Here is a 57,671-nt window from a genome sequence, read left to right on the forward strand (position 1 = left end):
GCTGTGGTAAATTTCATCCTAGATAAATTTCTTGATTTGGACAAGCCTGGGATTTTATGGGATAAGGAGGCCGATACTATTGGGATTGATTTGAATCAGTTTCTAAAGGATGAAAAGATGAGTGATTTTTTCTTGAGACAACTCCTAATTGACGAAACCAAAATGATCCTAGATTTTGATTTGGCAGAGCCCAAAGAATGATTCAAATTATTCAAGCTATGCGATTGCTGGTAAGTTGATCCATTACCCAATTCGCTCGAGCACCTGATTCGCCGGTACTCGGACATTTTCCTTCCCCACGAAGCACTTCTACTATACTTTGGATCAAAGGCTGCTGAATATGCTTGGGGAGATCGAACCGAAATTCCTCCCACTTTCCATTCGTTTTTCTCAAGTCAAATTCTCCTTGTCCAAATGTTTCAAACCTGATTTCACCCGCTGACCCATAAATTTTTATTTCGTCTATGGATGAATTTTCCTCTGTCGTAAAGCACCAGTTTCCAGATCCGAGTATTCCGTTTTCGAAAGCGAAACTCCCCATCACAATATCCTCGGCGGGGTAAACCCCAGCTTGATTTGAGCAAAAGCCTGATGCAGCCGCAATTGGTCCAAAGAAAAAGTCCAATAAATCCAGTTGATGAGAGGCGAGATCGAAGAAATAGCCACCTCCTGCTATCTCTGGGAGGACTCGCCAGTTGGTCTCTGAGTTGGCTATCAGGTCATTCTTGAGGGATTGCTTTAGATTGATGTGTACAGTTCTAATTTCTCCTATCACACCATTGTCAAGTAGCTCCTTGATTTTCACAAAATGGGGAAGACGCCTTCTGTAATAGGCCACGAAAAGCGGGACGCCTGCTTTTTCACATGTAGCTATCATTTCCAGACATTCTGTATGATTTCTTGCCATTGGCTTCTCCACATATACTGGCTTACCCGCTTTGGCGGCGAGTTTTGTCATTTCTAAGTGCACATTAGGAGGTGTGGCTATGTAGATGGCATTCACTCCCGGATCATCAATAAGTTGCTGAGCATCTGAGTACCATTTCGAGACACCATGTCTGGCAGCGTAATCCTGGGCCTTTTTTTCATCTCTACGCATTACCGCTTCCATCCGACTATGCGGGATTAGATTCATCGCAGGAGCAGACTTCACTTCGCAGACATTGCCCACACCTATGATTCCCCATCTGATTTCAGTTAGCTTTTGGTAACCCATGGTATTAACTTTTGTCAAGATTTAATTTTTTGGAATCAACCAGGCGTTCTTTTCCAAATCTATTCCGCCACCCATGCGCTCCTGCACCATTCTATCCACAATAAAGACACCTATTTGAGCCATATTTTCAAAGGTGTCAATTCCCTCATTTGGAAATCCTCCCCGTGTTCGGTGAATATTAAAGCGATTTGAAAGGTCGCTTCCAAATGCTTCTTCCACTCCTTCTTTCCCAATCAAAAAACCAATCAGTCCACCCCAAGTGGCGGTAGGATTATCTGAATCCCAACCAGCCAAAGCACCGATTTGAATGGTCTTTCGGAGATCGCCCTCTCCATAAAATAAACTGACCAAACTCGCTCCAAAGTTGATGCCTCCAGCAAAGCAGCCATGGCAAACAGGGTCTTTTTCGTACCAATCGTACCCCGCTTCCTGATTGATCTGGTATTTAACATGTAGGCTGTCCCGGGTACTTTCCCAGGGTAGGTTTTGCTCGTAGCTTTCTTTGACAAAGTCGTACATATGTGCCACCGCTGATCCTTCGGGCAGTACGCTTCTGGCTTCTTCCGCCAAACATAAAATCTGGTCTTCTATTGCTTGGGTACTATCCACGGCAGCTGCAAGACTATACATAGTCACGTAAAACTGAGCAGCCCATTCAGCATTTTTCCTCGCAGTGGTACGGATCGGGAGTTCGGCTATCTCTCTGGCCAGACTTGGTTTTGCGGGAGCAAAGAACCCAAAAATCTCTGTGGTCAATTGTGCATCAATCATCTCGTAATCTGGATTGTTTGCCGGATCCCCTGTGGCAGGTGGAACCATTCCTTTAATCATCAGATCATGCGCAGTTTGATTAGATACCCAGAGGAAGTTCTCCTTTGAGACGCCATCTTTCCCAATAAAAGGGGTGTTGTCATCCGAGTAAATATGCTTCATCCAGCCATCTCGAATCTGCTCTGGACTCAATTGAGTAGTTTGGTTGGTATACATTAAGTACTGATAGATGTACTCAATATCTGTGTCATCATCTGCTCCCCAAATACTTGTTTTAGGCTCTAAAACGAAATCAATTTTCCTTCCCATGTCCATTCCGGGATCTTCCCAGATCGCTGGCTGATCTTTTCCTCCCCAGTTGGCGCGAGTATAAAATCCGGCCCCTTTTCCGTCTACTCCTTCACCGCCAATTTTGTCCATTTCAGTAATTAACCCAGTCCAATTAGCAATGCATTGACCAAGCCAAAAACCGTAGAGCTGGTTGGCATACTTTTCCCTCGATAGGACTAAATCTGTTGGGGCGGGAGTGTAGGGTAGGTATTCTAGATTGGGGTCTTTGACTACTTCAAGGGACTCTTCTTTCGAAGAGCAGGAAAATAGAATCAAGGCCACAAGGGCAAAACATGAATGTCTAAGCTTCATAATTTCTAGATGTTTCTGTCAGTGGTAATCCAGCCAGTCAGCGGCAGGTTGTGGGTCGGAAAGGTAAGTTCCTACTAATTCTCTTACGGGAATCAAGCCATTTTCACTATTGGTGAAATAGACCAAGCCGTTTTTATCTTTGATATTTGCTGTGAAATAACCTTTAAAGGTCCAGTTGTCACCCCATTGAAAGATCTGAGTGCCAGCCGGAGTTTTTTGAATCCCAACACCCAATCCCCAGAAGATTTGGGGATTTTTTTCTTTTTCTTTTACAGGTTTGACCGGCGTGAACATTTGATCCTGAAGTTCTTTTGGTATCCCTTCCCCATTTAGTAAAGCTATTAAAAACTTGGCGTAATCGCTCGCGGTAGTCTGTAAACTTGCCGCAGCATTAGCTTGGCCTTGAATTGTTTTTGGTCGTGCCTCTCCGTCTTTTTTGAATGATATGCTGAAATCGTCAGAGAGCTTTTCGGAGAAAATATAGCTGGTACGATCCATCCCGAATGGATCAAAAACGTGTTCTTGAGCTAGTTGCTCTAGGGATTTCTTTTTTAAGTTTTCGACTACCCGTTGGAGCCAGACATAGCCTTCGCCGGAATAGCTGTACTTTTCACCTGGCTCGTGGATGAATTTCAACTTGTTTTTTCTCCAGTTAGGCAGTCCGCTCGTATGACTCAGAATCATTTTTGCGGTGACTTTTGGATAGCTTTTTTGACCTTTCAGATCCACATACTCATAGTATTCCGACAAAGGTGTGTCCAAATCCAGGGTTCCTTCATCGACCAATTTCATCACTAAATAGGCAAAAACAGGCTTACTAAGGGATGCTGCAGAAAAGACCGTTTCGCCTCCTACAGTCTCGGTTTCTGATTTTTTGCCTGTGGCTAGCTCTATTTTCATAGCTCCGGCTTCAATGTAGGCCAGTGAAATTCCGGGGATTTGGTTTGTCTGGATAATGCTGTTGACTTCAGTAGCTTGCTTCAGGGTTTGAGCTGAAGCGGTGTAGGAAAGGAAAAGAAGTACGCTTATGGTGCATAAACTAAGGGGTTTAATCCGATCCATAGTAGTAAAGTTAGGTTAAATAAAAGCGGGAGCTAGTTTATCTCCACCACCCATTTTGCTTTCGGATAAAAACGATTTGTCCGATATGGTAGGCATTGTGTGAAGCGATGTTGGCCAGGGTTTCTCCCCAGCCCTCGATTTCTTTTGGAGTCATTTCAGCCGTTTTCTTTTCCATTGCTGTCATGATCGAATCGAGGTCTTGAATTTGGAGCTCTAGACCCACCTCATCGAAAGCGTCAAAGGTTTCATCATTGTTCCCATTGAAATTAGGAGGGGTGCCACCTTGCATGGATTCAAGGAGTCGACCATTCCAAAAGGTCAGATGCGAGAGTAACTGACCTATGGAGTGATTTTCCGAATCATCCTTCCAATTGGCTTGCTCGGCAGTCAGACCGTCCACTGCGACGGATAAAGAAGGATACCAATTTTCGGTATCGTGAGAGTATTTCAGTTGTTTTTCGAAAAATTCATTTTGACTCTGAGCTTGAAGCGCAGAAAGAGAAAAAAGAAAAATAAGCGAGAACAAGACAGGAGTTTTCATAGTAGATTGATAAATGAGCACTTTATTTTTTAACTATCTAATCGTCCCTCGCTTCCCTCTTGAAGAGCTATTATTGGGTTTGTACGATAGCTATGAACAGATTGAATCAAGATAAGGACAAAAGAAAGTAAGGCAAAAGCCAATACAGGAACAATCAGCATCCACCAACCTATTGAAATTCGGAAGGCGTAATTTTCCAACCAACTATCCCCTAGAAGATAAATTGTCGGGATACTCACTATTGCTGCGATAATTAAGGAAGGAAGGGTCCCTTTGCCTAGGATGTTAATGATGTCTTTGAGTTCGGCTCCGAGGGTTTTTCGAATTCCTATTTCTTTGACTTTGGCTGTAGCCAAAAAGTAAGTCAGCCCAAAGAATCCCAAAGCGGCAAGGAAAATGGCAAGTCCCGAGAAAATCCTAAAAACCTTAAAGAAGTTCTCGTCTTGCTGGTATTGCTTGCTGTAGAATTCATCGAGATAGAAATAATTAAATGGATTGCCTGGAAAAGATTGCTTCCACTGCTCACCAACCTCAGCGAGCAGACTTGCCTCTGCTGTGGTGTTGTATTTCAAATAAATGAAGGAGTCTGGCTGATCGCGCAATTCAAAAATGATAGGCTGATAGGCTTCTCGTAAAGAAAATTGATGAAAATTCTGGATCACTCCAATGATTTCAGGAGTTCTGTTCATCCGGTAATGAATCCGCTGCCCCACCGCTTGCTCTGGTGAGCCAAAACCTAAAAGCTTTGCTGCTTCTACATTCACTATGATAGACTGTCTATCTCCGCTCGCTGGGTCAAAAGCCCTTCCTGTCACCATTTCTAATCCAAATTCAGAAATGAAATTTGGGTCAACCTGAGTAAACGAATAGGTATTGGCCTCACTTTCTGGCGCGGATAATTGTCTCACATAACCTTCGGCTTGACCACGAATTTCTTTGCCGGGGATAAAGTTCGCGCTAGTGACCCCATTAACTCGAGAATTATTTTTGAGCTCGTTTTGGAAAGTAGTCAGACGCTGGTCCAGGTTGAACTCATCACTTTCTACGCTCGGCCCGGTGATCACCAAAGTCTTTTCCAGATCAAAACCGGATCCGCTCTCTTGCATATAGTTCAATTGGGAGGAAATCAGTAGGGTAAAACCTATGACGAAAATTGATATAGCAAATTGAAAAACAACCACAGGTCGCTGAATTTTAAGCTGTTTTTGCGATTGGATGGAAATACCTTTTAAGGAGCTTTTGGAGACCAAAAAAGCAGGATAAATTCCTGTCAAGAGAATAGCAATGACCAAAATCGCTAGGACAGAGATTCCGTTTATGCTGTGGGTTAATTCGCCTAAAAGATCGATTCCAGTAATATCCGTTAAAATCGGATTAATCAGAATGATGCCGAGAATTGCGATGGCAATTGCGATGAAATTGACGAGAAAGGCTTCCGTGAGAAGCTGGGAGAAAAGTTGAAATTTCCCTGCCCAAAAGATCTTTCGTAGTCCGATTTCTTTTTGTCGCTGAATGGCTCGTGCGGTTGCAAAATTCACGTAGTTGCAACTGGCGATCAAGAGAACCAAAATGGCCAATGCTGCTAGTAAAAGCAGTAAATCTTCATTTCCGTTTGATTTAAATTCGTTTAGAAGGCTTGATTTGAGATGAATATCCTCCAGTGGCATTGGATTAAATTTCAATCCTGATTCTGGAAAGACCTCGGTGCTGATGTCAGCAAGAGCGGTTTGAAGTTCATCCAATCCTCCTTCGGCGGGAAGCTTTACATAGGTGTAGAGTGAATTTCCCCAATTTGAAAACTCTTGGTCTGGATTGGCATAAATGCTGAGTGAGATCAAGGCGGTGAAGTCGAGGTGCGTGTTGGAAGGCAAATCTCGGATTACCCCAGCCACAGTGTAGTTTTTGAATTCTTCATATCCATTTGCCTGATAGCTGCCGTAGACTCCATTGATGACAATCGCCTTGCCAACAGGGTCGATATTTCCAAAAATTCGATAAGCAAGAGTTTCGGTTAAGATCACAGATTGAGGAGTGTTTTTCCAGGCTTCGACAGAGCCAGCGAGGAAGGAAAAATCAAAAAAATCGAAGAAGCTATTTTCCACTCCCGTTATTCCTTCTTGCACAAAAACTTCTTCACCGTACTGAATGCTAGTATTTTGACTTGCTCTATGCATCCGCAAGACGGCCTCGGCACCTGCAAAATCATTTTTAAGCTTTTCACCTACTTTGGAATAGGTGCTTGCGGAGGATACTAGGCTCCCACTTTCTAAAATTTTTTCCTCGGATATTCTATAAATTCTATCGAAGTCCGAATGAAATTGATCGTAGCTATTTTGCTGTGACCAGTAGCTGAAAATCAGCATGCATGAGGCTAATCCTACAGCCAAGCCTAGAATACTGATTAGTGAATAAAAGGGATGAAATTTGATTCCCCGAAGGGTAGTTTTGATATAATGCCTCAGCATATCTGGTGATGTCTGTTTCTGGTATTCAATCTAGAGGCCAAAGTCTTGCCAGAAAAAAGTGTGCTATCTGGGCCATATCGCCACTTTTGCAGGATTTAAAGATTTCTATTTCGGGCGAAATTGTCCGAAAATGGGAATTTAGATTTGTTGCAAAGGTGCCGCTTCAGATTATGTGTCTGTAATGACACCAAACAAGGGGAGCAACCCTACCGCTCGAATATCTAAAGAGCCGTTAATGATTGTTTTGATTGTATGCACATGTAGTAAGTGGATATCTTGCGAAGTAATTCCTAGTACAGCCTTGCATCAAACCCCGCGCTTAAAACAAATCCTTTTATTATTTCAGCAAAAGGAAGATTAAATACCCGATTTAAGAAAATGAGAAGCAAAGGGCAGGATTTTGATCTGCTTAATCCATTCATGTAAAATGAACACTCATTTTCAATCTTTTAGGAGCGAAATATGTTGTAAAGGTTGATATCTGGAATTTAATCTTGATCGAAAGGAATCGATCAATAAGTATAAACCCTATTTAGATGAGTAAATTACCCATACTATTACTTCTGACCTTTTTTGCATTGGCTACCCCTTCCATCAGTCAAACGCTAGTTGATAATAACAATCGACCCAATAAACTCAGAGTGTTTATTGATGGTTGCGATCGGAGAGATGGGGGTTGTGATATGGATTTTATCAGAACAGAAATAACTGCAGTTGACTTCTACTTGGATAATCAAACGGCTGATGTCTTTGTGTTAATTAACAATAACAGATCTGGTGGGGGTGGAAGACAATATCAACTTCTATTTATCGGTCAACAAAATATCCATGCAGGCAGAAGCGATACCCTCTATGTAAATACCAAACAGACGGATACTGATTTTGAAGTGCGTGAGAGACTTACCCGATTTATCAAATTAGGTTTGGCTCCGTATGTGGCGAAAACTCTGGCTGGAGAAAATATCGAAATCAATATGAAATCAGGGACTGGCATCATAGATGACGAAGTCACGGAAACCTATGATCCCTGGAATTATTGGGTTTTTAATTTAGGGGGAGATGCGAATATTGAAGTGGAGGAATTGAGCAGGGACATCAATCTTGGTGGAAACTTTAATATTAACCGTATCACGGATGTATGGAAAATCTCGCTAAACGGGAGAGTCGATGAAAGGCTGAGAAGAACGATTCAAAAAGTACCACGTGTGGATGATAATGGTAACCCAGTCCTTGGTGAAGACGGTAACCAGATCATCGATAATGTCGAGAATAGTTTTGATGTGTCAGAGTTTGGATTTAGTCACCAATTGGTGAAGTCTATTTCACCCCAATGGTCTTATGGATATGATATGGCAGGGCGTCAAAACACCCGTTTAAATTATCAATTTCAGACCAGCGTTAGACCTGCCATAGAGTATAATTTTTTCCCAGAATCAGTGCAGAATTCCAGATTTCTAAGAGCGAATTATGGAATTGAAGTGAGGAATAATAGATATGTCGAAGAGACGATTTCCGGTGTTCTTGACGAAACTAGGGTCCTCCATAGTTTGAGAGTCAGTCTGGGACTAAATCAACGTTGGGGTAATCTGGAAGTGGGGTATCGTATCAGAAATTATCTGGATGATTTTAGCTCTTGGTCCACAGGTTTGAATGTTAGTGCTGAAGTCCGTGTCACCGGTAACTTTTCTTTCTTCGTGAGGGCAGAAGGCAACTACGTCAAGGACCAGATTTACTTAGCAGCAGGAGATTTCACCGAACAGGATATTTTGAGCGGGAGGGTAACGTTACCTTCGGCCTATACCGTCGACTCCAGATTTGGGTTTAATTATCGTTTTGGTTCTAATCTCAATAACTTCGTGAACCGAAGATTTTTTGGAAGAGCCAATTTTGTGGGGAATGATTAATGAATCTTTTTAGGATTAAAGGACTAAACGAAATTGAAAGCTCTGTGAAATTATGATTGGATATATTCATTTTGAATCTGTTTGCAGAGCAGTGCTATTTCCAGCTCAATGTTTTTAAGATAGAAAAGAACTGATGAGTCCCCATTCCTTCTTTCTGGAATTGACTTTAATCTTTATTTATTTCGACTTTTTGATGACTTTGCGCTATCCCCTAGAATGGGATATTTTTTCAATTAGCTAAACTTGATTTCTTTTAGTTATCTATCCAACCGACTCCTAGCGTAGAGTTTTAGATTACGATAGCTTTTTAATTCACTTTCTTTTCCGCATCCAAAAAATCTAGGAAGTAAAACCAAAACCTCTGCGGATTATCTGGAAAATCAAAACTGGAAGAGGGTTGATTTCTATATTTTTTGATTTTCAAATTTGCTGATGGATATAGAATGAGCTGAATTACTTTCCACACTAATTCAAAGCAAATTTATTTTTGGGAGTTTATTAATTAGATGATTTAGTATAGACTTTCACTAAACCATTATCACTTCCAATGAGTAATCGAATCTCAGAACCTGAAGAATACTCATTGATAACAGGATTCCATGCATTGTAGCGCTCACTGAATATAAGTGAGTCATTTTGATCATAGAGATACCATTCTGAATCGTCTCTTCGAACACGGTTTGCGACGATACTCCCTGGTTTCTCAGTACCTAATAAGGTGCTTTCAATATACTTGCAGGAATTAAAGTGTTCTCTTAAGATTGGAAAACTATGTAATTCATTTCCATAAAAGTCGGAAATAGACAGTTTTCCATTGTGCACCCCAAAAATGGCTTGTTCTCCTTTATATTCATCAATTTCAAACGAATAGGCATTAGCAATTGGTATATCCAGCGTTCTAATTAGCTTTCCATTAGCTGATCTTATTAGAATAGATTCCTGATCGTTGTGAACAATAAATGGCACTCCATTTTCTTTGAATACACCTACACTCGTTACATTCCCAACTTCCTCCAGCCAAATCTGTTCTCCCATTTTATTAAAAGCAAATAAGCCATCAGCTCCAGTTGCAATTATGAACTCATAGTCTCCACTACCATCTAAATCAATTATTGCTGCATCATCGGGTGAATGATTTGAAAACTCCCACAATTTTTTTCCATTTTGGTCGTGAAAGGACACAGGCCCCCACCCACCACCACGGTTAAAATACATTATTCCATCTTCTTTAAAAACAGGCTGCACATTTCCCAGGCCCATAAGTCTGTCTCCGTATTCAAATGAAAGGTAATTCAATTCTTCCCCTTTTTCATTGATTAAAGAAGCCCCCTTTTGTCCCACAACCAATATTTGAGTTGGCAGCGAATCATTCTCCATAATTTCAAGAGCAGTTACGTTTCCTAATTTTTCTTGAGAAAAAAGAGTATCTATTTTTAATAAGCCTTCACCTAAAACCACACCTCTTGCTAAAGGTGGTGCCGAAGGTCCACATGCATACAGTGTCAAGGTTACAGCAGCCAATACAAGAGATTTAATGAAATTCTGTTTGTGTTTCAAAATATGTATGTTTTCTATTTACCTAATTAATTAAATCAATATAGCCATCTTAATTACATATTCAACCGACTCCTGGTGAAGCTTGTAGGCGCGATCGTTTTCTATTCTTTTCTTTGCATCGAGAAAAGGGCGAATCGCCAAAACGGATTCAGGTCAATAGATTGGACATTACAAATTCCTAAAAACAGATAAGTGTAAATACTCTCGTACGGGCTGTCCAGACCTTGCTAAGGGTATCGCTCCTCAACGCCTTAGAGACTCCTGCAAATCAGCCTGCCGGCTGGCAAACATCTACTTTTCCGGCTCAGCCAGGTGTCGGTCAAAGTACTCGATCATCTTGCCAAATAAGTAGCGATCGTAATATTGCTCACGGCTCCATCCATGCGTCGCACCCGGTGCAAAGGCAAAGTCGAAGTCCTTACCTTGTTTAATCAGCTCTTCAGCTAGCACAGCCACTGTCTTGAAGGGTACCACATGGTCTTGCATACCGTGAATAAACAGGAGTTTATCCTGCAGATTTGCTGCATACTTGAGTGCTTTTCTTTCAAAAATCTCCGGTTGTGTCTGTGGAGTGCGAACAATCGCCACGTCGTCCGTGCCAAAGAACAGTGGGTCAACGGCCGCCGCTGCAGCCACGCCTACCTGGAATAATCCTGGCTTCATCAATAGCGAATAAACTGAGAGTGTGCCACCATAGCTGCTGCCCCAAATACCGATGCGATCAGGATCGACATAATCCAGTGACTCCATATAGGCCACAGCACTTGCGTAATCCTCAATATCCTCACCGGCAAAGCCTAGCAGGAATTCTTCACGAAACGCCCGACCATACCCATTGCTACCACGTGAATCCACCTGCACAATAATATACCCCTTCTTGGCCAACAGATGCTGTACGAGGCTGTAGTTGCCGGCCCAGCGGTTTCTGGCGGTATTCGAATACACGGGCCCAAAGAGCACTGGATACTTCTTACCAGGCTGCATATTAGTAGGTTTTAGAATCCGGGCATGCAGCGTGTAGTCATCTATAAGACTGGGGAAACTCACGTAGTCCGCAGCCGCCCAGGTTCGCTCCGTAAATGCAGGCAAAGGGGACTGAGTTAAACGCTTTGCGTCAGCATCATTGCTGCTGACCAGGTAAAGCTCGGGCGGTGAGGTGTCGTTGCTGTGCATGAACACCAAGTGCTGCCCATCCGGTGAGGGGTAGCCTACGTTTTGGCCAGAAAGACGCGTCACCTGCTCGGGATCGCCACCGGACATTTTTAGGCGATACACGTGTTGTTCATAGGGATTCACACCGTTCCCTGCATAAAACAGTGTGTTTCCAGCGATATTAGGGGAAGACAGCACGTCGTAAGTTGGATCTGTTAGGAGCTGAGGACGATCCTTAGACGGTGAGGCATCGATCGTATACAGGCCATAGCGATCACCCATATCGCTTAAGAAAATAACCTGCTTTCCATCCGGATGCCATGTGGATCCAAACGAGGTGTACATGCGGCTCTCTCGGACTCCTCGCCAGATCTCGCGCGGTTGGCTTTCTCCCGGGGCTACAACGAACAACTTACGTTCAACTGCGGTGTCGGATGCGATATCAATCAACAAAGCACCGTTCGGTGACCAGTTGAAGTCAATGACCTGGTTGGCGTGCGGGTCTGGCAAATCGAGGTACGTAATCGTACCACTTGCTACATCGAGCAAGCCAACTCGACGAATCTCGTTAGGATCACCTGGGTAACTTCGTCTTACCTCGTTGGGATTTGTTTCTTCAGCGAGGTAATTCGGGAACGGCACCTTTCGCATCTCGCGGCGGTCAACTACGTGAATTGCGATGGTCTTGCCATCCGGTGACCACTTGTAAGTTGGTCCACTCCAGATACCTGGACCGATTTCGCGCTCCGGCCGACTATAGCGTCCTTTCGGTAAGCTCGAGAGACTGGCGATACCGATCTGAGTAAGCTGACGATTCGCTTTGGAAGGGAAGTCAGCAAGCCATAGGTCGCCGTCCTGTAGATAAGCCACTTGGGTGCCGCTTGGCGATAAGGACAGATTACTTGCACCTGCCTCGACGGGCATCAACTGGCGCTCGGCTCCTTGTGGCAGTGAGGTCTGCCAGAGGTGGTTACCTCTCAGGCTGAGGATGGTGTTTTCGACCGTCCAGACTATATCTCGCACGGATGGGGAAGCCGTTTCGGAACTGATAGGTACCGCCTTCCCATCGCTCGTGAATACCCATAGGCCACGCCCAGAATTTCCAGGCTCACTCCAGGAATAGGCAAAGTGCTCGCTGTTGGGTGCCCATGCAGGACTTGAAGGGCTTGTTCCCGTTAGTTTTGGCGTGGCGAAGAGGTCATCAAGCGTGAGCTCTGCTTCCTGTGCTGTTAGGATTGAGGGCATCGCCAACTGTAGGACTATCACTATCCCTATTTGCCAAAAAGAGGTATGTTTCATGTGTTTGCTGAATGGTTTGGAAGTCATCTCAAAAACACGTTTCGATGACTTCTGGTAAACTGATTTTATCCTGCTCAACTAGCGCTCTGGCAAATGAATCGTACGCTTTCTGAAAGCGTTCCAAGTCGATTTTTTTCATCTTCCAGTGTGGCTGGGGAGGTGAAGATAGAGCAAAAAGATGGTCGTTCCAACGGGTGAGCTGTTCGAATGAATTCGTTCCAAAGGGAAGTTTATGAAGTCTGATGGTGCTCAATCAACAAAAAAAGCGTGCTTTAGGATTTTCATCCCAAAACACGCCTTTTCAATAGTTGAAGAATAGATACTTAATTGTTCTTCGTCCCGCCTACGCCAATAAATGGAATGGCACCGGCACCCGTAACCTCGGGTAAAATACCGTTCCATTTTTCAATGGCTTTTAGGTTCGCTTCGATTTTTCTCAATTCAATCAAATCAGGCGAAATATTCATCTTTTGAAGTCTTAAGGCTTCAGCTTCAGCGGTAGCCGCAGCGATAGTTTGCTCAGCTTCCACTCTGATTCGGTCGAGGTCCCGCTTGGCTTTCAGCGCGTTTTGCTCTGCAGTCTGCTTCGCTTCAATGGCGTCGGTAAAGGTCTGCGAAAAGCTAAAAGACACGATAGAAAAGGCATCCACAGCAATGTTTGACTCGAGAAGTCTAGAGGTAAGTTCGCCTTTCATCTCTGAACTTACTGCCGGTCGCTTGGTAATCAATTCCTCCGCCGTGTAGCGTGCCGTTACCGCTTTCATCACTTCTTGAATAGCCGGATCAATAATCCGCTCTTTGAATTGGATACCAATGGATTGGTAAACTGTATTGGCCTCCTCGGGAATCACGTGATAGTTTAGCGCCACCGCAAGATCCACATCTTGAAGGTCAGAGGAAGCGGATGCTGCATCGGTGATGGCCTTTTGGATTTTTACGTCCATCAGTACCACGGTTTGCATAATGGGCACTCTAAAGTGGATTCCCTCGCCCAAAACGGTGTTTTGAACCGCTCCGAAGTTCAAGACTATACCTCGCTCTCCGGCTCCTACTTGTACCCAAGGCTTCAAAACAACCAGCAAAAACAGGGAAAGTCCTACTATAATTATCGGCTTCCAAGAGCCGCCACGCATTTCATTTTTTAAATCGTCAATATCCATTTTTTTCATTTTTTTAATACCCAAACAAGGTAGCCTTTTCCCAATGGAAAAAGCCCCTTTTCCCTCTCTCCCTTCTTAATTGATTAGGGGATATGTACTTTTTTGATTTGACTACCCATAAAAAAAGCCGGACCACTGGGCCGGCTTGTAATTAGTTCTCTCAGATGGCTCACCCCATTCCAAAACCATCACGATACACTCGTGTCACAAATTGATTGGCTTCTTCCATATTGGTGATGCGCATATTTTCTCCGTCCCATAGAAGTTTCTTACGAGCGAAGAATTCCTGACGGCCTTGCTCATTTTCACGTCTGAGCATATAGCTTCGGATCGCTAGATTACCCATCAAAACGGTCTCAGTCATTGGTCCGGCATAGTCGAAGGAGGAGGTCAATCCTTTGTGCTCTGCACTTCCAAACCCAGCCTTACAAGCTTCCACCCAAAGTCTCTGATGTCCATATTCACGCTCAAATCCTTCCTCGGATTGTGGACCTTCTTCTTTGGTTCCGTCATTCAAATAGAGTTTTGGCATCAAAGGAGAAGAGTCATTGATATTGGTGCTGATAATTCCTTTTTCACCCATGATGAGTACACCATTTGCTGAACCAGCGCCTCCGATGTCATCATCGGCAGGGATGATGTCTGGATGGGATGGACGAATTCCTCCATCACTCCAGGTCATTTCGATTCTGGATTTACTTTTCGGAGTGGCATCAAAGTGAAGCGTGATAAAGGAAGAAGCCGGACAGCCATCGGGATGGTAGTCTGGAGTCCACATTTGACTGAAAACTGATCCCACGCTACACTCGGCATCGGTTGGGTATTTCAGTCCCAAAGTTCTAAATGGAATATCAATCAAGTGACATCCTACATCACCCAGGGCACCTGTTCCATAATCCCACCAACCTCTCCAATTGAATGGATGTAAATTCGGGGTAAAAGGAATTTCAGGTGCAGGTCCGAGCCATAAGTCCCAATCTAAATCATCCGGTTTTGCTCCGGCATTCGAAGCTGGGAAAGCTCCACCTTGTGGCCATACAGGTCGGTTGGTCCATACCTGAACCTTGCTTACTGCTCCAATCTTGTCTTCATCAATCCAGCGTTGTACCAGTTTGAGTAATGGGTTTGATCCACCTTGATTTCCCATTTGGGTCACCACTTTTTTCTCCCGTGCCAACTCGGTAAGCATTCTGGCTTCAGAGATATTATGTGTCATGGGCTTTTGTACATAGACATGTACGCCGCGATCCATGGCATATTTGGCAGCAGGCCCATGCACGTGATCAGGAGTCGATATGGTTACCGCATCGATATCTGTTTCTTTATCGAGCATTTCGCGATAATCTGCATAGAGTTTAGCATCTGGAAAACGCTCTACTGATCTTTTTGCGGAGCCTGAAAAATCTACGTCACAAAGTGCAATCACTCGCTCTCGTCCACCGACTGAAGCAAGTTCGATGTCACTGGCACCTTTTCCGCCGGAGCCGATGGCAGCCAGTACAAGCTGGTCAGATGGGGCGGTATAGCCCACGCCACCGAGTACGTGTCGAGGTACGATAAAAACTGAAGAGGCGAGAGCGGCATTTTTGATAAAATCCCGTCGAGTCTGTCCTGAGGAAGGTTTATTAGGTTTTTTCATTGGATTATTGTTGTTTTTTAATCGTCAAATGGAATCTCGTAAATCGTTGTTTACAAGCAATTAGGAATCCGATTGTCCTCGGTTCGGAATGCATTGCTAGGCTGACGAAATACTGGATTTTTTAGATTTAATAGTTTTTGGTTATTAGCAATTCTAAAATAGTGAATTCTAATCCTAGAAAAAGGCTTTTGGTGTAAAAGCCGCAATTCATGCAAAGATTCTGTAGTTCATTGCTTGTTTCACCAAGTCAAAGACATTGTGTGGAGCGAATCCGTGCCAAAAAAAAGAAGGAAAGAAAAACTAAAATTATTATCGCTGGGGCACCATAAATCGTCAAAAGGAAAATTCCGAAAAATGCGATCAAGGCCATCCTTTCCCAGCCCATTTGCCATCTTTTCCACTGGATCAGACCATAGAGTGCAAGATTCAATGCCAGCCAAAAGCCACATAGTATGATCAAATCAAGGCTCAAACCTCCCCATCCAAATTTCATCAGTAAAATAAGTACTTCCGGAAAAAGTAGAACTCCAGCATTAATTAGATGATCGCGGAGTTTGGAGGAGATAGGTCTGGGATAATTCCTAAAGAAAGCCAGTCGATCTTGATCAAATTCAACCTTGTCCATCCATATGGGAATATGAATATAGGCCGAGCAAAGTAATCCAAACTGAACCCATCGCAAATCATAGCTACCCGAGGAGAATGAAAATAGAAAGGCATTCAAAAGCAGAATGGAAAGTGCTTTGATCCCCAGCAAAAGCAAGGGTCTATCCGTTTTCAAATGTGTTAAGAACCAAAATGGGTAGGGGACAATGGGAAACAATTTAGATACGCGGATGACGCGTTCCGGAATGGGTTTTTGAACCTTTTGATATATAAGTATTAGGCCAATCGCGAAAATCAACAAGAGCGTGCTCCACAGTACAAGGACTTTGTACGAAGCGCCTAAACCAAAACTTATAAAGGTTAAAAACAAGCCATAAATCCAGATCAGGAGGTTATTTGAAACCCACTGTGTGAAATAGAAGATGAAGAAATCTTTTTTTGAGAGGAAAGCTAAATTTTGAAAAACCCGATACTTTGGTTCATTTAGAAGTGTGAGTTGGAACCGAATTTGAAAAAAAGAATAGGTCAATAATGCGAGCAATATAGTGATATAACCAAAATCACTTTGGAGGAGTCGCTCGGCCACTAGGACATGCTGTTTGTATTCCATAAAGACCCCAACGATCAGAAGCACCAGGACAAAAAATCCCAAAAAGGCCTTGTAAAATGATGCAACAAATGATTTTATATAAATCTCCCGCATTAGGTCTCGGTGATTTTCCCATCAGAAATTTCCAGAATGGAGTCGTATTCAAGAAGTGATTCTACATTGGCCAGATGTCCCGTAATCAAAAAGCTGATTCCTCTTTTTCGAGCGTTTAGAATCAAACTCCGCAAATGCTCCTGCGCTTCAAGATCAATGGTTGTGAAGGGTTCATCCAAAATAATCAAGCTTGGATCACCCAAAAACGCTAGGATTAAGCCCGCTTTTTTTAGCATTCCGCTAGAGTAGGAGGAGATTGGGTTTTTGGAAAAATCTCCAATTCGGAATTCTCTTTTGAGAGATTCCACTTGGGTTTTTAAGCCGCCTTTAGTTTTAAGGCTGAATCGGATTAGCTCATCTAAGCTGAGGAAATTTGGAAAATGAGGTTCAGCGTCTGAGTAGTTTACCTTTTTTCTGAAAGTTACTGGACTACTTTTTATTGAGATCCCATTCCAAATAATATCTCCTTCGAAATCATGAATTCCCGCAATGGCTTTGAGAAGCGTGGATTTTCCTGATCCATTTTCCCCTTTAATCAAATGAATTCCCGTATCTAATTTTAAGTCTTCAATATGAAGCTGAAAACCTGTGGAATAGACTTTTTTGAATTGAGAGATTTCAAGCATAAGGGTGATTGACCTTTGATTTTCGAATAGTCAAAGTAGGAAATTGTAAGAATAGCTAGCTATTAAAAAATGTGAATTGGAGAGATGGGCTACAATTTCCCTAGCTCCTATTTCCCCTTCCAAAAACCGAACTCAACACAAAGCCAATTATAAAAATCGTCAAGGTGCCCATCACAATGGTCATATTTGAGTGGAGGGGCTGCTCCGAGCTGGCTTCCTTTCCTGCAAGGGTAAGAATAGCGGGTAAACTCATCCATCCGATAACCAAAACCCCCGCTAGCACGGCAAATGCCGCTTGGCGACTACTCGTTTTCCGAAGGATAAAACCCAACAAAAACAAGCCCAAAACTCCTCCGCTGAAAATGGATGCCAAAGCCCACCAAGTCTCTAGGGCGGAGTTCACGCCATTAAAAGCCCAGCCGATCAAAATACTTCCCAGTCCCATGATCAAGGAGGCTATTCGTAGTACCGAAAGGGAGGTGGATTCTGAAGGGTTGGGGTGGATGTACTTCTTGTAGTGATCCGACAGAATCAGGGTGGCCGAGCTATTGATACTGGTAGAAACGGTGCTCATGCCTGCGGCAAAAATCGCAGCGATCAGCAGTCCCGTAAGCCCTGCGGGCAATTGATTGACAATAAAGTAAGGGAAAACCTGATCGGCTTTGCTGGCGATTTCTGCGGGAATCAACGCAGGTTGGGCTTGATAAAAAGCCCAAAGAGCCGTTCCGATCAAAAAGAACAACAAGGATACCGGCACATAAAGCAAAGCCCCCAGCCAGGTGGATTTAATAGCATCCTGATCAGTTTTTGCAGAGACATAGCGCTGCACATAGCTTTGGTCCACTCCGAAATTTTGCAGATTAATAAAAAGTCCATAGACTAAAATCATCCAGAACGTAGAGCTAGAAAAATTCAGATCAAAAGAACCCAAACTGAATTTATTAGCTTCCATCGCCGACGAAAAAACTTCACTCGCTCCACCAGGTATGCTCCAAAAAATCACTCCCAAACAAGCCAAAGCTCCCGAGATAAAAATCAAGCCTTGAATCGCATCCGTCCACACCACTGCTTCCAAGCCCCCAAACATAGAGTAGACAATCACACTAAAACCGGTAACTCCGATGGTCAGCGGAATGCTCCATCCAAAAAGTGCCTGCATGGGCAAGGCCAAGAGATAGAGAATGGCACCCATTCGGGCGAGTTGGGTGAGGAGATAAAAAATCGAGGCGTAAATTCTTGCCCAAAGCCCAAAACGCTCCTCTAGGTAGAAATATGCAGATTCGGACTGTAACTTTCGATAGTGAGGCACGAAAAACTTGACCGCAATCCAGGCTGCTAGGGGGATAGACAGACTGAATACAAAGCTGTTCCAATTTCCACCAAAGGCATTTCCCGGCAAAGCCAAAAAACTGATGCTACTAACGAAAGTCGCAAAAATCGACATGCCCAAAGCCCAAGAAGGAAGCCTGCCACCTCCGGTGGTAAAGTCGTTTGAATTCCGATTTCTGAAGGAAAAAGAAACCCCAAATCCGATCACCGCAGCTAAGTATATTCCGAAAATAAGAAGATCAAGAGCTTCTAGCATTACAAATCATTATTGCGGTTGACGAGCTTATTTTCCTTTTTATTACCAAATCTCAGTCTTCTAAATCCAATTCCCTTATCCCTACCTATTACCTATTCCCTAATCCCCATTCTCAAATCTCTGTTTCCTAATCCCTATTCCCAAACCCTCAATCCTCTTTTTCACCATATCGTACTTCTCCAAAAGGGATTTTTTTTCTACTTCTGAGTATCCATAAAGCGGCAAAGCCAAATTTCCCTTACAAAGTCCGGCAAAACTCATCGCTGCTTTTAGACCTTTGAGATAGCTGGAGGAATAGGTGTCGTTTTGGTACAATTGATCGCTGAGAAAGCCAATAGCCTCCTGTAAAGCAGCTACTTTTTCCATTTCCCCTTTTTGAAAAGCCTCATAGAGACCCACATAAAGCTGGGGAAAGAGATTTGCACCACCGGTGACTCCGCCATCACCGCCCATGGCTAAGGTATCGGCTAGGATTTCTTCAGGTCCCACCAGCACAACGAAATCAGGGAACTCTCTCAAGGCATGGAGAAAAGACTGAAACGTCGTCAGGTTTCCCGAGCTGTCTTTGATCCCGATGATCTTGGGATGTTTGGCTAAAGCAGCGGCAGTGGAGGGAGCAATATGCATTTGCGTATTGCCGGGCATATTGTACAATAAAAGTGGCAATTCTACGGAATCAGCGAGTATTTCGTAATACTGGATCAGCTCCTCCTGTCCAATATTCATGTAAAATGGCGTGGTGGCTACCAGTCCCGAGGCTTGAGCATCCTTAGCTTCTTTTGCCAGAATCAAGCTTTCCTCAATGGAGCAGTCACTGATGCCAACCAAAATCGGAACTCGCCCCTTCACGATTCTGGAGGATTCTCGAATCAGAGTAGCCTTAGTTTTTTGGCTCAGACCGGCAAATTCTCCAGTGGTTCCAAGAATAAAAACGCCATGAACGCCACCCTCGATCACATGTGCGATGACTTTTTCTAAGCTCTCCACATCCAGTGAAAAGTCCGAATGCAAGGGCGTAATCAGTGGGGGAATGATTCCTTTAAATGGATAGGACATGGGAAAAATTAAAGCGTGAGGGAGACGTACTTGATCCTTTTTCGGTTGTAGGTATAGGTCAAATGAACCGTTCCGTCCTTGGCTTGAATGATGGCCGGATAGCTGAATTCACCAGAAGACTGATCTTCCAGCACTAAAAGCTCCTCCCAAGTATTGCCGTCTTCCGAACCCATCAATGAGAGCTTGTTTCTGCCTTTTTGAAGGGGATTACAGACCAATAAATGATAGCCCGATTTGAGCGTGATTCCATCCACACCTGAATTATTATTAGGAAGTGAGCTTCCTTTGACCCGAGACCAAGTTTCGCCTTGGTCTTCCGAATAGTTGATACCCACTTTTCCCTCTTGGGTTCTTGAAAGTAGTTGGATTTTGCCACCCGGAAGGAAAAGAACGGTGGGCTGTATGGCATTGAAGCTCCCATTTTCAATTTCTATTTTCCTCCAGTTTTCTAGATTCGCATCGCTTTTTTCTACATGGATTGTCCAAACTTTGCTGGTTTCCAAGCTAGAAGGATGGAGAATGTCTCCATTAGGAAGGAAGACCGATTTGTTTTTGATCGGTCCCAAAAAGCCCTCTTCCAATTTGATTTCCTCGCTCCAGGTTTTTCCTTCGTCCGAGGAAGTTTTGAAAGCGCCCCACCATTCGCGAGGACTGGGACCAATTTTATAAAAGAGGGTGAGTTGCTCTGGTTTATTTTGGAACAAAACAGGATTCCAAGTAGGATAGCGCAAGTTTTCATCCACCACTCCGTCGGCGACCATTTCAGGAGTAGACCATTTTTCACCGGAAAGTCTGGATGTATAGATGCTCACATCTGGGTTTCTTTCGCGTGTTCCTCCAAACCAAGCTGCCAAAATCCCATCGCTAGTCTCCACCAGGGTGGAGGCATGACATTCCGGAAAAGGTGCGGATTCATAGATAAATTCCGATCGGAGGATTTTGATTTCCTTCGGCTTTTCAGCCTGAAAAACTAGTCCAAGAGAAAACGCGATTAGAAAGAGAATAAATTTCATTGGTTAATAATTTTAGTTTTTTTGGTCAAGTATTCCTTTGACCGAGCTTTTACTTCACTGGTTTGTTAAAGGTTCTTTTCAACGAATTCCAGAAAAATCTCCCAATCGGTCCAGCTTAGGTCATGCTCTCCCTCTCGAATATGATAGCCCACGGACTTTTGATGAATCGGTGAGGTAATGCTTTCGAAAGCTTCAGGAAATTGGATCTTTTGGCCATAGATATCGGTATACACGCGACTACCTAATTTCAGGCTCAGGAATTCGCCCTTGGGATCCGCCCATTGGTCTCCTTTGGCACTAGCATAATAAACCGCCCTGGGCGCGATCAGTCCCGGTAGCATATGCTGATCGATGAGCAGGCTTTCTTCCCTGCCATTGTACTTTCTGAAATTGTCAGCAAACCAATGAGGAAAGCTGGAATTGATTATTTCAACAGTTTCCCCAAACTTCCTACGTGATAGAGCTGCACCCCCGCAACCGGATTCATTGGCATAGGTAATCGCCCATCGGGGATCGTTTGCTGAAGTCCACAACGCAGTTTTTCCACCTCGGGAATGGCCCACTAGGACAGATTTTGCTGCATTGATTTTTTCATGTTGCTCAAAGTAATCCATCCCTCGCATGGCCGCCCAGCCCCAGGCCCCAAAGGCTTTCATACCGTCGGCCATCTCCATTTGCTCCGGGTAGAGCGTGTTCAGAATACCTTCTTGATATCTATCCGCATCATCTGGCGAAACGGTCTCGGCATGAAAAGATGCGGTGGCAAAGCCTCTTTTGATTAGTTCCGGCACAGGCCAAAATGCTTCATCCACTAAGCTGCCCTCTGGATCCATAGGTCTATGATTGATCAATAGGATTAGCGGAAATGAGCCTGATTTCTTCTTGGGAAGAAAAAGGTTGAGCCGCATGGTATGACTTTGCCCTTGTCTGCGTACCGTGATATCTACTTCCTCCAGCCGGGCGAGATCGGGGTAGGGGTTTTCATTTTCTTGAGCTAGCGCAAAGGAAATATCTTCAAAATCCCGGGGGATTTGGCCATACACCTCTCGTTCGAAAAGCTTAAAAATTTCAGGTTTTCTGACCTTCTCCCAGTCCTCTTTGGAGCGAATCACTTCCCCTTTTTCACTGACAAAAGGATCAGGGAGTACCAAAGCCGGGACTTTGCTTTCATCATAATTTGCTTTGTTTTGAGCCTGCATACTAATGGGGATCAAGGTGAGGAGGAGAATGGAAAGAAAGGGGAGTTTCATGGTAGATTCGGTGTGGCTGTTTCCATAGTTCTTTTGGGTTCATAGGCTGGAAAGGGATAAGTTCGGGGCATCACTTCCACTCCGCTGGTGATTTTCAGAGGAGTCTTGCCCGCAAAAGTCACTTCGATAAAGTAGCCTTTGAAACCTGTTTCTGGATTTTCCAAAGCCAATTCGTAAACTCCCTCGTCATTGATCGCTAGATCCGCGGATTTCCAATTGGGTCCAAATTCGTCCACTCGGAAGTCCCGTGCATCTGGGTTGCTCGCTGTCCAGGTCTTTACCGAAATGGGCTTATCGGCAGGATCCAAAGTCAGCACGATTTTGTCTTCCTCTACCTTCCAGTCATACTTTGGTCTGGGAGTCTGATTCAAAATAGAGGCATAAAATGAAATCATATTCGGGAGGGCGTCTGATTCCGAGAGGTCATGCCCGTAATTTGGTACGTACTGCATGTGCTTTTCTCCGATGAGATCATTCCAGTAAAACTCCCAACTATCCGGTTGGAAAAACTGATCCCCGGCGGCATTGATCAGTAATTTGGGCATATCAAAATCCTCTCGGAAGGAGTAGGGCTCGGTGATCTCCAGCAAGCGATCAAACTCCGCAGTTCCCATCCAATCCATCACTCCTTCATCCACATACTCGCTCACGGCAGGTGCCCAAAAGCCATAATTTTTCCAATGATGATTAAATGATTCTTCCAAATTGAGCATATCGATCACCACAGGAATTATGGCAATCACACGATCGTCTGTGGCTGCAGTCGTCCAAGTGGTCCATCCACGTTTGGAAGCTCCGCCAACCACGAAGGAATTCAAATCCTTCTGGTAGTTTTTGGCCACTACCTCGGTGACGGCATCCATCCCCAGTTTCACTGCTTTGGTCATGGGAAATCTTGCAAGCCAAATGGCGTCTTCGTCTTTGGCTCCACCTTCCAGAAATTTGCGCCAGCCAAAAGCGATGATTTCGTCCTCCACCCGCGGATTGCCGGGATCATCCGTAAAGGTCAAAGGCTGAAAAGGAATATTATGAATCTCCGCCACGATTGAATTGGTCTGCTGAGCTGCGGCGACAAGGAGCCCATTAGGTTCTTTGGGCATTTCAGTTCCTGTGCTTCCTCCCCCGATCCAAATCAAACCTGTGTCAAAGGGAGTGTCCTTGGGCACCACGAGAGAGACCCAATGCCACCATTCAGTTTGATCCACCTGATTTGAACTGAGCCAGTTTTGCGAAACCATCCTCAAGACATGAAAGTCAAATTCTTCGCCGGTCGCGGAGTGTACGATTTCATAGGAGAAATCAGGACTAGGACCATTGACATAGTCTTTCAGCAGAGTTTTGGAAGGAGGGGAGCTTGGTACTTCTTCTTTTTCGCTGGGAGCCGAGCAGGCGAAAAGAAGGGCTAGACAATAAAATGAGACGAGTAGTCTTTTGATAGTCATTTCCTTAGGTTTTGGGTTTCTATCCAAAAGATAAAGAAATCCACTAACCCATTCTACATCAGGAAGAAAGAATTATACGAGTGAAGTTAGTCGTGAGGGTTACACGAAAATCTAAAACTGGTTTGAAACTCTTACAGCAATTGATTTGATGAAAGCTCAAGCTCATTTCTTTTTTTAGAGCTCCTCTAGAATTTCTGAAAAGATCGGTGCTACAGCACTTCCCTTCCAGGCTGATGAGTAATTAGCAGCCATAAAGATCTCCAAATCTGGAATATACACCACTTGAGTACCCCAAAAACCAGTATGTGTGTAGGCCAATTTACCAGCGATCTGTACGCGGTACATACCCAACTGATAGTCCATTCGTGCTTTTTCGGCATAGCTCACTGGCTCTAGCATGATTTCTAGAGTTTCTGGATTTTTGAAGATTTGCCCTACAAAAAGTGCTTGAAAAAATTGCACCAATTCCGAAGTGGTGGAGAGTAAACCTCCGCCGCCATAGTAGTCCACAGTTGGGCTAAACCCAAAGGTATCTATCCCTTGGAAATATTGGTGAATGCGTAGGGAGTCAGTTTCGGGGTCCCTTCGTTCGAAATCCGTTCTTTCCAACCCAAATTTTTCCAAACCAAGTAATTCCTTGATTCCTCCGTCCAGATCCTTGCCGGTGTATTTCTCGATAATTTCTCCCAAAATCAAATATCCCGTATCCGAGTAGCTGAATTGCTCGCCCGGAGGACCTATAGGCTCACCTTTTTCCACACAGAGTTTCAGTTGCTCTGTTCGAGTCCACTCGTGACTTGGAGTAGTGAGAATTCTATCAAAAAACTCAGGAGCATTGGTGTGATCAAAGAAACCAGCAGAATGGCGAAGGGTCTGACGAATCGTAATTTGATCCACAGGATAGTCCTGCGCTAGAATGTCAAGATGCTCTGCGCTGATATGTTGAGAAATGGGATCACTTTGGTTCAGCTTTCCTTCCTCCATCAGTCGTAAGATGCTGGCAGCAACATAGGTCTTGGTGACACTCGCGATCCGAAAGGTGTTTTCGGGAGTTAAGGGTTCCTTGGATTCAGTGTCAATTACCCCTGCTGCACCTGACCAGTTGAGGTCCGCTGATGAGATACTGAATAAAATACCCGGCATTTCTTCACCGACCTGTGAATCCAAAACTGCTTGTAAATCCTGAGCAGAAACGAATTGAAGCGTGAGGATCAACGCGATGAACAGAATACTAACGCGTTTCATCATTCTATTTTTTGTTCTTGAAAAACTCTTGAAGTCTTTCCATAGCGAGCTTAAGTTCGTTCGGAGAGAGACTGGTGATGACCAGTCGGAATAATCCTTTTTTGGAGTGACCAAAGCCGTCAGTCGGAGTGAGTAGAACTCCTGTTTTCTCAAAAATTTCTAGCCAGAGATCGGTTTCTCCTTCATGGCTTTCTTCTTTAAGAAAGGCTGAAAAATCCACCCAAGCGAAAAGCGAACCGTAGGCAGGTTGAATGGGGGTTCCCACTTCGTCCATGGCTTTTTTTACAGTCAAAAAGGCCTCGGTGAGTCGGTGTGTATGTTTTTGGAAAAATTCCTCCAAGAAATCATGATCACTTAGCATTTCCTGAACCACCCATTGTGTGTAATTTGATATGGAGTGTGAAAGCCCGGCATTGCGACTGCCTTGAATCAAACCAGAATTATGACTATGAATTACTCCAATTCGGAAACCTGAAATCCCGAAATCCTTGGAAAAAGAATACCAGTGGTGAAGCAATGGACTTTGGTATTCGTGCATAAGTTTTCCGAAGGAATAAAAAGGGATGGGATCTGGGTAACTCTCCCGGAGTTGCGGGTGATCCAGATTGAATCGGCTAAGTCCATAGATTTCATTTACAATCAAGTGAATTTCCTCGGCGATACACCAGTCCGCGATACTTCTGAGCTGCGCCTCGGAATAGATCATTCCTGTGGGATTGTCCGGGGAAGTGAGGATCAGAAGTTTGAATCGACTTCCTTGAGCTTCGATCTCATTTTTGGTTTTCTCTAGTTTTTCCAGAGAGATTGAGATTTCATTTTGGATCTCCTCTAGCTCATGATGAGTGTGTAGATCATATCTTTTTACCCCCGGGATCACCCCAAGATCTCCTGTATACACAGGATAGCTCGGCGCGGGAATTACCGCAGTGTCGCCGGGATTTGCTAGGAGAAAAGCCGTCATCTCAATCACCCCGGTGGCGCCTCCAAAGCAAGCTAAAGATTCGGGATTAACAGGGCATCCGAATAAAAACTCGCTGAAAAAAGAAGCGATAGCCTCTCGAAATGAAGCCACGCCTGCAGCGTCGCCATAGCTGGCCACCCAGTCGGGAATGTCTTGCTTACGAGTGATTTGCTGAAATTTTTGCTTGAGATTGTCCCAACAAAGCTGATTCTCAGCCACGCTCATCGGCAATGCCCCTGAAGGATTGTCGACTGGATGATAGCGGTTTTCGAGTGCTTCAAAATAGACGTCTAGGTCTACTCGTGCCAGGGTGCTGCTTGCTTTTTTGCCTTTTTCGGATAAAAATAAATGTTCCGTCATCAATGTGCTCAATAAAATCTATTGCACAAATTAGAAATTAAATTGAGGATGGCAGAACCGATCAAATTATTTCAGGCAAATTCTCGAGAGGACTTCTTTTTGGTGTTTTGGAAAGGACCTCTTCATTTTGTGGCTTTTCTGTGGCTTGAATAAACCATGCTAAGGAGATCAGCGCAAAGTTTTTGATGATGTATTGTCCCACGAGTGTCGGTGTAAACCAAGTCTGCCAAGTAGCCTCAGGTAGTAAGAGAACAGGCAGAAAAGTACTGATCATATGAGCGATAAGTAGATAGAAGGCAATTTTGGTCAACTTTGGAAAAAGCCAAAGGATACCCAACACACATTCGAAGGCCCCAAAACCCAGGCAAAAAATCTTAAAATCGATGAAAGTCCCAAAGGTCTGAAGAAAGAGATTTTCAACCAGACTTTCTGCAGGGGAGATACCGATAACTTTTAGGATGCCAAACCAGAAATAAATAATAAAGAGCGAAAATCGGCCAAATTGTATAGGTGTTTTCATAGGTGATTGGGTTTTGTCTGCGAAACCTATCGCAAATCTTTCTAGCACACTATGACAAAAGTCAGCTTTTAGCTTTTCCTTAGATTAATTGTTGAATCTTATGAATGAAGGAGGGTTGACGAAGTTGTTCCTGCTCCTAATCCGAAGGTTTTGTCGAAACTTGAATGCGAATTTTGAATCTCCTGTTTCATCATTTGGAATATAAGTGACCTTAAATTCCATGGTTCCAAAAATCAAATTTTCATTTCTGATTCTAAATCCAGAACTAATTCCTGTATAAATATTTTCGGTCGCAAGGCAAGTGTTGCATCGAACTCTTACCATATCAAAAATTCCAAACATCGCAATTCTAAAACCTATGAGAGACCACGGAGTGAAAACTTGAGAACCTGCCCTAAAAGTGGATCTTTCCTCTGCCTGATAGTCCCTAATTCTTAGGCCGGGTATCTGAGTAGAGTTTATTTCAAGCCATTGGTTAGTGTTGGTATTAAATAGCTTGGCGAACGAAAAATTGATTTCATTTCTCAATCTGTATCGTCCCAGAACAAAAGCGGGTGTGAAATAGCGAAATGTTGTAAAAACCAAGGCATCCTCAAGCTTGGAGTTTTTGTAAAAGCTGGATGAATTAAAATCTACGATATAAAAACTTCCCGACGGATATCCCTTTGAATAATTGAATTTTATCCCGGTATATCCTCGCTGTCTCCCTTGCTGCCTAATAACCCCTACGGAAGGGCTGAATGAATAGCCGTAAGGCACATCTTCTGTTCTACCAAATCCATAAACATATTGAGTTTTGAAAAAATCTCTTTTATAAAAAGTCATTTCCGATAAAACCCCATTAATATCTCTGAAGGATCGTTCTTGATAGAAATCTTCTTGGACTGGGGTGTCTATCAGATAACCCTTGAAAGATCTCACTGCGAGAAACATTCTATTTCTATCTTGAATGGCCTTTTTTGCACCGAAATTATAACCAATCCAAAAGTCAGCAACATTGTATTTGTAGTCCAAAAAGACTGAATCAGGTCTTGAATACACGTTTCTTGACCAATTACTGCTCCATTGCCCTCCGCCAGCCAGTCGGGTATAGGGAGACATTAATTTCCGTTCAAGTTTCAAACCATAAGAATACTCTTTCTCTATACCGAAGGAAATGCCATCGTTGATTTCAGTGTAGAATAACTCCAAATCAACAAAACTTCCTAAAAAGCTTTTCTTTTCATAAGAAGCCCCAAATCCTGTCCTTGGCCTTCTATCGGCATCAAAAAGCAGATTGAACTCCAATCTTTGCCCTCGTCCATCAAGATTTGCATCATAGGCTCTAAGAATGGGTGCTGAAGTAAGATTTCCTCCAGCAGAGAACCCAATACTGAAAACATCTCTGGTCAAAACAGTCACATCCACTGAATCTGTGCCTTCCACAGGAGTCACGATCAATCGTGAATCCAAAATAAAATCTAGGCCTCTCAAAAACCTTTCATTGTCCCCCATTTTGTAAGGGTTGATTTTTTCATTCGGTTTGATAAATAGATTTTGTCGAATGGTTTTTTCCCTTGAATTGGTGTGAAGGCTATTGGCGATTCTCCCCATTTTCTTGACAATAGGCTTTTCATTCCCGTAGATTGACTTTTCAAACCCTATGCTTTCTACATAGATTTCTCGGATGATTTTACCGGAAAATTGAACGAATTCCTCATCACTATTTTGTACCAAAACCGTATCTCTGTTTGATTGGGAGATCAAGTCAAGTCCTTGCTCCAAGGCTTTTTTCGTAATGGAGGTTTTGGTGCTATCCTTTTTGCTTTGAGTAAAGGCAGTAGCACACCAAAACATAGCCATAATAATTAGCACGAAAGCCCTCAAGAAATTAGAAATTTTAGCTTTAAAATTACTTTTACAAAAAGAATATGAGCAATCTTCAAGTCAAAACAAAAGCTGTGATTCAAGAATCTTCAATCGCTCCAAGAAACTCTTTTGAAAACAATCTTTTGGTAATTGTCGCGCTCATAAAGCACTCCAATATCGGAATTCATCAAGACCAAATCGCTGTATGCGGTCCAGGAAGTAGCAGGTTTTGTATTTTTTGAGTCGATCAAAATGGAGTTCTTCCACGTTTTCCCCAAGTCAAAGCTGAAGTTTAGTGTAAGGTCATTTCTTTGTTCCGGATTGGCATTGTTGGAATGTGCCAAAATCGTATTTCCCGAAGGGCCAGGAAAAGAAAGAATCGAAGCTTGACAGACCGGATCGGGCAATTGTGGCTCAAAATACTGCTCAGACCAAGTCGCACCACCGTCTTCAGAAAAAGCCAATATTCTCTGACGGATATCGCCACGTTGATTTCGAATGCTCATCATCATCCGATCATTGGGCAGTTCGGTGGCTATGGATTCATTAGAGCCGGGAATGTTAATGGATTCGGAGATTTTAAAGGTTTTGCCATGGTCATCGGTGTAAAATCCATGAGCCTGATAATCCGACCAGTCCGCTTGAGGATCTCCAGAGGAATGATTGGCAGCCACGTAGATTCGGCCTTGATATTTACCTTTTTGAAATTGGAATGCATGTCCTGGAGTATTGGCATAATGGCGCCAGTCAGCAGGATTCGTGTAGTCGGGATTGAATTCTGGGTTATTAGGTTTGTGAACTTGCGCAGTGATGTTGACTGGTTCTTCCCAGCTTTTGCCCAGGTCAAAGGAGCGAAGCATCCACACCTCACGTACTCCCTTATTCAGACGAACATCATACTCGTGGTTATTTCCTGTGTTGTAAAAAAGAAAAATCACACCATCGGGATATTGAGGGTCATGAAGGTCTAAAACTGGAGCAGGATTGCCTGCTTGTAGATTATCATAGTCGACTAAGGTCTCTAAATCCGACCAGCTTTCCCCTTGGTCTCGGCTTCGTTTGAGTACCAGATTAATGTCTCCAAAATCATCGGTTCCATTTACCCGGCCTTCGGCAAAGGCTAGAAGCTCTCCATTGGGTAGAGAAATGATGGCCGGGATTCTGTAGATGGCATGACCTTCTTTGCCACCCTCAAAAACCAAGGTTTCTTGAGCTTTGGACTCAAGTGAAAGAAAAAATAGAACGATAAGAAAAAGTGAGCGCATCATTTCGAGGGGTTAGCTCCCTCAAAATGCAGATTAGAAATTACTAATCCAATTTAGGCTCGGCTTGTGGCTCGGAATGGAAACATAAAAATATTTCGAACCAGGTCTAAAGAAAGATCGATGGCAAAACCAAGCAAGCGAAACGGAAGCAAAAGCAACCAAACGATTGGATAGAGGATCAGGGCGATGATGGCTAGTGGCCAACAAATAATGAAAAGGATAAGCCAAACAAGAAAGGTGAGCATAGGTTTAGTTTATTTCCTTAAAGTTCAAATCCTATTCCAATCTTAAAAATGCTTGGAATCGACCTCTATTGGCATTTTGGGCGAATGGTACTGTCCTATTTCGTACAGTGTTTACTTGAGAATGGACATTAAGCTATCAATCTTCCAAATCACTGAAATATTTGTCCAAGGTATACTCAGGTTGCCAGCGATCTGGGAATCGATCGATCCTCTTGTAGTCATATTCCAAAGGAAGGATTTCCTCAGCAGTCCAAGCCACGGTATCTCCAGCGGCTTGCTGTTCTTGAAGGAGAAGGGCTCTCAGTTCCTCGATTTTTGGAGCCATTTCTGGCTTATCTGCCAGATTATTCAATTCATCTGGATCATCTTTCAGATTAAAAAGCTGCGTAAAATCTCGCTCAGGATAGCGAATCAGCTTCCAATCATCTTTTCGTATCGAGCGTACAGTGTGGCGATAGGCGTTGAACATGGAGCCCCGAATTCCTTCACTATTGCCGTCCATCACTTTCACCAAATTCACTCCATCGATTCCTTCAGGCAGTGGTAAGTCGGCAAGAGCCGCAAGCGTGGGGAACAAGTCGAAAAGATAAGTATAGGCTTCCTGAATTTCATTTTCCGGTACGCCGGGGCCAGCTATTATCATGGGCACTTTGGAAGAGTGTTCGTACATATTTTGCTTACCCAATAGACCATGAGAACCGATTGCTAGACCATTATCGGCCGCATAGACGATGATGGTGTTATCATATTGCCCAAGTCGTTTCAGCGTTTCGATCAAGGTTCCGACTTGAGTATCCAGATGGGTAATGAGGGCGTAATAGTCCGCCAATACAGCTTTTACCTTTTCCGGGTCTCTTGGCCAGGCCAAAAGGTTTTCGTCACGGATATTTAATTGGTCAAATTGAAAGGGATGAAGAGGAAGAAAGTTTTCAGGTAGTTTGATTTCATCCGGGCTATATCGATCGATAAAATCCTCGCGAGGAGAATAGGGGTCATGTGGCACGGTGAAAGAGACGTAAGCGAAAAAGGGGTTTTCGGCTCCGGAGTTCACATGCTTTTCAATAAAGTCTATGGCCGAGGACGTAAAAAGATCGGTGGAATACCCCTTGTTTTCTGGTGCAGAAAGTGTGTCTGCTTCTGTCATATCTCTTAAAGAAATACTGTAGTGATTGGCCATCCCTCCGAGAAAAACATTGGTTCCGTGCTGAAAGCTTTGTTCAAAAGCAGAGCGCTCATTATGCCATTTTCCTGTGCCAAATGTCGTATAGCCATGAGCTGCGAAATGCATGGGCATGGTGTGCTCACCTTCAAGTTTATCGAGTACTCTAAAGAGACCCTTTCCAGACATCAGCATGGCTCTACTTGCTGCGCAAATAGCCCCGTGATTCCCTCCCATTACGTAGGCATTGGTAAATCGTGTGCCGCGCTTGGCAAGTGCATCGATATTGGGAGTTTTTAGATTGGGGTTTCCTGCGATGCCCAGTGCATCAGCCCGCTGATCATCAGCAAAAATGAATAGGATGTTTGGCTTGGGAGAGATTTTTTCCTCGACTTTTTTTTCACAACTGAGGAATACTAAAACCAAGCTAAACAGGATTGAGAGCTTTTTCATGATCAAAAAATACAAATTTTCTTCTGACAGCCTTGAAATTTTGGCCCGTCATCTCCTCTGCAATGCGCGTTCAGCCGGGATGAGACATCTGAGTCTCCTTACTTTTTTTTGTTTGGTTTAACAATTAACTTGAAAGGCTGGAAACCGGCCTTATTAATGGATAGAAGAAAATTTATCAGCAAAACCACCCTTGCCGCCATGGCTTCAGCATTTGGGACAGATTTGGTCTTTGGAGCAAATCTCCCAAAAGGATTACTTCCTTTAGGCCTGACTGATCAGGATCCATTTTCCCTCTTTAAAAAGGATAAGGATATGATTTTGCTGAATGAAAAGCCTTACAATATGGAGGCCCTGGCTCATCAACTTGACGATGAGGTAACTCCAAATCCATACATTTTCGTGCGAAATAATGGGCTAGTTCCCCAAGATATAGATGTCAATAAATGGACGCTAACCATCGATGGAGAATCGGTGTCCGCACCAAAAACTTATACCTTGGCAGAGCTGAAGTCTAAATTCAAGTCTTATACTTATCAGCTCACGCTGGAGTGTGGAGGAAATGGTCGAGCAGAATTTGATCCACCGGCCCAGGGAAATCAATGGGCGGTGGGTGCGGTTTATTGTGCAAAATGGACTGGGGTAAGGTTGAAGGATGTGCTTAATGACGTGGGTATAAAATCCAATGCGGTGTACATAGGATATCATGCAGCGGATGAGCATCTCAGTCGAGATCCAGCCAAAGAAGCAATTTCTCGTGGGGTACCCATTTCCAAAGCGATGCAAGAAGAAACACTACTGGCCTTTCAAATGAACGGGGAAGATGTTCCTTTGATTCATGGCTATCCGCTCCGATTAGTGGCTGGGGGCTGGCCGGCATCAGCTTCGGGTAAATGGGTTCAAAAAATAAGCGTTCGGGATCGAGTTCATGACGGAGAAAAGATGGGAGGAGATTCATATAAAGTCCCTTGTAGTCCAGTGGCGCCGGGTCAAAAAGTACAGGAAGAGGATATGTGCATCATTGAATCTATGCCTGTGAAATCCCTGATCACCTATCCCAAGTCTGGTGCCATGCTTTCAAATGGGAAAAAGCTGACTATTCGTGGCCATGCTTGGGCAGGAGAGTATGAAGTGACTAAAATGGAATATTCCATAGACTTTGGGTCCACTTGGAATACCTGTCCTATTCGTAAGCCCGTCAATCGACTCGCTTGGCAGCACTTTTCTGCGGAAGTGAGTTTTCCTCAGCCCGGTTATTATGAAGTGTGGGCCAGAGCAACAGATTCAAGAGGGGTGTCACAGCCCATGCTTGTACCGGGATGGAATCCCAAAGGATACCTCAATAATGCTTGTCACCGAATTGCGGTTAAAATCACCTAGATGAAAAAGGAAAATAAAGAAGGTGCAGATGAATTGAGACGAGGGTTTCAGCAGATTTCTCGCTTGGTTGTTGGATTAGTGGTGATTGTGATTTTGTCAATTAGCTTCTCCATCTATTTGATTCTAGATCCTAATCTTTCGGCTTTTGACTCATTGAGATCGTCTGAAGATACAGGTGCTAAAGAACCTCTAACCTTAGACGTTTCGGATGAAATCGTCAATGGAATCCATGTGGAAACAGGCTTTATCGATGCTCCAGGGATGATGGTAACTATACAGAATTGCACCAATTGTCACTCCTCGCAGCTTGTCATCGCCAATCGGATGAACGAAGAGCGTTGGATCCAAACTATTCGGTGGATGCAGGAAACTCAAAACCTTTGGGATCTTGGTGAAAATGAAAAAGTGATCGTGGACTATTTGGTCACCAATTACCCCCCTAAAAAAGTGGGACGTCGTGGGGGCTTGAGTAATATCGAGTGGTATGAGCTAGAGTAAAAACGGATATATTTTTGGTTGGATGATTTTACTTTGTGAATAGGTTGAAAACCAAATTCGAGCCTTAATAGTCTTATGGGTGCATGCTGCCCGTTTTCTTAATTTGCTTGATATGGAAATAAATTTTCAACCAGAAGACGCTTTGTTGATCTATAAAATCGATGGGATAATTGCCTTTGAGGACATGAAGCGGCTTCAGAATATTCAGGCATCCATACCAAAAGGCAATAAGATTCGCATTTTAGCACTTGTAGAAAAATTCGAAGGCTACGAGAATATTTCCACTGCGAGAGAAGCTTTGGCTTTGGATCTTGCTTGGATTGGCAAAGCCAAACAGTATGCCATGGTGGCCGATAGTAATTTTTTGCGGTCCGCGGTTAAAATTTTGGGGCTCTTGGTTCCCAAGATAAAATTCAAAGCATTTCGTAAAGTGGATCAAGATGCTGCATATAATTGGCTTGGGGTCTCGAAAAGATTAGGCTAGCCAAATTTGAAAAAGCCTTCTTAGCGCCTGTTGATTAATTGCTTCATGATTGGCAATTGCTGGATGTAGTAAGGTGCTTTATTTTTTTGTGCTGATTTTCATCCACTTAAATATATGCCACTATTTTTATTTAGATTTTTTATAAATAATACTTGCTTGATTTTACTCTCCTTAGTACGTTTGCATCATTATTTAAATCGAGTCTAAATAAAAACTAGAATTTATGAGAGTAGTATTAACTACCCTTTGCCTGTATTTGTTGGGAATGTCCCTGAGTTTGGCACAACGAAATGTGTTGGAAGGTAAAATTCTTGATCAGAATCAGCAGCCAGTCGAAGGAGTTTCAGTTTCTCTAGAAGGTACGGTGCGTGGTGTGCAGTCGGATAGCGAAGGTCGTTACGTTCTGAAAGATTTACCTGAAGGAGAGTATAAGTTGAAAGCCCAACTTATAGGATTCAAAGCTATAGTTCAGGAATTCCAAATTGGAAAAGAAGAGAAGAAGACACTCGATTTCGTCCTTCTGGAAGATGAAATTTGGCTGGATTCATTTGAGCTTCTGGCAAGTCGAGGAATGAACGGGCAGGGCAGACTTCCTGAAATAGAAGATTTCCGGATCAATGCGGGAAGGAAAAATGAGGTGATCCGACTGGCTGAGATCGACGCAAACCTTGCGATGAATAACAGCCGTCAAATTTTCGGTCGGACTCCTGGGATTTCTATTTGGGAAAATGACGGTTCAGGAATTCAACTTGGTGTAGCTTCGAGAGGATTAAGTCCCAATCGATCTTGGGAATTTAATGTACGGATGAATGGCTACGACATTACTCCTGATCCTATGGGCTATCCTGAGGCATATTTTACCCCTCCAATGGAGGTAGTGGAGCAAATCGAAATTATCCGAGGGGCCTCTTCGTTGCAGTATGGACCGCAGTTTGGGGGATTGATGAATTTTGTGTTGAGAAAGCCAGACCCATCTACCAGATTTACAGCTGAGAGCATCAATACAGTGGGAAGTAATGGCCTGTTTAGCACCTTCAACTACATAGGAGGAACAGAAGGCAAGTGGGACTACACGGCATATTATCAAAAGAGAAGAGGGAACGGATGGAGAGAAAATGGGTTTTTCAATACCGATCATGCCCATTTGGAAGTGAATTTTGCAGCTAGTAATCGCCTTAAAATAGGGGGTGAGTTAACTTACATGACTACAGAAACCCAGCAGCCAGGAGGTTTGACAGATGCCCAATTTGCGGAAGACCCAAGACAAAGCACAAGAGCTAGAAACTGGTTTAATACTCCTTGGTTTATTCCATCTTTGAATGCCGATTATATTCTAAGCCCAAATACCAAGATTAATTTCAAAGCTTTTGGTACCATCGCACAACGAAATAGTGTAGGGTTTATGCAGCCGATTACCCAGGAGGATGATTTGGGTAATAGACAGGTAGATCGTGATTTGTATCACACCTTCGGTTCAGAATTGAGACTTAGTACGGCTTATTCTCTTTTTGGAAGCGAGCATAATCTTGTGGCTGGTTATAGATTTTATAAGGGAAATATTGACCGAAATCAGCGTGGAGTTGGAGATGCAGGGTCAGATATGAATTTTGATTTGGTAGAGGATAGCTATCCACGTGATTTGGATTTTGATAATGTAAATCATGCAGCATTCGTTGAGAATATGTTTAATGTGACTGATAAACTCTTACTCACAGCTGGGTTACGACTTGAGCATATTTCCTCCAACATGGAGGGGGTTTTGAATACAGTGAATGGTGTTCCAGACCTTTTGATTCCTGAAAATCGAACCAGAACCTTCGCATTGCTAGGTTTTGGTGGAGAGTATCATTTGAGCAAGACGACAGAGTTGTACACTAATTTTTCTCAAGCTTATCGTCCAGTATTGATTTCTGATCTGACCCCACCTGCCACAACTGATGTGATCGATCCAAATCTGCAAGATGCGAGCGGTTATAATTTTGACTTCGGATATAGGGGAAGCATCGGGACCTATTTGAATTTTGATGCCAGTTACTTCTATTTGAATTACTCTGATAGGATTGGAACAATCACTGAAACCAACACAGATGGAAGCAGATATCAGTTTAGAACTAATCTGGGGACTTCAGTAAGCCAAGGGGTGGAAGCTTTTGTAGAATTCGATCCGATTACAGCCTTTGTGGGAAGTTCTAGCTTTGGGTATATTCATCTATTTACATCGCTAGCCTATATCAATGCAGAGTACCAAGATTTTGAGAGAACAAGTGTGGTAAATGGTGAAATCGTATCAAGGAATCTTGCAGGAAATAGAGTGGAAAATGCACCTAGAAAAATCAACCGTTTTGGTGCCACCTATCGCTACAAAAATTTCTCCGCAACATGGCAACTGAGTGACGTTGGCGAGACATTCTCGGATGCGAGTAATTCCATTGAACCGAATGAAAACGCCACAAGTGGATTGATACCTGCATATCAAGTTCAGGATTTCTCAGCGGCTTATACATTCCAAAAGAGGTATAGCCTAAAGGCAGGGGTGAATAATTTGGCTAATGAAAGCTATTTCACTCGAAGAGCTGGTGGATATCCAGGTCCAGGTATTATGCCGGCAGATGGTCGAACTTTCTATCTGACTTTTGGAATAAAACTCTAATGCAAGTCACTTCAATTTAAAGCCACTTCTAAATGGAGTGGCTTTTTTGTTGAGTGTCTTCAAGTTGAAATTCTTATTTTGAAGGCATGAAAAAGATGTTCAAAATTCTCGGTTTGATTGTTGGGGTTTTACTCCTTTTGATCGTGTTGGGAGGTGGGCTTTTTGTCTATAAAGTAAAGAATGGTTTTCCTGTCAGTTATGAAACAGATCCTGCTGATATCTCCATTCCACAAGAGGGGATTAAGGTTTTGCTTTTTTCTAAAACCACGGGATTCAGACACGGGGAGTCCATCCAAGCGGCGAAAGAGGTTTTTGGAAGAATAAGTACTGAAAAAGGTTGGTTTCTGTACAATACCGAATCCGCTGGAGTATTTAATTCGGAGCAATTGAATCAATTTAATGTAGTGATTTTCAATAATTCAACCGGGAGAGTTCTCACCGATGAGCAGCGGCTTGTTTTGCAAGAGTATGTCGAAAATGGAGGTAAACTTATCGGAATTCACGGAGCTGGAGATGATTCACATCATTGGGACTGGTACGAGACGCATTTACTAGGAGCCAAGTTTTCACACCATCCCCTAAATCCACAATTACAGGAAGCTCAAGTAAGTTTGCAACCTGGGATTGATTCTGTCTTGTCTAGAGATTTGGCAAAGGAGTGGGTTCATACGGACGAATGGTATGTGTTTTTTGAAGATCCCGCAAGCAGAGGCTTCCAGATACTGTACTCAATTGACGGGGATAAAATTCTTCCAAGTGGAAATCTCCTTTTTATCAAGAGCAAGGAATTCGGAATGGGTAAAAACCATCCAGTCGCTTGGTTCAAAAAGACTGGGAAAGGCAAGACCTTCTACACTTCGATGGGGCATAATGCCACAGCTTGGGGTGAAGAGGCATTTATTCAGATGCTTATCAATGCCATAGAGTGGTAAAAAAAAGGGAGCATCCAGATACTCCCTTTTCGAAAATATTTCATCAAACTTCTTTCTCTTGGTTTAAAGCCTGAAACTCTTGGATGACAAAAGCAATCGTTGGGCCGAGTGAAAAACCTAGGCCTAACCAAATGTGTAGGTTTCCATAAAATGCAGCAGTTACACTTCCCAAGATGGTTCCCAGTATTGTTCCAATGATTAAGATGCGCCTATTTTTCATTTCAATTTTGACTACTCGTAGATAAAAATCTCTTCGATTCTTTTATCAAACAGTTGGGATAGTTTAAAGGCCGTAGGTAAACTCGGATCGAATTTTTGCTTTTCTATCGCATTGACGGTTTGTCGCGATACTCCTATCATTTCACCGAGTTGATCTTGTGTCAGACCTTTTTCCACTCTGAAATCTCTCACTCGATTTTTCATTTGTAGCGCTTCGTATTGATGAGCAAGGTGATCATATAAGTAATCCCTGTGAACATCACCAAAAGACCAATTTCAGCGTCAAACGGGATAAGGTCCGTTTGGTCTAGCAGGGAGAAAGTTAAGCCGACTACTACAGTTAGCCCCAAAGTCAGCGCCATGGCCTCGAGGTGAAGCTTCTTTTCTAGCTCGTCAAAATGATTGAAAAGATCCCGATTTGCGCGAATCATCAGAATTCCATTTGCAAGGTTCACCAGAATGGCGAAAGTCGTTAGGAAGACATGTCCATCCCAAATAAACTTGGGACCGAAAGTCGCTAAAGCCATAGTGGCCACCCAAGTCCAAGTCCAGACAGCCAGTTTTTTCACTCGTTTGTTTCGTTCTAATTTCATTGTTTCCATATCTTTTAAGTAAAGTCTACTTGACAAATGTAAACAAGACTTTACAAAAGTCAAGTGTTATTTACATTTTAAATTAGAAGAAATTTTTATTTAGACCTTAATACATTGAAATTCAGGGGGATAAAATTTTGCTCACCATGATTCCGGACTGGGTTTTGTTGCGAGCAAGGTAGTCACTTAGGGGAAGGTCTGATATTTCGACCTGCATACTAGCTGAACTGGCATGCAAAAGATGAATTCGTCCTTGATGCTCAATTGCAAAGCCCACATGTACCATATCAAGATTATTGATCGTAGTGGTGATGGCAATCAAATTGCCAGACTGAATCTGATCTTCCACCTCGGCTACTTTTTCCTTTGGGATATAGAAATAGCTTCGCTTGCCAATCTCTGCTTCTGTCGCTTTGATAGCTTCCACATTTTTAGGATCAGCCAACTGAGGATAAAACTGTGGGTTTTCCGACATAAAGCTCGGCTGATTGGGGTAGGGTACTCCCCCGATTTCTTGGGTGATGTTCTGAAATAGTCCCTTTTCACCATTGGCATACATCCAGTCGGAGAAGTAATGGAGGCGTGAAGGGTAGCCGGTGTTTTCCCCATTTCGATAGCGAATGAGTTCGAGTTCTCCTTCAAAAGCCTCGAAAGTATACTCCTGTTTCTGGGCAAGGCGGGTCAGCGCAATCACTGATTCTAGGTACGTCGTGCAGTCTACCCCTTGCAGATTGATCACTAGTTTTTCTTCGCCTGGCAGTTCGAGGGTCTTTGCTACGTATTCAGTACCTAGAAACCATTGGCCGATTTCTGCGGCAAGCTCTCCGCTTGATAATCCAGAGACGTCCAAACTTTCTAGCCTTTCTAGCTTCTCTTCCAAAAGCTCCCGGCTTTCAGGAGTGCATACCGCCTGAGCTGTTATTAAATTTGGAATTAATAAAAATAGAAGGGTAAAGTATCTCAAGATTATTTTCGTTTTGTAAGTAATGAAATTAGGCTTTTTCTCCGTAGAGAGATGAATTTTTAAAAAAAACTGACTCTTCCGTACCAGATTTTGCTCCTGTCCGTGGCCTTATCAACCGAAAGGGATTAAACAAAAAAGCCTTAATTCGTGAGAATTAAGGCTTTGATTGCTCCTCCTCTTGGGCTCGAACCAAGGACCCTCTGATTAACAGTCAGATGCTCTAACCAACTGAGCTAAGGAGGAATTTGGGTTGGCTTTCGGAGCGTTTTCCGAAAACGTGTTGCAAATGTAGAAGCATCATTTATTTAATCCAAACGATCTACTCAAAAAACTTATGTAATTCCCTAATCGATGCCTTTTTTACTTCTGAATCAAGCACTTATTTTTTGACCTTTAGCTTTATTTATCTTTTTTCGGTTTAATCTGGTCCTTGAGACTGAATTTCCGGATCATGTTTTTTATAAATTTAACTTTCCTAAAACGCAAGGCTGACCAATCTTCGTTTAAAGAAACCATCCGTACTCCTTCAAAATCTTCCTTTGCCAATTCTCCCCATCCATGATCTCTGTTGATATCAGTTTTGTATTTTTTAGAGGATTTTTTTGGGTAAGCCAGCCAAAAAACCTCATCAGAATTCAGAAAAGGCAACATTTGACCAAAAAAATGATCGAGTTCTTGTTGGTCTTTGACAAAACTCAAAAGAAAATTTGGGTTCGAATTCTCAGGCAATTTTCCATATAAGGCCTCAATTTCATCTATCCAACCTCTAAACTCCTCTGGAGTATTCCAGATTCTAGGAGACATGTTCTCCTTAAAATTCATTTTTTTCAATAAAGGATGCATCAGTTTTTTCTTTTCCTTAAACTATGCATTAGATCAGAATTTCGACAATTCAAGGACTATTTTCTTTACTTTTGATGGCGTAATGATCAAGCCTTTGAAACATCTCTTTCTAGCAATTCTTATCTCTTTGTGCAGTTTTTCTCTCACATTTGGGCAGGATAGCCTCTTTTCTGCGGCGGTGGCTGTTCGAGAAATTCCTAATCCTGATTGGGTAGAAATCAGCGGTATGGCAGCAAGCAAATTGAATCCGGACTGGCTCTATATTCACAATGATAGTGGAGGAGAAAACGCAGTATTCGTCATGTCCACTTCAGGAGAGGAATTGGGTAAAGTCATACTGGAAGGCGTATCAAATCGGGACTGGGAAGATATCGCTGTGGGTCCTGGACCTGAGGGCAAGAGTTATGTTTATGTGGCCGAAATCGGAGATAATTTGGCGCAACACGAGGAGATTTTGATTTACCGATTTCCCGAACCAAAGCAAGCCATTTCGACTGTTAAACCTGAAACGGCAAGGTTCCAATTCCCTGAGGGCGCTATGGATGCGGAGGCAATATTCGTGGATCCAATTTCTGGCAAAGTATATTTGATTTCAAAGAGAAATCAAGAAAACACACTATTTGAAATGCCCACTCAAGCTTTTGAACAAGAGGGACCAATCGATCTAGTGGAAATGGGTACTTTTCCCTTTACCAGTACAGTGGCAGCAGATATCAGCCAAGCAGGCGATGCCATCCTAGTAAAGACTTATTTTGCCGTTTACTATTGGCAGCGAGAGTCGGGAACAGGTATCCCAGAAACGCTCGCGAAACCCTTTAAGATCTTACTTTATACACCAGAACCACAAGGTGAATCCATTGCCTTTCAAGCGGATGGGAAGGGTTATTTTACACTAAGTGAGGAGAGATTTGAAATCAAACCGGTTTTGTATCATTACCTAAAGCAAAAATAGCATGCAGACATCCTCACATATCCTCATGGTTCGTCCCGCTCATTTTGGCTTTAATCCTGAAACAGCGGAGAATAATTTTTACCAAAAAAATGACACTCGCCCTCAACAGGAAATAGAAGAACAAGCACGAGTTGAATTTGACGGTTTTGTTGCCTTACTGCGCGATCAGGGGGTAAATGTCATTGTGGTGGAGGATACAGCCGAACCAGTTAAAACGGATGCTGTCTTTCCAAACAATTGGTTTAGTACCCATCCGGATGGCAAGCTGATTACCTATCCCATGTACAGCCCCAATCGAAGGCTGGAACGTAGAAAAGATCTGATCGAGTTACTGATGTCTATGAATTTCCAGATTAGCGACCTGATAGACTTGAGTTTTTTTGAGCAAGACGATCAATTCCTTGAGGGCACAGGAAGCATGGTGATGGATCATACGTCCAAGACGATCTTTGCTTGCTACTCTGAACGCACACATCCTTTTCCGCTGGAGTATGTAGGGAAAATCTTGGGCTATAAGATTGTTGGTTTCAATGCAGTTCAGGAAATTGATGGGGTTCAAAGCCCCATTTACCATACGAATGTAATGATGCATATCGGCACGGATCTGGCGATAGTTTGTCTGGATAGCATCCCTAAAGCATCTGAAAAACAAGCCGTTCAAAAGGCCCTAACTTCAGCTGGAAAAAAAGTAATTCCCATTACGGCTAAGCAGAAATTCAACTTCGCGGGAAATATGTTAGAAGTCAGCAATGATGGGGGTGAGAAGTTTACTGTCATGTCTCAGTCTGCACTCGATTCACTCAATGTGGGGCAAATTCAGCTGATTGAGAAATATACGACCATCATCAATCCTAAAATTCCAACCATAGAAAAACTCGGTGGAGGCAGTGCACGTTGCATGATGGCTGAGATTTTCTTGCCTAAAAGCTAATCTTGGGAACTGATAAAAGCGAACTGCTCGAGCTGTGAATTTTCGTTTTTGTAAACAGGGGTTTAGGCCATTTTCTGTTCAACTCTCAGGATAATAAATTCAGCAGGCCTCAGTAAAGCCATCCCTATCTCTATGATCATCCTTTTCTCTAAAACATCCTGGGCCGTCATAGTTTCTCCTAGACCAACCTTCACGAAAAACGCGTCTTTTTGGGAAGTCCCAGCCAATGCGCCTTCACGCCAAATGTTGGAAAGAAAATTCAGGCAGGATGATTTAATCCTTGACCATGCCACTGAATTATTTTCCTCAAAAGCGAATGGTTCTAATCCATTCCTAATGGATTGCTCCACCATGATAAACGTCCGCTTTACGTTTACATATCTCCATTCATTATCATTTCCAGCTAGCGTTCGAGCACCCCAGACCAAAATACCTTTACCTAAAAATTCCCGAATAGCATTGATCGATTTTCCGGAAAAGTGATTTGTATTTAGATCTTCCTGATCCTCGTTTGCTATCCTTACTGAAAGCTGATTTACAGAATTCAACTCAATATTTGCCGGCGCTTTCCAAACACCCCGAGAATTGTCGGTAGCTGAATAAATTCCTGCGATGAAGCCAGAAGGAGGAAGTAAATTTAATTTTCTAACAGCACCTTCGATGATTTTCGAGTATGTTGGACTAAAACTCAAAAGTCCTTGATGTCGGTAGTCTCCTGTAGGTTCTGGGCTTGAGCTTAGAAAAGTTTGGGCATTGGTTTCCGGAAGCATATCAACTAGATTGACTCCTTCAAAACAGTGACGCATCGAGGCATGGTTTTGTTGAACCAAGCTGGAATGAAGCCACGGATAGTATGCTGCCCCAAAAGAAAGGTTTTGAGTCCCGATTTTATTTCTGAATTCAGTGATGCAATCGGGAGCTGTACTTCGAGCCCGGTGACCAAAAGGCACATCTAAAATGGCAAACCTTCTTCTGGCTTTCGCACAATGAGAAAGCATCTCTTGATAAATGTTGAAGGATTCGACTTCCAAAATAACTGCATCTGGAATCGCTAAGATGGAAGGCTCTACTTCATTTTCTAAAGTTGTGAGTCCAGCTAATAATTCTCCTTTCTCTATGTTTAGGCTGGCTTGGCCGGCATAATTACCTACTGAGACTATATAGCAGGAGCTACCCCCGTTCTCGAAAAATGCACAAACTGCGGAATGCAAAAAGCCTTGTTGTTGGGGTAAAAAAGAAATGGATTTAGCTTGACCAGCAATTAGAATTGATTCAGTATCACCTGGCAATGCGTCAACTAATTCGAATTTTGAAGGAAACGCTTTTCCATAGATTAATTCAAATTCTACGAAGGAACTGATTTTTGTAGGAACAAGAAGGAGGTTATCAGTATCTCGAATGGATCGCTCGGTATACCCAATAAATGCAACAATTGACGTTTCTGCACGCATAATGGGAGGTGGGCCGAAGCTAACCTCTTCCACATAAACGCCTGGTGTCCTGAATCGCCTTTTCGTCATTTTAAAATCCTAGTAGAGTAAGATAACGAAATCAGCGCAGAAAATGGAAGTTCGATAAGATTAAGAAAAAAGCTTTGCAACCTCTCGCTGAGTTTCCTCAAAACCTTGATAGGCACAAATTACTGTGTGAAAGTCCTTCAATTCTCCAAAATGTCGCAATGCCAATGGATTACCAAAATGCACCAAAATAGTCGGTTTTGACTTCGCTATTTTTTTGATTTCTTCCAAAATTGCATCCTTCATCCCAAATATATTCAAGGGCTTGTGACTAGGAATAAAGGCCGAAATCAATACCATTTCGGAATCTTCAATTGAATTTTCTTCTAGCTTTTGGTTGAAATGTTTGTTAAGCAATTCAGAAAAAAGCGAAGGACTCTTGCCGAAAAACGTGCGATGAGCCAGTTTTTTAATTTTGGCCAGAGAGTTGAGTTGGAATGTATTTAGATCGCCTTGAATCACTTTGACATAATCCGAAGCCAAGTGACTTTGGAATGCAGAATGACTTTTCCAGTCAAACTCAGGGACATCCAAAACCTCGAAATCCAGCACACCAAGTCTTTTCTTTAACTCCATCACTTTCTCAAAAACCTGCTCGATCTTTTTAGGATCCACCGAACTAGCAATTTTTTCTATTCCATCTTCCACGTGGTCTGAAAAGCACAAAAGATCATTTCCAGCCTCAAAGGCCTTGAGTTCCAGCTCTCCGGGGGTAGGGAAAAGATTGGCAACAGCCTTCATGTTCAGCGCATCGGAAACCACGAGTCCGGTGAATCCCATTTCCTTTTTGAGCAAGTCGGTGATAATTTCAGAACTGATACTTGCCGGGATATCTTTTCCATTGGTCAATGCTGGCACAGCCAAATGGCCCACCATGATCATTTCCACGCCGTTTGCGATACCTTTTTTGAAAGGAGCTAGTTCCTCGGCATCAAGTTCTGCTCGACTTTTTTGCAACACAGGCAATCCCAAATGGGAATCCACTGCGGTATCTCCATGTCCAGGAAAATGCTTGAGACAAGCACCAATGCCCGCTCGTTTCATGCCTTGATAATTCGCCAAAGCCAAATCTGCAACTTTTTCCACTTTGTCACCAAAGGATCTATAGCCTATCACCGGATTGTCTGGATTGGTATTCACATCCGCGCATGGAGCAAAGTTTAAATGAATACCCGCACTTTTCAGATCCTTTCCCATACGGAAACCCACCTCTTCCACTTTTGTAATCGCATCAGTTTGCAAAGCTCCAAGACTGATCGCAAAGGGATATTGCGGGGTGTTTTCGATCCGCATTGCCAAGCCATATTCTGCGTCAATACTGATCAAAAGTGGCGTTTTAGCGACTTGCTGGTAGCGATTGATCAGTCCGATCATTTTCTCCAAAGTCCCTGAATAAGTTAGGGCTTCGGCTCTTTTTTCAAAGTTAGCGGCAGCAGAGTGCCGGCTATGAAAAAAGGTGAGTCCGCCGATATTTTCCTTTCTGATGAGGTCCTCTAGTGCTTGATAGTTTTCTTCCGAATCGTGAATAAATGCGGCTGGAAGGAAAAACTGGGATACTTTTTCTCTTAGAGTCAAGTTCATAAAACGCTTATTGGGTTTTCTCTTCGGGCTTCTTCTGGCCAAAATCTTTTGGATACCTGACCGATGCAGCCATGATTAATGCAGGGATCATCGCCAGGCCCACCCAAACAAAAAATCCGGTATAACCCAGCCACTCCTGCACATAGCCTGAAATCATACCCGGAAACATCATTCCCATAGCCATAAAGCCTGTGGCCAAGGCATAATGGGAAGTTTTATACATTCCTTCTGCCAGATAGATCAAAAAGACCATATACGCAGCAAAGCCAAATCCATAACCTAATTGCTCAATGATCACCACAGTCGCAGGATAGACCAAGCCCTCGGGCTGGAAATAGGCCAAGGCAATGTAGAGAAGGTTGGGGAGGTTTAGTGAAAGAGCCATAGGGATCATCCATTTGCCTAGTCCATCTCGCGAGATCAAAATCCCTCCTACGATCCCTCCGAGCAATAGCGCAATCACACCTACCGTCCCGTAGATCAAACCATAGTCAGAGGTACTGATGGCAAGCCCACCATCCGTTCGATCGCCGAGCAGAAAAGGAGAGGCCATCTTGACGAGTTGAGATTCACCAAGTCGATAAAGCAACACGAATGCCAGCGAAAGTCCGATGTTCCTTTTGGTAAAAAAGGTCTGAAATACTTTGGCGAAGCTTTTCTCTTCCTCGGTTTTTTCAGCTTGAACTTCTTCTACTTGAGGGGTGGTCAGGAAATTAATTAGGGTTAAAATCAACATTAGACCTCCCACACTAATCATGGTCCAAGACCAAGCTTGGGTATTGTCACCAAGTGAGGTTTCCAAAAAGCCCGCGATAATCACGATCAAACCATTACCAGTAATCATCCCAATCCGATAAAAAGTACCCCTCAGTCCTACAAAAAAGCTTTGCTGATCGGGCTTCAAAGCAATCAAATACATGCCATCGGATGCAATATCATTCGTGGCTGAGGCAAAGGCTCCCATCCAGAAAAAAGCCAGTGTCAGGAAGAAAAAATTACTCGCCGGCGTGGTCATTCCCACTCCAAGAAAGACCAAAGCCAGAACCAACTGCATGGTCAAAAACCATTTCCTTTTGCTGCCAAAAAGATCCACGATTGGACTCCAAATGGGTTTGATCACCCAAGGGAGATAGAGCAAACTGGTGTACAAACCAATGTCCGAATTGGATACGCCTAGTTTGGTATACATTACCACCGATACGGTGGTGATAATAATGTAAGGAATACCCTCGGTGAGGTAAAGCGATGGAACCCAAAGCCATGGGGATTTGATGGATTTTTGGGTCATTTTTTTCGGATTAGGTTTTCGTAAATACTGATTTCGGAGCCTTCAATGGTTACTGCATCGACCACTTTTTTGTAATAGTCCTCGGGTCCTACGCCTCCGATAATGGCATAGCCATAGCCCATTTCTTTGAGGGAAAGTAGGCTCTTGACTAGGAGGACTTTGCCAATTCCTTTTCCTCTTTCGGATTCTTTGGTTCCGGTGGGGCCAAAGAAATTTCTAGCCGTAGCTTCGTAGCAGGCAAAGCCTAGGATATCATTTCCCCTTTGCGCGAGCCAACAAGAAACTGGCTGACGGCTAAAGGCTACATCTACTTCAGATGCCCAATAGTCTCCAAAGTTTTCTTTCACCCAAGTGGAGATCAAATGCTTCTCCGGTGCAATGGGACGACGAAAAACTACCTGCTCCTTTTCTAAAAGCTTTTTTACGGTTTCCTGCACATCAGGTAATTCCTGAAGTCGTACGAGCATGTCCTTCATGGCAAATCTTTATGGAACTTGGTAAACGGATGAACTCACAATTCTCCCAAAATGGTCAACCCAACGAATAGCAAGGTACTCCGTTTCGAGGTTCGATACCCGAAGAGAACGAGCTCTATAACTTCCCACCCAAACGGTGTAAATCTTTGAGTTGGGTAGTTCATTTTTGGAGTTAGCACCCTGAATCAGGGCATATCGAATGGCTGGATCCAGCGGCTTCTCAAGCGTAATTTCCGTCATTTCGGATTGATTGGCCACAGATGCGATACTTGGGGTCTCAATGATGGAGGTGCCCAGCGGCGCAAATTCTGGAGTCAGCGTAGGCTGATCGTATAGTTCAGTTTTTAGGCGCTGAGCTACGTCTTGATTTTTGTTTAGGAGTGATTTTGCTGAGAAAAATGCATTCCCTTGAATGGTGGGATGGGTTCGTGTATATGAAACTTGTGCATTGATTTCTTGAGGGTTATCCCAGGCTTTGTCGGCATTGTCGCGGATTTTGTACGGTCCGTTGCCGATGTAAATTTTGGTGTTGTAGTGGTTTTTAGCCCACCAGTCATTCAGCTTTCTGTAGGAAGCTAATTCATAGTCCATACTCCAGTAAATCTGCGGAATGAGGTAATCAATCCAGCCCTCGCGCATCCATGTGATCGGATCAGCGTAGAGATCGTCGTAATTGGTCTGACCCGCTCGAGTAGGGGAGCCTTTGGGGTCCTTGTCCTGATTTCTCCAAACCCCAAAAGGCGAAATACCAAACTGCATCCAGGGTTTATGCTTTTGGATGGTTTGGTGGACGGATGAGATCAAATCATTCACATTTTGTCTCCTCCAGTCGTCTATGGATTGATTTGGAGCTTTATACTTTTGATAGCTGGCCTGATCTGGGAAAGTCTGACCAGCGATCTTGTAGGGGTAGAAGTAATCGTCAAAGTGTATGGCATCTACAGAGTAATTGACCACGATTTCTTCAATGATTTTGGTCAAATGATTTTTGACCTCAGGTATGCCGGGATTGTAATAATATTTAGTCCCATACTTTAGCATCCAGTCTCGATGTTTGTTGTAGTCATGATCTGGACTGAGCAGTTCGGTTTTCAGATCGAAGGTCGCTCGATAGGGATTGAGCCAGGCATGAAACTCCAGACCGCGATTATGGGCGGCATTGATCATCCAGGTCAGCGGATTTTCATTTGTATCGGGCGCTTTACCTTCTTTCCCGGTTAGGTAGCGAGACCAAGGTGCCAGATTACTTGGGTAAAAAGCATCTCCGGCGGTTCGGATCTGTACGATTACCGCGTTGAAATTGAGACTTTTGTAGTGATCTAATATTTTGATGAAATCCGCCTTTTGTTTTTCGTAAGCATCGGAGCCAGATTCTGGCCAATCAATATTCACCACCGTGGCGATCCAAACTCCACGAAACTCTCTGGGGATTTCTGGTAGATCAAAGGGAATAGGATTGAGTGCTATTTTTTTTGGGGCTAGTTCTTTTGCTGGTAGATCAGGTTTTGGGCTCTCGCCTGATTCTAAATTGGGCCCCGGAGCTCTGTCAGTAGATGCGGGTTGGCTTTGTTGTGTTTTGCATGCAAACATGCACCACAAGGCCAGCAGGAGGACAGAGGAAAATTTGATCGGTTTGTACATGAGCGAATACCCAATTATTGATTTGGAAGGAATTTTAAGTCAAGGTCAGAAAGGTTTTTGCGAAGCTGATTCATAAACTTATCTCCAGGATCAGTTTTGACTGTGCGATAGTCGGGATCGAATTCTTTCCAAAGTGGAGTTTCCTGAAACAGGGTATATTCATGATGTCCTATGACATATTCTATGGCATATTTTTTCTTCAAGTATCGGATGAGCTCTTCATTGGCTTTGAGCTGAGCCTTGGTTAAGGGGCTATCCATGCCACCGATATTCTCTATCCCAATTGCTGTGTAATTCAAGCCGATCACGTGTCTCGCGAAATACGTATCGGGTAAAAGCCGAAAGATGGTCCCGTCTCGATCGATTAGGAATTGAGAGGAAACGTTCAAGTTGCTCGCTCCTGTTAAGTCTGCTCGACCACCCAAGGTAGGCGAATCAAAAACGTCAAAAGTCACCTCAATATTATCGATGGCCGTCCAGTGAACCACCACCATCTTTGGATCAATAGTAGGCTCCGTTTGGTTTAGTCCATGCCTTTCCTTAAGATACTTTAGAGAAAGCTCTGCGCGCTCTTCATTCCAAGTGATGGGCTTATCGATGATCCGAAAGGTGCTTTTTTGACTACATGAAATAGTGATTAGCGCTAGGGCAAAAAGATAAAGGAAAGTAATTTTTTTAAGGAGGAAAGGCTGATTCATGGGATTAAAATACAAAACTTTTAGGCTGGACTTTGATAAAGCTAAACTACCCAGAAAAAAGGAAGATTGGGATAAAGCCACGCATTATTTTGCGGTTTTTTAAATTTAGGGGCCAAAACCTGCGTTTTTTTGCTACTTTTCCAAAGCAAACCCTTAATCACCAATGCTCAAAGAAGAAAGACAAAAGTATATTCTAGACCAAGTTCAGCTACACCATCGAGTCTTGCTTACAGACTTGTCCGAAGAGCTCAAAGTCTCCATCGACACAGTACGAAGAGATGTGAAAGAGCTGGCACTAGAAAAGAAATTAAAGAAAGTCCATGGAGGTGCTACTTCTTTTGGTTTTATGAATTTCACCAAAGATGAAAGCAATATTTACCTCCAATCCAAAAAGATCAAGATTGCTGAAAAAACCATTTCATTGCTTTCTGAGGGGCAGGTGATCCTAATGAGTGGTGGCACCACGAATATGGAAGTTGCCAAATTAATCCCTAAAAAGCTCTCGCTCACTGTTTTTACCCCCAGCTTACATGTAGCCGTGGAGTTGCTTGAGCATCCGGATGTGGAGGTGATATTTTTAGGAGGAAAATTACTTCACGATTCCAAATTCGCAGTTGGAGGAACTGTGGTCAATACTCTCTCTCAGCTGAAAGTGGATTTATGCATTTTAGGAACTGGCTATTTAGATCCTGATCAAGGTCTCACTGAGTTTGATTGGGAGGTGATTCAGGTAAAGCAGGCCATGATTCGAGCGGCTAAAAGGACAGTGATTCTTTCTGTATCAGATAAGCTGCATTCTGTTCAGAAATACAAAACTTGTGACCTAAGCGCAGTTCACACCCTGGTAACTGAGCTGGATCCAAGTGATGAGCTGCTGGATGGCTTTCGCGCCTATGATTTAACTCTCATTTAAGAGGGATTGCAAATCTATTTCCCGGGATGATAGATCCTTTGAGCATTGCTATAAACTTCAGACTTGTCTAGCGACATGGGCTTCAGATCCTGTTTCAAATATAGCTCCATCTGATCGTCGTAATGGGAGCTTTCGGGACGATTACTTGCTCCAAAAACATTCACCGTTTCAATTTTCGGCAAACCTTCTCCAAACCTCACCATCATTATGTAGGACTCTCCTTGTACGCCTTTTCTTGTTCCATCTTTCAAAGGCACACTTCGCATGGCCGTGATCACATCATCTATTCCCCAAAGGGGTAAGGCTTTTTCGCCGCGCACGAGCTTTTGATATTCTCCCAAAGTCACGATCTCCTTTCCAAAAAACTTTTCAAAATGAACCTTAGCGGCTCGGAGTCCTTCTGCAGCTTCTTCTTCTGAAAGTGTGGTTTCCCAGCTTCTTCCAGCTTGCTCAAATTTTTCCCACCAATAGTAATATTGAAAGGCGAAAACAGCGGCTCCTTCACTCTCTATTCCGGACTTTTTATCCCAATTTTTAATGGCTAAAATCTGCTGTGAAATTTCTGGATGATCCTTTTCGTCCAAATTGAATAAGGCTTCCATATTCGTACGAAAGGCGAGTTTCTCTGGCAATTGGCCATCGTATTTTATTCGTTTAAAATCTTGGTAACTTAAGATGGTGCTATCATTCATCAGCTCCCTGAATCGAGTGGATCTATTGTTGTCCCGTCTTAAATAATTCATGTTTGCTGGATAATCATCAAGGTTTAGATTATCGGGATAAGCGCTAGCTAAGAAGGGGGAGTGATTGGTATTGAATAAATATCCCGAACTAGGGTTGATTTGCTGTGGCAAATCAGAGAAGGAGTGATAGGAATCCCAAAGGGCTTCCCTTGAATTTCCAGCGGAAGTTTCGGTGTAATCTATTTCCGTATTTCTGACCGGAAGCAAGGCATTACTCACATAAAAAATCGTATCATTTTTATCTGCATAGACCGTGTTGAAACTGGTGAGCTGCATGACAGACATGGCTTCATGAAACTCGCTGTAATTTGAAGCTTTATTCATCCGCCACCATTGTTCCGGAGCTCCGATTCGGTCTAAAACCCCCATTCGAACACTAAAGACACCTTGATCAGTTACAAGGGTTGGCCCATAAATACTTTTCCAGACTTTTTTGGGAATGGGTATCACGATGAGATCCCACAGCTTTACTTTCAGCCAAACCGTGCGCTCCTCCAGTTCCAGCCATTCTCCATCTACACGATATTGCGAATCATTAACGGGATTCATTTCGAGTTGAAAGATGTCCAAAAGGTCCGGGAAATTTACCGTATGCGCCCAGCCTAGGTTTTCATTCACTCCATGAAAAATCATTGTTCCTCCTGGGAAAAGACCTCCCAAAATATTCCAACCTTCCTCGGAGTGTAAGTGAGCCTCGTACCAAGCCACTGGCCCTTCAAGGGGTTGATGAGAGTTAATGGCGAGGAAGTTTTCTCCCGAATCAGTACGTGAGGAATGAACGGCAATGGCATTCGATCCCTTCGGATTCTGGTCAATAGTCGCTAGATCCACCGTTCCGTCCACGATTTGCTTAATAGCTCGATCCGCTCCGGACATTTGCGCGAGCGAAAGAATATAGGCCGCAGTTATTTCTTTGGTAGTGACAGGAAAGGCTTCTGTAAGAATAATTTCTCCAGGATGTGCTAGTGCAAAGTCATTCATCCCCGCTGCATAGCCTTCCAAAACTGCCTTAAAATCATCCGAATAGCTCTCCTCATATTTCGCCTCGGCGAGCTCTTGTGTTTCCAGCAAATGCCCAAAAAAATCAATAGCTGCTCCATCTTCTCCAAAAACCTTTCCAGTCATTCGTTTCCCCGCTAAGAGCGTTTTTTGGATCGTTTCAAAATCATCCTCTGCATGCGCCCAGGCTAGACCATATGCTACATCGGCATCTTTTGTCCCGAAGATGTGCGGAACACCAAATTCATCACGGACGATTTCTACTTGCGAAGTATCCCAGCCAGAGTGCTGAAAACCGGACTGACAAGAAGCTAAAATAAGGAAGGCTAGTAGGAGAAATCTGTAATTCATAAGGGGTGATTTGGGACCAAAAATATAAAAAAAGCCACTCAGTAAACACCAAGTGGCTCATCCCGACGATGGCCATCGGGAGTTTGAGGGCCTTAGTTGCCGTCTTTTTTCTTTTTATGTTTTATATGATCCATTTCAGGATGTGCTCCATCCTTGCAGCATTCATCAAGTTTTTCATAAGCCTTCGGATCACGCATTAGGCTGTCTGCATTATAACCAACAAGGGTTACTCGTTTCCTCAATACATCTGGATCAGTTTTAGCGTCCAGATAAGCAATATTGAGCACCATGGTTTCTAGATCTAAATTCACCGATTTGACCCCTTTTTCGAAGCTCAGGTCACGCTCAAGAGTCTTTTTACACATCTCGCACACTGCTGATGTTTGAATCGCTACAGTTTTTACCTGAGCATTTGCCAGAAATGCGAAGGATGCAATGAATAGAGTTAAGATTATTTTTTTCATAAGATTTAGTTTTTGATTTTGTATCGGAAACCTGCATAAATCACTCGTCCCGCGATGGAGCCCCAGGTCATGGAGGCATCAAAATTTGGTCCGAAAGGATTTTCTGGGTCTACGATAGGATTTGCTTGTTTAAAGTTAAGAATATTTTCACCGCCGAGATAAATGCTTCCCCATCTGAAGCCTCTGGATACCTGTGCATTGACCAGAAAGAAATCAGGAGACTCAGGATCAAGCTGAAATTCAGTGGGGCTATCGCTGGTATCAGGGAGTCGCATCGGACCATTCCAATTTACAGTGAGATCTGCCTTCCATTTGTCGTAAGCTGTAGCATATTCCATGTTCATAAAAAATCGATCTCGGCTTTGATATGGTACCTGTTGTAATTTCCCATTGGTGGTCATTTGATTTTGGTAATTCTTATACGCCGCTTTTGCTGTAAAGTACTCACTGAATGGGTAACTGGCTTCGATTTGAAAGCTTTTGGCAAAGGATCTACCCTCCAGATTTTTAACGATCAATAGATCAGAACTTACGTCTTGATCGTAGATGAGTTGGCTCACGAAATCTGTGTAGAAGTAGTCAGCCACAATGGAAAGCGGTTTTTCATTGACCTCAAAATTAGTTGCAAGGCTCACTCCGGTATTCCAGCTGATCTCGGGTTGGAGCTCAGCGAGGAATTGAATTTGTCGAGATGAAACCCAGATCATGCTATTTTCCATCAATGCATTGGGTGTTCTATAGCCTTTGCCCACAGATCCACGTAAGGTGAAATTGGGAGTGAAAGCCCATCGGGCGTGCAATCTTGGAGTCAAATAGGTACCAAAGAGATTGTGAAAATCCGCTCTTGCGCCAGCTACAAGGGTTAAATTTTCATTTGGAATGTAGTTATACTCTCCGAATACACCAGGTACTTTTTCAGTTCTGACAAAAGCTGAATCCAGACCATTTTCTGAATTGGAATTAAAGCTCTCATCAAAGTCATCATAAAGAAAGCTGACCCCAGTTTTGTATTGGTGGAAGCTGCTGCCTATGATGTTTTGGTAAATGAAGTTACCGTAAGCTGTCTTCTGTGTTCCAGAATACAATCTTCTTCCTGCTCCTCCTTCAAAATCTTGATAAGAGAAACTGTATTGCAATCCCCAACTCTGTGTTGGTTTGGCAGGATAGATCATTCCGATTTTACCGAATAGCTCAGCCTTTCGAGTGTCAAGCTGATAGCCGTACATCGGGCTGGTAGCCAGATCATCTCCAAAATCAAACCCAAGCTGTCCTCCGGCGGTATTGGCTGTGAAGATGTTAAATCCGATTTGAGCCATGAGTTGATCGCCTTCATATTTATAGCGATTCAAGAGATTGATTTGGCGGCTTTTTGGGACATCCATAAATCCGTCGCCATTTCCCTCTATCTCGCTATTGATTTGATCGGCATGAAATAAAACTACCGAAGTCCATTTATCATTAAGCTTAAAGCCATAATTGGCGTTTAGCTCGAGTCTTCCAAATGAATTGAGGTAAGCGTTCAGATACCACTTGTCCATGGTTTCTGGCTTCATCAACTCTACGTTGATTTGGCCTACCATGGATTCGTATCCGTTGAGTACAGATCCAGCACCTTTACCAACGTCGATGGATTGAATCCAAGTTCCGGGAACGTAGGACAGTCCTTGGCGTGAATTCAGGCCTCGAATGTTCGGGATTCCTTCTCTACTGATGAGGGTGTAACGCCCATCCAGTCCCATCATCTGAATCATTTTGGTGCCAGTCACGGCATCTGCAAATGATACATCTACCGAGGCATTGGTTTCGAAACTTTCTGAAAGATTGCAGCATGCTGCTTTCTGAAGTTCGGTTTCTGTAATTAGAATATTGAGGAAGGGAGCATCGTCCACCACTCCGGAGGACTGACCTCTTATCACCACTTCATTCATGGCTTCTTCAGATTCCTGCAGAATGATATTCATTTCCCGATCGAAAACGGGAGTTAAGGTGTCTGGGACATAGCCCAAATACGAAACGATAAGTCTGTCGTCTGGATAGACATCATCTAGGGTAAAGGATCCGGTTTTGTCGGTAATTGCACCAAATGCCTTTGACATTACTTGGATGGTCACACCGATAAGTTCTCCCTCTGATTCTGAAGTGACTTTACCCTTTACGGTTTGTTGTGCCCAAAGAAAATATGGACAGCAAAGTAATAGTATTGATAATTTGAGTTTCATAAAATTCGCTTGATAAAAATGATTTTTCTTTCCTTATGGAATAAAAAAACAAGCAAATTCTAAATCAGAAAATTTTGGTAAAGGATGTTTAAATCAGGTATTGGGATGCCTTTTTGGGCGATTTCATACCGTTGAGGTTCTTCAAGAGATATTGGAGTACTGAAGAAGCTATAGGCTAAAGCCAAAACAAAACTAGGCGATAGGTCTAGATTGATTTCTGTCTTCCCAAAAAAGTCATCAGAGTCCGCTATAGTTACCTCATCGGCACAGCAACCCATAGATTTAGCTTCTTCATCTCCACAGCAGTCCGTTTTTTTGGGTGCTAGGCTCACTTCACTGCTTATCAACTGGTCTCCACAGTAATGCATGGCCCAAGTCAAATTGACTTGGCCCATCATAAAAAAGAGGAGCATAGCTATGGAAAGCAGTTTTTTCATTTGAGATAAAGGTCGCTCTAAGCGATTACTTTTCAAAATCTAACTATATAATGAATGTATTACATTAAAGTTCCAGAAGTATAGTTACTCTAGACTTGCCATGGGGGTGAATCGAGTCACCTGGTTTGAGATGGGTTCCAGAGTTTGGAGATAAGCATAAATAGCTTTTAAATCTTCTTCCTTCATCCCAGAATACATGATCCAAGGCATTATGCTGTTAAAATCCCCTATAGCTACCTTTTCACGAAGATAGCGAGGGTCTTGGTATTCTTTGAACCTTGCCACAAACGTAGCTTCCGTCCAATTCCCTATTCCAGTAGATTCATCCGAGGTGATATTACTGGAGGCTATCAAAGCACCGCCCGGAATTCCGAATGTCCTTCCCCCAGAGAAATCTTTTCCTGGCAAAAGTCCACCCTGAGAATCCACTGGGGTATGACATTCTTTGCAAGCGGCTTGATTTACCAAATAGGCACCATAAGCCACTTGGTCTGTAGGATTAGGTCTTTTCTGAGGATTTGGGTCGTGCGGGATTGTTTTTAAAATCAAGCTGACTGGGAAGTCTGCCTTCGACTCGGGTATTTCCGAATCAATCGGGGGAAGTGTACGAATATAGGAGATGATTGAGTAAACATCTTCTGGATCCATTTGGCCATAATATGGATACGGCATGACAGGAAATATTGCTCTGCCTTCATTTGTTACGCCGGTTGTGATCACTCGATAAAGCTCTCCATCAGTGTAATCTGCAATGCCAAAAGGGGTGATGTTAAGTGAGTAAAAAGTGCCAGGGAATCCCATGTCATGGTTGAATGTTTCTCCTCCCTTCCCTAAAGTCCCTTCTACCAAGGGGGCAGAAAAATACGTGTAATCTCGTGTAGAGTGACAATCCATGCAAACTACCACATGGTTTGCGAGGTATTTTCCATGTGCGATTCGTTCGGCAGTATATTCGATTTTTAAATCTTGAGCTGGACTAACTTTTGGGAAAGCGATAGTCAAATAAATAGCTCCAGAGATGATGATAACAATTAAAAGAGAAGCTAATAGGCCAAGAATTTTCAAGAATTTTTTCATAAAAAGTAGTGGTTGGGTAAGAGAAATCTAAACATTTTTAGTCAAAAAATTAAATCTTGTCAAAGCATCCTCGCCTATGGTTAGTATTTTTCTGAGTCATTTTTTTTACCGAGCGCCTAGGATTTTATTAATCATTCTACTTTGAAATGAGACAGAATCGTTAATTTCCCATTCTTTCCCAAAATTTGAAATATGAAAAAAATCCTACTATCACTCGCTTTATTAGCTCCTTTTTTCTGTATTGGTCAAGAGGCCGCTGTTCTTTCAAAACTAGACTCAAAGTCAGATTTCTATGGCGATATCGCTATGCAGCTTTGGTCAAATCCTGAACTGGGTTATTTAGAGACCAAAAGCTCAGCTCTGCTCCAGAAAACACTATCAGATGCAGGCTTTAAAGTCACTGCCGGAGTAGCGGAAATCCCCACAGCTTTCGTGGCAGAATATGGTTCAGGAAAGCCTGTTGTTGGCATTATGGCCGAATTTGATGCGCTACCTGGGGTTTCCCAAAAAGCGGTTCCTTATCGCGAACCGGTAGTAGAAGGTGGAGCTGGACACGCCTGTGGTCACCACTTGTTTGGGTCAGCTTCCGTAGCAGCAGGAATTTCAGTAGCTGAATGGATGAAGGAAAACAATATCAAAGGAACGGTCAGAGTTTATGGCACGCCAGCTGAAGAAGGTGGTGGCGGGAAGGTGTATATGGCCAAATCCGGCGTGATGGACGATGTAGATGCCATGCTTCATTGGCATGCCGGTTCATCAAATAATGCAGGGGCGAATTCAAGTCTAGCCAATATTTCTACCAAATTTCGATTCTATGGAGAAGCTGCACATGCAGCAGCAGCGCCAGATAGAGGTAGATCAGCGCTGGACGGAGTGGAGGCAATGAATTTTATGGTGAATTTGATGCGTGAGCACGTGCCTATGGAAACGAGAATGCATTACGTGATTACCAGTGGGGGAGAAGCTCCAAATGTGGTTCCTGCTTATGCAGAATCATATCATTATGTTCGGCACCCAGACGCACTCAAGGTTAAAGAAATTTTTGCTCAAATGGTAAAAATAGCGGAGGCTGCAGCGCT

Annotated in this window: 50 protein-coding genes and 1 tRNA gene (2 of these 51 cut by a window edge); 11 read left to right on the forward strand and 40 right to left on the reverse strand. The window is 43.2% G+C overall.

Annotated elements, in window-relative coordinates:
- Positions 1-201 carry the 3' portion of a hypothetical protein gene (locus ACFOSV_RS00545; RefSeq protein WP_377902295.1) on the forward strand. The gene continues 180 nt to the left of window position 1, outside the view, so the window shows 201 of its 381 coding nt (coding positions 181-381); its start codon lies beyond the left edge, outside the window; the stop codon is at positions 199-201.
- A gap of 10 nt (positions 202-211) precedes the next feature.
- On the opposite strand, the gene ACFOSV_RS00550 is transcribed toward ACFOSV_RS00545, so the two are convergent.
- The 5 genes from ACFOSV_RS00550 to ACFOSV_RS00570 are packed head-to-tail and all read right to left on the reverse strand — an operon-like array spanning position 212 to position 6,697.
- Positions 212-1,216 (reverse strand): Gfo/Idh/MocA family protein, encoded by a 1,005-nt coding sequence (locus ACFOSV_RS00550; RefSeq protein WP_377902773.1) that lies wholly within the window; start codon positions 1,214-1,216, stop codon positions 212-214.
- A 21-nt stretch (positions 1,217-1,237) separates the two neighbouring features.
- Positions 1,238-2,629, reverse strand: a complete 1,392-nt coding sequence (locus tag ACFOSV_RS00555; protein ID WP_377902297.1) for an ADP-ribosylglycohydrolase family protein — start codon at positions 2,627-2,629, stop codon at positions 1,238-1,240.
- An 18-nt stretch (positions 2,630-2,647) separates the two neighbouring features.
- Positions 2,648-3,691, reverse strand: a complete 1,044-nt coding sequence (locus tag ACFOSV_RS00560) for a serine hydrolase domain-containing protein (RefSeq protein WP_377902299.1) — start codon at positions 3,689-3,691, stop codon at positions 2,648-2,650.
- 37 nt (positions 3,692-3,728) lie between these two features.
- Entirely contained in the window at positions 3,729-4,232 is a 504-nt protein-coding gene (locus tag ACFOSV_RS00565; protein WP_377902301.1) for a DinB family protein, read from the reverse strand.
- Positions 4,233-4,261: 29 nt separating this feature from the next.
- Positions 4,262-6,697, reverse strand: coding sequence for an ABC transporter permease (locus ACFOSV_RS00570; RefSeq protein ID WP_377902303.1), 2,436 nt, complete (start codon positions 6,695-6,697; stop codon positions 4,262-4,264).
- 536 nt (positions 6,698-7,233) lie between these two features.
- Between ACFOSV_RS00570 and ACFOSV_RS00575 the strand changes: the two genes are divergently transcribed.
- Positions 7,234-8,601, forward strand: coding sequence for a hypothetical protein (locus ACFOSV_RS00575; RefSeq protein WP_377902305.1), 1,368 nt, complete (start codon positions 7,234-7,236; stop codon positions 8,599-8,601).
- Positions 8,602-9,099: 498 nt separating this feature from the next.
- Here the strand turns inward: ACFOSV_RS00575 and ACFOSV_RS00580 are convergent, their stop codons facing one another.
- The 18 genes from ACFOSV_RS00580 to ACFOSV_RS00665 all read right to left on the reverse strand — a co-directional run bounded on the left by ACFOSV_RS00580 (position 9,100) and on the right by ACFOSV_RS00665 (position 31,745).
- Positions 9,100-10,158: a hypothetical protein gene (locus ACFOSV_RS00580; RefSeq protein ID WP_377902307.1), complete on the reverse strand. Its 1,059-nt coding sequence runs from the start codon at positions 10,156-10,158 to the stop codon at positions 9,100-9,102.
- Positions 10,159-10,449: 291 nt separating this feature from the next.
- The gene (locus ACFOSV_RS00585) at positions 10,450-12,609 is read right to left on the reverse strand and encodes a S9 family peptidase (protein WP_377902309.1); all 2,160 of its coding nucleotides are present in this window, start codon (positions 12,607-12,609) and stop codon (positions 10,450-10,452) included.
- Between the two features lie 323 nt (positions 12,610-12,932).
- A complete protein-coding gene (locus ACFOSV_RS00590; RefSeq protein ID WP_377902311.1) occupies positions 12,933-13,778 on the reverse strand; it encodes a prohibitin family protein in 846 nt (281 codons plus the stop codon).
- Between the two features lie 160 nt (positions 13,779-13,938).
- Positions 13,939-15,408: a Gfo/Idh/MocA family protein gene (locus ACFOSV_RS00595; RefSeq protein WP_377902313.1), complete on the reverse strand. Its 1,470-nt coding sequence runs from the start codon at positions 15,406-15,408 to the stop codon at positions 13,939-13,941.
- 247 nt (positions 15,409-15,655) lie between these two features.
- A complete protein-coding gene (locus ACFOSV_RS00600; protein WP_377902315.1) occupies positions 15,656-16,717 on the reverse strand; it encodes a hypothetical protein in 1,062 nt (353 codons plus the stop codon).
- Positions 16,717-17,343 carry an ABC transporter ATP-binding protein gene (locus tag ACFOSV_RS00605; protein WP_377902317.1) on the reverse strand — a complete coding sequence of 209 codons (627 nt, stop codon included), beginning with the start codon at positions 17,341-17,343 and terminating at the stop codon, positions 16,717-16,719. The genes ACFOSV_RS00600 and ACFOSV_RS00605 overlap by 1 nt, the downstream gene beginning before the upstream one ends.
- Before the next feature lie 100 nt (positions 17,344-17,443).
- Positions 17,444-18,928 carry a sodium:solute symporter gene (locus ACFOSV_RS00610; RefSeq protein ID WP_377902319.1) on the reverse strand — a complete coding sequence of 495 codons (1,485 nt, stop codon included), beginning with the start codon at positions 18,926-18,928 and terminating at the stop codon, positions 17,444-17,446.
- 99 nt (positions 18,929-19,027) lie between these two features.
- Positions 19,028-19,984: a dihydrodipicolinate synthase family protein gene (locus tag ACFOSV_RS00615; RefSeq protein ID WP_377902321.1), complete on the reverse strand. Its 957-nt coding sequence runs from the start codon at positions 19,982-19,984 to the stop codon at positions 19,028-19,030.
- An 8-nt stretch (positions 19,985-19,992) separates the two neighbouring features.
- Positions 19,993-20,997 carry a sialidase family protein gene (locus ACFOSV_RS00620; protein ID WP_377902323.1) on the reverse strand — a complete coding sequence of 335 codons (1,005 nt, stop codon included), beginning with the start codon at positions 20,995-20,997 and terminating at the stop codon, positions 19,993-19,995.
- A gap of 65 nt (positions 20,998-21,062) precedes the next feature.
- Entirely contained in the window at positions 21,063-22,247 is a 1,185-nt protein-coding gene (locus tag ACFOSV_RS00625; protein WP_377902325.1) for a glucuronyl esterase domain-containing protein, read from the reverse strand.
- Complete coding sequence (locus tag ACFOSV_RS00630; RefSeq protein ID WP_377902327.1) at positions 22,244-23,689, reverse strand: PhoPQ-activated pathogenicity-related family protein; 1,446 nt, start codon at positions 23,687-23,689, stop codon at positions 22,244-22,246. The genes ACFOSV_RS00625 and ACFOSV_RS00630 overlap by 4 nt, the downstream gene beginning before the upstream one ends.
- Positions 23,690-23,863: 174 nt before the next feature.
- Entirely contained in the window at positions 23,864-24,937 is a 1,074-nt protein-coding gene (locus tag ACFOSV_RS00635; RefSeq protein ID WP_377902329.1) for a serine hydrolase domain-containing protein, read from the reverse strand.
- A 1-nt stretch (position 24,938) separates the two neighbouring features.
- Positions 24,939-26,255 carry an aminotransferase class I/II-fold pyridoxal phosphate-dependent enzyme gene (locus ACFOSV_RS00640; protein ID WP_377902331.1) on the reverse strand — a complete coding sequence of 439 codons (1,317 nt, stop codon included), beginning with the start codon at positions 26,253-26,255 and terminating at the stop codon, positions 24,939-24,941.
- A 61-nt stretch (positions 26,256-26,316) separates the two neighbouring features.
- Complete coding sequence (locus ACFOSV_RS00645) at positions 26,317-26,775, reverse strand: hypothetical protein (RefSeq protein WP_377902333.1); 459 nt, start codon at positions 26,773-26,775, stop codon at positions 26,317-26,319.
- 84 nt (positions 26,776-26,859) lie between these two features.
- Complete coding sequence (locus tag ACFOSV_RS00650; RefSeq protein WP_377902335.1) at positions 26,860-28,617, reverse strand: hypothetical protein; 1,758 nt, start codon at positions 28,615-28,617, stop codon at positions 26,860-26,862.
- A 113-nt stretch (positions 28,618-28,730) separates the two neighbouring features.
- Complete coding sequence (locus ACFOSV_RS00655) at positions 28,731-29,891, reverse strand: sialidase family protein (protein ID WP_377902337.1); 1,161 nt, start codon at positions 29,889-29,891, stop codon at positions 28,731-28,733.
- Positions 29,892-29,941: 50 nt separating this feature from the next.
- Positions 29,942-30,133 (reverse strand): hypothetical protein, encoded by a 192-nt coding sequence (locus ACFOSV_RS00660; RefSeq protein WP_377902339.1) that lies wholly within the window; start codon positions 30,131-30,133, stop codon positions 29,942-29,944.
- 136 nt (positions 30,134-30,269) lie between these two features.
- Positions 30,270-31,745 (reverse strand): sulfatase-like hydrolase/transferase, encoded by a 1,476-nt coding sequence (locus ACFOSV_RS00665; RefSeq protein ID WP_377902341.1) that lies wholly within the window; start codon positions 31,743-31,745, stop codon positions 30,270-30,272.
- 156 nt (positions 31,746-31,901) lie between these two features.
- On the opposite strand from ACFOSV_RS00665, the gene ACFOSV_RS00670 reads away from it, so the two are divergent.
- The 5 genes from ACFOSV_RS00670 (at position 31,902) to ACFOSV_RS00690 (ending at position 37,686) form a co-directional block, all read left to right on the forward strand.
- Positions 31,902-33,122, forward strand: coding sequence for a sulfite oxidase (locus tag ACFOSV_RS00670; RefSeq protein WP_377902343.1), 1,221 nt, complete (start codon positions 31,902-31,904; stop codon positions 33,120-33,122).
- Positions 33,123-33,620, forward strand: a complete 498-nt coding sequence (locus ACFOSV_RS00675; RefSeq protein WP_377902345.1) for a cytochrome C — start codon at positions 33,123-33,125, stop codon at positions 33,618-33,620.
- 112 nt (positions 33,621-33,732) lie between these two features.
- Entirely contained in the window at positions 33,733-34,104 is a 372-nt protein-coding gene (locus ACFOSV_RS00680) for a SpoIIAA family protein (protein ID WP_377902347.1), read from the forward strand.
- A 223-nt stretch (positions 34,105-34,327) separates the two neighbouring features.
- Positions 34,328-36,754, forward strand: a complete 2,427-nt coding sequence (locus ACFOSV_RS00685; protein ID WP_377902349.1) for a TonB-dependent receptor domain-containing protein — start codon at positions 34,328-34,330, stop codon at positions 36,752-36,754.
- Between the two features lie 95 nt (positions 36,755-36,849).
- On the forward strand, positions 36,850-37,686 hold the full coding sequence (locus tag ACFOSV_RS00690) for a ThuA domain-containing protein (protein ID WP_377902351.1): 837 nt from the start codon (positions 36,850-36,852) through the stop codon (positions 37,684-37,686).
- Between the two features lie 43 nt (positions 37,687-37,729).
- Here the strand turns inward: ACFOSV_RS00690 and ACFOSV_RS00695 are convergent, their stop codons facing one another.
- The 6 genes from ACFOSV_RS00695 to ACFOSV_RS00720 form a co-directional block, all read right to left on the reverse strand.
- The gene (locus ACFOSV_RS00695) at positions 37,730-37,906 is read right to left on the reverse strand and encodes a hypothetical protein (protein ID WP_377902353.1); all 177 of its coding nucleotides are present in this window, start codon (positions 37,904-37,906) and stop codon (positions 37,730-37,732) included.
- A gap of 11 nt (positions 37,907-37,917) precedes the next feature.
- Entirely contained in the window at positions 37,918-38,109 is a 192-nt protein-coding gene (locus ACFOSV_RS00700; protein ID WP_377902355.1) for a helix-turn-helix transcriptional regulator, read from the reverse strand.
- Complete coding sequence (locus tag ACFOSV_RS00705) at positions 38,106-38,498, reverse strand: hypothetical protein (RefSeq protein WP_377902357.1); 393 nt, start codon at positions 38,496-38,498, stop codon at positions 38,106-38,108. Before ACFOSV_RS00705 ends, ACFOSV_RS00700 begins: the two co-directional genes overlap by 4 nt.
- A 121-nt stretch (positions 38,499-38,619) precedes the next feature.
- On the reverse strand, positions 38,620-39,462 hold the full coding sequence (locus tag ACFOSV_RS00710; protein ID WP_377902359.1) for an N-acetylmuramoyl-L-alanine amidase-like domain-containing protein: 843 nt from the start codon (positions 39,460-39,462) through the stop codon (positions 38,620-38,622).
- Between the two features lie 169 nt (positions 39,463-39,631).
- Positions 39,632-39,705, reverse strand: a tRNA-Asn gene (locus ACFOSV_RS00715).
- 156 nt (positions 39,706-39,861) lie between these two features.
- Positions 39,862-40,284, reverse strand: a complete 423-nt coding sequence (locus ACFOSV_RS00720) for a hypothetical protein (protein WP_377902361.1) — start codon at positions 40,282-40,284, stop codon at positions 39,862-39,864.
- 115 nt (positions 40,285-40,399) lie between these two features.
- On the opposite strand from ACFOSV_RS00720, the gene ACFOSV_RS00725 reads away from it, so the two are divergent.
- Positions 40,400-41,257, forward strand: a complete 858-nt coding sequence (locus ACFOSV_RS00725) for a hypothetical protein (RefSeq protein WP_377902363.1) — start codon at positions 40,400-40,402, stop codon at positions 41,255-41,257.
- A gap of 1 nt (position 41,258) precedes the next feature.
- Entirely contained in the window at positions 41,259-42,188 is a 930-nt protein-coding gene (gene ctlX, locus ACFOSV_RS00730) for a citrulline utilization hydrolase CtlX (RefSeq protein WP_377902365.1), read from the forward strand.
- A 62-nt stretch (positions 42,189-42,250) separates the two neighbouring features.
- Here ctlX and ACFOSV_RS00735 read toward each other — a convergent pair whose 3' ends face one another.
- Genes ACFOSV_RS00735 through ACFOSV_RS00760 form a run of 6 tightly spaced genes read right to left on the reverse strand, consistent with a single transcriptional unit; the run spans position 42,251 to position 49,389 of the window.
- Positions 42,251-43,708 carry a phage tail sheath family protein gene (locus ACFOSV_RS00735; protein WP_377902367.1) on the reverse strand — a complete coding sequence of 486 codons (1,458 nt, stop codon included), beginning with the start codon at positions 43,706-43,708 and terminating at the stop codon, positions 42,251-42,253.
- 60 nt (positions 43,709-43,768) lie between these two features.
- A complete protein-coding gene (locus ACFOSV_RS00740; RefSeq protein WP_377902369.1) occupies positions 43,769-45,286 on the reverse strand; it encodes a glycoside hydrolase family 3 protein in 1,518 nt (505 codons plus the stop codon).
- Between the two features lie 7 nt (positions 45,287-45,293).
- Positions 45,294-46,574: an MFS transporter gene (locus tag ACFOSV_RS00745; protein ID WP_377902371.1), complete on the reverse strand. Its 1,281-nt coding sequence runs from the start codon at positions 46,572-46,574 to the stop codon at positions 45,294-45,296.
- A complete protein-coding gene (locus ACFOSV_RS00750) occupies positions 46,571-47,050 on the reverse strand; it encodes a GNAT family N-acetyltransferase (RefSeq protein ID WP_377902373.1) in 480 nt (159 codons plus the stop codon). The genes ACFOSV_RS00745 and ACFOSV_RS00750 overlap by 4 nt, the downstream gene beginning before the upstream one ends.
- Positions 47,051-47,059: 9 nt before the next feature.
- On the reverse strand, positions 47,060-48,691 hold the full coding sequence (locus ACFOSV_RS00755; protein WP_377902375.1) for a glycoside hydrolase family 10 protein: 1,632 nt from the start codon (positions 48,689-48,691) through the stop codon (positions 47,060-47,062).
- 14 nt (positions 48,692-48,705) lie between these two features.
- On the reverse strand, positions 48,706-49,389 hold the full coding sequence (locus ACFOSV_RS00760; RefSeq protein ID WP_377902377.1) for an N-acetylmuramoyl-L-alanine amidase: 684 nt from the start codon (positions 49,387-49,389) through the stop codon (positions 48,706-48,708).
- A 163-nt stretch (positions 49,390-49,552) separates the two neighbouring features.
- Here ACFOSV_RS00760 and ACFOSV_RS00765 point away from each other — a divergent pair, with 163 nt between their 5' ends.
- A complete protein-coding gene (locus ACFOSV_RS00765; RefSeq protein ID WP_377902379.1) occupies positions 49,553-50,302 on the forward strand; it encodes a DeoR/GlpR family DNA-binding transcription regulator in 750 nt (249 codons plus the stop codon).
- Positions 50,303-50,316: 14 nt separating this feature from the next.
- Here the strand turns inward: ACFOSV_RS00765 and ACFOSV_RS00770 are convergent, their stop codons facing one another.
- From ACFOSV_RS00770 to ACFOSV_RS00790, 5 genes are all read right to left on the reverse strand, one after another.
- Positions 50,317-52,395 carry a penicillin acylase family protein gene (locus tag ACFOSV_RS00770; RefSeq protein WP_377902381.1) on the reverse strand — a complete coding sequence of 693 codons (2,079 nt, stop codon included), beginning with the start codon at positions 52,393-52,395 and terminating at the stop codon, positions 50,317-50,319.
- Between the two features lie 92 nt (positions 52,396-52,487).
- Positions 52,488-52,859 carry a heavy-metal-associated domain-containing protein gene (locus ACFOSV_RS00775; RefSeq protein WP_377902383.1) on the reverse strand — a complete coding sequence of 124 codons (372 nt, stop codon included), beginning with the start codon at positions 52,857-52,859 and terminating at the stop codon, positions 52,488-52,490.
- Positions 52,860-52,864: 5 nt separating this feature from the next.
- Positions 52,865-55,078 (reverse strand): TonB-dependent receptor, encoded by a 2,214-nt coding sequence (locus ACFOSV_RS00780; RefSeq protein WP_377902385.1) that lies wholly within the window; start codon positions 55,076-55,078, stop codon positions 52,865-52,867.
- Between the two features lie 59 nt (positions 55,079-55,137).
- A complete protein-coding gene (locus tag ACFOSV_RS00785; RefSeq protein WP_377902387.1) occupies positions 55,138-55,515 on the reverse strand; it encodes an HYC_CC_PP family protein in 378 nt (125 codons plus the stop codon).
- 84 nt (positions 55,516-55,599) lie between these two features.
- On the reverse strand, positions 55,600-56,592 hold the full coding sequence (locus ACFOSV_RS00790) for a cytochrome C (RefSeq protein WP_377902389.1): 993 nt from the start codon (positions 56,590-56,592) through the stop codon (positions 55,600-55,602).
- A gap of 192 nt (positions 56,593-56,784) precedes the next feature.
- Here ACFOSV_RS00790 and ACFOSV_RS00795 point away from each other — a divergent pair, with 192 nt between their 5' ends.
- Positions 56,785-57,671: the 5' portion of an amidohydrolase gene (locus ACFOSV_RS00795; RefSeq protein ID WP_377902391.1), read on the forward strand. The gene runs 538 nt beyond the window's last position; the window shows 887 of its 1,425 coding nt (coding positions 1-887); the start codon lies at positions 56,785-56,787; its stop codon lies beyond the right edge, outside the window.

The sequence above is a fragment of the Algoriphagus namhaensis genome, from assembly GCF_042649705.1.
Lineage (GTDB): Bacteria > Bacteroidota > Bacteroidia > Cytophagales > Cyclobacteriaceae > Algoriphagus > Algoriphagus namhaensis.

Coding starts and splice junctions, on each gene's coding strand:
- ACFOSV_RS00595 (WP_377902313.1), bottom strand. CDS start 15,408: ATGAAAAAACCTAATAAACCTTCCTCAGGACAGACTCGACGGGATTTT.
- ACFOSV_RS00610 (WP_377902319.1), bottom strand. CDS start 18,928: ATGCTAGAAGCTCTTGATCTTCTTATTTTCGGAATATACTTAGCTGCG.
- ACFOSV_RS00560 (WP_377902299.1), bottom strand. CDS start 3,691: ATGGATCGGATTAAACCCCTTAGTTTATGCACCATAAGCGTACTTCTT.
- ACFOSV_RS00635 (WP_377902329.1), bottom strand. CDS start 24,937: ATGATGAAACGCGTTAGTATTCTGTTCATCGCGTTGATCCTCACGCTT.
- ACFOSV_RS00705 (WP_377902357.1), bottom strand. CDS start 38,498: ATGAAATTAGAACGAAACAAACGAGTGAAAAAACTGGCTGTCTGGACT.
- ACFOSV_RS00735 (WP_377902367.1), bottom strand. CDS start 43,708: ATGACGAAAAGGCGATTCAGGACACCAGGCGTTTATGTGGAAGAGGTT.
- ACFOSV_RS00765 (WP_377902379.1), top strand. CDS start 49,553: ATGCTCAAAGAAGAAAGACAAAAGTATATTCTAGACCAAGTTCAGCTA.
- ACFOSV_RS00640 (WP_377902331.1), bottom strand. CDS start 26,255: ATGACGGAACATTTATTTTTATCCGAAAAAGGCAAAAAAGCAAGCAGC.
- ACFOSV_RS00600 (WP_377902315.1), bottom strand. CDS start 16,717: ATGCGGGAGATTTATATAAAATCATTTGTTGCATCATTTTACAAGGCC.
- ACFOSV_RS00605 (WP_377902317.1), bottom strand. CDS start 17,343: ATGCTTGAAATCTCTCAATTCAAAAAAGTCTATTCCACAGGTTTTCAG.
- ACFOSV_RS00645 (WP_377902333.1), bottom strand. CDS start 26,775: ATGAAAACACCTATACAATTTGGCCGATTTTCGCTCTTTATTATTTAT.
- ACFOSV_RS00650 (WP_377902335.1), bottom strand. CDS start 28,617: ATGGCTATGTTTTGGTGTGCTACTGCCTTTACTCAAAGCAAAAAGGAT.
- ACFOSV_RS00550 (WP_377902773.1), bottom strand. CDS start 1,216: ATGGGTTACCAAAAGCTAACTGAAATCAGATGGGGAATCATAGGTGTG.
- ACFOSV_RS00585 (WP_377902309.1), bottom strand. CDS start 12,609: ATGAAACATACCTCTTTTTGGCAAATAGGGATAGTGATAGTCCTACAG.
- ACFOSV_RS00785 (WP_377902387.1), bottom strand. CDS start 55,515: ATGAAAAAACTGCTTTCCATAGCTATGCTCCTCTTTTTTATGATGGGC.
- ACFOSV_RS00755 (WP_377902375.1), bottom strand. CDS start 48,691: ATGTACAAACCGATCAAATTTTCCTCTGTCCTCCTGCTGGCCTTGTGG.
- ACFOSV_RS00590 (WP_377902311.1), bottom strand. CDS start 13,778: ATGAAAAAAATGGATATTGACGATTTAAAAAATGAAATGCGTGGCGGC.
- ACFOSV_RS00685 (WP_377902349.1), top strand. CDS start 34,328: ATGAGAGTAGTATTAACTACCCTTTGCCTGTATTTGTTGGGAATGTCC.
- ctlX (WP_377902365.1), top strand. CDS start 41,259: ATGCAGACATCCTCACATATCCTCATGGTTCGTCCCGCTCATTTTGGC.
- ACFOSV_RS00740 (WP_377902369.1), bottom strand. CDS start 45,286: ATGAACTTGACTCTAAGAGAAAAAGTATCCCAGTTTTTCCTTCCAGCC.
- ACFOSV_RS00570 (WP_377902303.1), bottom strand. CDS start 6,697: ATGCTGAGGCATTATATCAAAACTACCCTTCGGGGAATCAAATTTCAT.
- ACFOSV_RS00565 (WP_377902301.1), bottom strand. CDS start 4,232: ATGAAAACTCCTGTCTTGTTCTCGCTTATTTTTCTTTTTTCTCTTTCT.
- ACFOSV_RS00780 (WP_377902385.1), bottom strand. CDS start 55,078: ATGAAACTCAAATTATCAATACTATTACTTTGCTGTCCATATTTTCTT.
- ACFOSV_RS00680 (WP_377902347.1), top strand. CDS start 33,733: ATGGAAATAAATTTTCAACCAGAAGACGCTTTGTTGATCTATAAAATC.
- ACFOSV_RS00670 (WP_377902343.1), top strand. CDS start 31,902: ATGGATAGAAGAAAATTTATCAGCAAAACCACCCTTGCCGCCATGGCT.
- ACFOSV_RS00770 (WP_377902381.1), bottom strand. CDS start 52,395: ATGAATTACAGATTTCTCCTACTAGCCTTCCTTATTTTAGCTTCTTGT.
- ACFOSV_RS00745 (WP_377902371.1), bottom strand. CDS start 46,574: ATGACCCAAAAATCCATCAAATCCCCATGGCTTTGGGTTCCATCGCTT.
- ACFOSV_RS00695 (WP_377902353.1), bottom strand. CDS start 37,906: ATGAAAAATAGGCGCATCTTAATCATTGGAACAATACTGGGAACCATC.
- ACFOSV_RS00660 (WP_377902339.1), bottom strand. CDS start 30,133: ATGCTCACCTTTCTTGTTTGGCTTATCCTTTTCATTATTTGTTGGCCA.
- ACFOSV_RS00675 (WP_377902345.1), top strand. CDS start 33,123: ATGAAAAAGGAAAATAAAGAAGGTGCAGATGAATTGAGACGAGGGTTT.
- ACFOSV_RS00750 (WP_377902373.1), bottom strand. CDS start 47,050: ATGAAGGACATGCTCGTACGACTTCAGGAATTACCTGATGTGCAGGAA.
- ACFOSV_RS00575 (WP_377902305.1), top strand. CDS start 7,234: ATGAGTAAATTACCCATACTATTACTTCTGACCTTTTTTGCATTGGCT.
- ACFOSV_RS00620 (WP_377902323.1), bottom strand. CDS start 20,997: ATGAAATTTATTCTCTTTCTAATCGCGTTTTCTCTTGGACTAGTTTTT.
- ACFOSV_RS00630 (WP_377902327.1), bottom strand. CDS start 23,689: ATGACTATCAAAAGACTACTCGTCTCATTTTATTGTCTAGCCCTTCTT.
- ACFOSV_RS00690 (WP_377902351.1), top strand. CDS start 36,850: ATGTTCAAAATTCTCGGTTTGATTGTTGGGGTTTTACTCCTTTTGATC.
- ACFOSV_RS00775 (WP_377902383.1), bottom strand. CDS start 52,859: ATGAAAAAAATAATCTTAACTCTATTCATTGCATCCTTCGCATTTCTG.
- ACFOSV_RS00615 (WP_377902321.1), bottom strand. CDS start 19,984: ATGTCCTATCCATTTAAAGGAATCATTCCCCCACTGATTACGCCCTTG.
- ACFOSV_RS00760 (WP_377902377.1), bottom strand. CDS start 49,389: ATGAATCAGCCTTTCCTCCTTAAAAAAATTACTTTCCTTTATCTTTTT.
- ACFOSV_RS00720 (WP_377902361.1), bottom strand. CDS start 40,284: ATGAATTTTAAGGAGAACATGTCTCCTAGAATCTGGAATACTCCAGAG.
- ACFOSV_RS00700 (WP_377902355.1), bottom strand. CDS start 38,109: ATGAAAAATCGAGTGAGAGATTTCAGAGTGGAAAAAGGTCTGACACAA.
- ACFOSV_RS00655 (WP_377902337.1), bottom strand. CDS start 29,891: ATGATGCGCTCACTTTTTCTTATCGTTCTATTTTTTCTTTCACTTGAG.
- ACFOSV_RS00625 (WP_377902325.1), bottom strand. CDS start 22,247: ATGAAACTCCCCTTTCTTTCCATTCTCCTCCTCACCTTGATCCCCATT.
- ACFOSV_RS00790 (WP_377902389.1), bottom strand. CDS start 56,592: ATGAAAAAATTCTTGAAAATTCTTGGCCTATTAGCTTCTCTTTTAATT.
- ACFOSV_RS00555 (WP_377902297.1), bottom strand. CDS start 2,629: ATGAAGCTTAGACATTCATGTTTTGCCCTTGTGGCCTTGATTCTATTT.
- ACFOSV_RS00665 (WP_377902341.1), bottom strand. CDS start 31,745: ATGAAAAAGCTCTCAATCCTGTTTAGCTTGGTTTTAGTATTCCTCAGT.